Origin of the sequence: Proteiniphilum sp. X52 (assembly GCF_003712195.1) — a bacterium.
In the GTDB taxonomy this organism is placed as follows: domain Bacteria; phylum Bacteroidota; class Bacteroidia; order Bacteroidales; family Dysgonomonadaceae; genus Proteiniphilum.
Genome location: NZ_RDSD01000012.1, coordinates 57,672 through 115,342 on the forward strand (window position 1 = coordinate 57,672; position 57,671 = coordinate 115,342).

A 57,671-nucleotide genomic window follows, 5' to 3' on the forward strand; every position below is an offset into this window, starting at 1 on the left:
CGGCCGGCCCGCCGGCACACGTCCTTTCTGTCTCCTCGACTTCTTTCCCGAAGACTATCTCACTGTTATTGACGAAAGCCATGTCACCATCCCGCAGATCCGCGCCATGTACGGGGGCGATCACTCCCGCAAGATCAATCTTGTGGAATTTGGTTTCCGGCTTCCGGCAGCGATCGATAACCGTCCGCTGATGTTCGAAGAGTTTGAAGCGATCACCCCTGAGATTATTTTTGTGAGCGCCACCCCTGCCGATTATGAACTGGAAAAATCGGAAGGGATTGTGGTCGACCAGTTGATTCGTCCTACAGGGTTGCTCGATCCGCCTATAGATGTACGTCCCAGCCTGAACCAGATCGACGACCTGATGGAAGAGATCCGGCAGCGCGTGGAGGTCGATGAACGGGTGTTGGTGACCACCCTCACCAAACGGATGGCCGAAGAACTGACCGATTACCTGACAAAGAATGGTGTGCGGTGTAATTATATCCACTCCGATGTGGAGACATTGGAGAGGGTGAAAATCATGGATGAATTGCGTGGCGGGTTGTTCGACGTGTTGATCGGTGTGAATCTGTTGCGCGAAGGGTTGGATCTCCCCGAGGTGTCGCTTGTGGCAGTACTGGATGCCGACAAGGAAGGATTTCTCCGCTCCCATCGATCCCTCACCCAGACAGCCGGCCGCGCGGCACGTAACGTGAACGGAAGGGTGATTTTCTATGCCGATAAAATGACCGACAGCATGCGGATGACTATCGACGAGACCAATCGCAGGCGTGAAAAGCAGATAAAATACAATGAAGAGCATGGCATCACACCGCGGCAGATAAAGAAGGGGCGCTCATCGGCATTGACCGGAGAATATAAAATAACGGCTGAGGCAAAAGCATACATAGAACCCGATTATTACGCTTTGGCGGCGGAACCGATCGCTGACTATGCCTCGACCGGCGACCTGAAGAAAAAAATAGAACAAACCCGGAAAGCGATGATGGCAGCGGCAAAAAAACTGGAATTCCTGGAGGCAGCACAATTGCGGGATCAGTTGATCATGCTGGAAGAAAAGTTGAAATAAAGTGGAAGGTGGGAAACTAAAGAGGAACAAATCAACAAATCAGTAAATCAGTAAATCAGTTTTAGATGAAATCAGATATTCAAATAGCGAGGGAAACACCCCTGAGAAAAATAAAAGATATAGCGGAGAGTGTCGGGATCGATCGGGAAGAGGTGATCGGTTTCGGAAGGCATATGGCAAAGATACCTCTTCATCTTATTGATCAGGAAAAAATTAACCGTAGTAATCTTATATTAGTGACGGCGATTACCCCTACCAAGGCGGGTATCGGTAAGACAACCGTTTCCATAGGGTTGGCGTTGGGATTGAACAAGATCGGGAAGAAAGCTATCGTCGCATTACGCGAGCCCTCATTAGGCCCTGTATTCGGGATGAAAGGCGGTGCCGCGGGTGGAGGATATGCCCAGGTGCTTCCAATGGAAAATATCAATCTCCATTTTACCGGTGATTTCCATGCTGTGACCACAGCCCATAATACCATTTCTGCGCTGCTCGACAACTATATCTTTCGAGTGCAAGGTACTGGCGAGGCAATCAAACAGGTGCTCTGGAAACGGGTGTTGGATGTAAACGACCGAAACCTGCGTTATATTGTCACGGGACTCGGACCGGGTAACGGGATACCTCAGGAAGGAGGTTTCGATATTACCGCCGCGTCAGAGCTGATGGCTATCCTTTGCTTGGCGGAAGATGAAAGCGATCTCCGCAGACGGATAGAGAATATACTGCTGGGATACAGGATCGACGGTGAACCATTCACTGTGAAAGATCTGGGCGTGGCAGGCGCCATCACAGTATTGATGAAAGATGCCGTTCATCCTAACCTGGTGCAGACTACTGAAAATACAGCTGCTTTTATACACGGAGGTCCGTTCGCCAATATCGCACATGGATGTAACTCGGTCCTGGCTACCAAAATGGCGATGTGTTATGGTGATTACGTGGTAACTGAGGCAGGCTTCGGGGCTGATCTGGGTGCGGAGAAATTTTTCAACATCAAGTGCCGCAAGAGCGGATTGCGTCCCAAACTGACCGTCATTGTCGCCACGGCGCAGGGATTGAAGATGCACGGAGGCACACCCGAGAAGATGATCAAAGAGCCCGATATGGAAGGTTTGAGAAATGGATTGGAGAATCTGGGAAAACATCTTGAAAACCTGGCTGGTTTTGGGCAGTCGGTCGTGGTGGCCTTTAATAAATACGCTTTTGATACCGCGGAAGAGATCGATATGGTACGTGGTTTTTGTCGTGATCGCGGAGTGCCGTTTGCTGTCAATGAGGCCTTTACCGACGGAGGCGCAGGTGCCGTGGAATTGGCCGAAACGGTAATAGATGCCCTCGAGAACAGGCCATCAGGGGATTTGAGGTTTACTTACGACGATGAGGATGATATCGAAACCAAGCTTACCAAGATTGCCACGCAGATTTATGGGGCACGCGATGTGGTAATGGGTGAGAAAGCATTGAAAAAACTGAAGCTGGTGGAAGGGACATCCCTCGAAAAGATGCCGGTATGCATTGCTAAAACACAATACTCCTTCTCAGCCGATCCCAATTGGTATGGAGTGGCTAAGGATTTCCGGTTTAAAATCAATGATCTGGTGATTAACCGTGGTTCGGAATTTATCGTGGCCATCGCCGGTGAGATGATGCGTATGCCCGGATTGCCCGCCGACCCGCAGGCCAAACGGATAGATATCATCCACGGAGAAGTGGAAGGGTTGAGTTGATATCATTTTTAGTTGTGATATTTTTTGGTATATCATCTTTTTTTTCGATATTTGCAACAAACAGGGGTGAATACCAAAATTTTTTTTATTGCACTATCGATCTAATCATATTATCTTCAAAAAAGATAAGATAATTTTTATTTTAACTTTATTCTTTTGTCTCTCTTCATGTAATTTGAAAAATAAAGAGAGTATATCTACTTATACCGTTACTAAAACGGATTTTGAGAATTCGATTTTAATTGAAGGTATAGTCGAGCCTATCCGGTTTACAACCTTGGCTTGTCCGGCCAATGTAGACGGGATAGTCACCTTCCTGATTGATAATGGGACCTATGTCAACGAAGGAGATATAGTATGTATTATTGAGGATAATAATCAACAGAACAACTATGACAACCTGCAAATTGCATTGGAAAATGCTACGGCTGAATTGAACAAGGTCAATGCCGATTTGAAGATGCAATACGCTCTCTTGGAAGCACAGGTGAAGAATAACGAGGTCGATACGGACATCGCCCATCTTGATTCCTTGCAACTCAAATTTGCCACGCCAACCCAGAGAAGAATCAAGGAATTAGAACTTGAAAGGGCATACATAGAAAAAGTAAAATTCGAACAGAAACTGAATGCCCTTGATATCATTAATCAGTCCGAAATAAGAAAGTTGGAAATAAATATCCAGCAGTTGACCAACCGTTTACAATCAGCAGAAAAAATTCTTGAAGAGTTGACTATCAGGGCTCCTAAAAAAGGATTGGCTATTATTGCCGATTCCCGTATGACAGGCGCCAAGTTAAAGGTGGGGGACAATGTCTGGAATAATATGCCGGTGGTTATTATCCCTGAGATGTCGGAAATGAAGGTGAAAATGGCTGTCAATGAAACAGATTTCAAACAGATCAATGAAAACGATTCTGTGGCTTACACCTTTGAGGCCATGCCGGGGAACAATGCATATGGAAGAATCACCAAAAAATTACCCGTCGGACAACCCTATAAAAGAGATTCAAAAGTGAAGTTTTTTGAGGTAGAAGCATCAATCGATAGTGTGATACAGCTTCCCGAACCGGGATTTACAGCAAACAGCCGTGTAATTACAACCTATATCGGAGATACCATCGTCATTCCCCAAATTGCCATTTATGATGTTGATTCGATGAAGGTCGTGTATGTCAGGAATAATAATAAATATGAGATGCGCCAAATTGCGACCGGCCCGTCGTCAATGAAAGAATCGATAGTTACCACCGGTTTAAGAAAGGGAGAAGTAATTTCTCTGATCAAACCGCCCGCTTCATTTATAAGAGGGAAGAGGTTCCTTTCGGAATCAATTCGTTAGGGTGTGATATTGCTTCAATGATTTTACAACAATAAGATAAATGCTGATAAAATGAGGAACAAGTTTAATACGCTTTTTTTTCTCCTTTTTTGTTTGATATTCTTTGCTGCATGCGGCCGGAAAGAAGCTCAGCAAGTACCTGTGGGAAAAGTGGCAAAAGGAACTCTTTTTCTTGATTTGTATGAAGAAGGAGAATTAGAAGCTGTACAATCTATCAATATTGTGGCGCCTCTTATCTCATGGAGATATGGTAATCTGAAAATTACCGAACTGGTAAAAGATGGACAGGAGGTGAAAGCAGGAGACACACTCATCGTCTTCGACCCGTCGGAAGTTCTTAAAGGCATTGTCGAGGCGGAGTCGAGTTTGGAAATAGCCAAGGCTGAGTTTGAGAAGATGATCGCTCAGCAGAAATCCGATCTGGAAGAGCTGAGAGCCGGTTATGAGGTGGCGCGAATTTCCCATGAAATATCTAAAATACGATTTGAGTCGGCGGAGTATGAATCGGAGATAAAGAAAAAAGAGATACAACTGAATCTTGATAAGGCAGATATTGCTTTGGAAAGAGCCAAAGAACAGATAGATAACCGGATAAAAATACAGAGGGAAGAAGTGAAGCAAAAAAATCTTTCCATCATGCAGTTTCAATCCCGGCTTGATGAAGCGCATGAGACACTGAAAAAATTGTCTGTGGTTACTCCTTCATCCGGAATTGCCATCATCTCGCGGAACTGGAGCAGTAACAATAAATTTCAGATTGGCGATCAATGCTGGGGTGGATTTCCCATTATTCAGCTCCCCGATCTGGCCGTGTTAAAAGCAACGGTCAGGATTAACGAAGTGGATGTGGCCAAAATCAGTAAAGGTCTGAAAGTGGAGATAAAGCCGGACGCATTTTCAGATAGCATCTTCACCGGGACAGTCAACTCAATTGCCAATCTTGCCGTGAACAAAGAGGGATCATCGAAGATAAAAGTATTTCCGGTTGAAATATTGCTGAACGAGTCGGACAAGCACCTGCTCCCCGGCCTTACCGTGAGTTGCAGAATTATCATAGACAAGATCGAGGATGTGCTTTATATTCCCTTGGATGCGGTCAGACCAGAGGGAGATAAGAACTTTGTCTATAAAAAGAGTACAAGAGGTTATGATAAAATAGAAATTGAGACCGGCCAGAATAACACCGATTACGTGGTCGTTGTCAATGGACTCAAAGAAGGGGATGAAATTGCACTGGTGGATCCCTTTGCAGTAGAACCCGACGAGAAGAAACCGGAAAGCAGTGAGGCGGGATAATTGATAATTGTCAATGAATAAAACACTAAAATAATCGTATGAAAAAAAACATTATATATCGGCTTTCGGTGTTTTTCCTGCTGTTGTTTTCTGTTTCCTGCAAAAAGGGTGTTTGGTCGGAAGGCAATGAAAGACGAACATCGGATGGAAGTACCATTATAGAAACGGGAGAGCTTGCCGCGATCAATTCCATATCCTTTGTCATACCCAGGTACGGGCGTCATTGGTATCAAATGAAGATCATCGGGCTGCTGAATCATGGAGAAATAGTGAAAAAAGGAGATTCAATTGCTCAACTGGATCCTGCGGATATCAATAAATTTATCCTGGATCAGGAGAGTAATCTGGAAACCCAATTGGCCGTGTTGGAAAAATTGTATGTGGAACAGGAAAACAGGGAACAGGAAAGCGAATCGAGAATCAGAAACGAACTGGCGTCATTCGATTTAAAAAAGATCGAATGGGAAGCATCCCGTTTTGAATCGGAACGGTTACGACGGATAAAAAAACTGGAGTTTGACCAGGCAGAGATCAATCTTGAGAAAGAGAAGAGGATCTATGAGTTGAATAAGGTCATCAATGCTAACGATTTGAAAATTCAGGAGATCAGGGTCGAACAGATTAGAAAAGAGATAGAAAATGCGAAAGCATTGCTGCCGGCACTCACTTTACGGACACCTGTATCGGGTGTGTTCCAGATTGAATTGAACCGGCAAAATGTCAATCCTACTCTATACAAAATAGGGGATAATATTTATGCGGGAAATAATTTGGCCAAAGTTCCCGAACTGGAGTTTATGAAAGTGAATACCCAGGTGAATGAGACCGACTTTTTAAAAATAGATGTCAACCAAAAAGTGGCAGTTCGTTTAGATGCCTTGCCAAAGGTGGTGTTTGAAGGTGAAATAGCCTATATCGGGAAGTTATGCAGGTTGAAAGACCAAAAATCCCGTCAAAGAGTTTTTGATGTGGAAGTCAGGATATTAGAGCCGGATGAGAGATTAAAGCCGGGGATGACAGTGAGTTGTGAATTTTTATAAAACAGCATATGCAATACGGTGAAAATATTCGCTTGGCACTTCAGGGACTGGTCGACCATAAATTTCGCTCTTTCCTGACAATGCTGGGAATCATATTTGGTGTGGCATCGGTGATTACTATGTTATCGATTGGGGAAGGTGCAAAACGCGAGGCTATTGCCAAATACCAGGATTTGGGGGTAAGTAATATCATCGTCAGGGAAAGATCACTCTCCGATGAAGAGCTGGAAGAGGTGCGGGCTAAATTCTCCCAGGGTCTTTCCATTCAGGATGCCAATGTCATTGAGGAAATTGTACCGGGAGTGGAAAGGGTCGCGTCGCAGGCAGAAAAAAATACCGAAGTGAAGTTTGATGACAAATCGGTAAAATCTACCGTGATAGGCATTACCCCCAATTTTCTCAGTTTGATGAATTATAAAGTACAACAAGGCTACTTCATCAATGAAAAACATTACAACGAACGATTAAAAGTGTGTGTCCTGGGGGCGGGTGTGGCTGCCAGTTTTTTTAAAGGTGAAGATCCTATCGGTAAGCTGGTAAAGATAGACGACCAATGGTTAGAAGTGATTGGCGTACTGGCATCGAAAAGTCTTTTTACTGAAACCGTGGGTGAACTGGCTGCAAGGGATCTCAATACGGATGTCTATGTGCCGTTATCTTTGTTCCTGAACCGTTTTACACGGGATAATATCCTCTCCAGCGAAATACAGCAGATCACGGTTCAGATCAATCATTCGGATAAATTGATCGAGGCTTCCAAAATTATTGATGAGATATTAAAGAGACATCACTTTAATAATGACGATTACAGTATTGTGATCCCTTACGAGCTTCTTAAACAGGAGGAAAAAGAACGGCAGATCTATAACTTCCTTTTGGGAGCCATTGCCGCCATATCGTTATTGGTAGGAGGCATAGGTATCATGAACATCATGCTGGCAACTGTGATGGAGCGCACACGCGAGATAGGGATCCGAAGGTCGGTAGGAGCCCGGAAGATCGATATCATGAGCCAGTTTGTCACCGAATCGGTGGCAATCAGTATTACCGGTGGATTGATAGGTGTGCTGATCGGTGTGGTGTTGTCGTTGATCGTTACCCTGTTTACGGATATAACCACCTTTATCAAACCCTACTCCGTTTTTATCGCATTCTCCTTTTCGGTAATCGTGGGGGTGAGTTTTGGCTATCTGCCGGCAAAGAACGCCGCCAATTTGAAACCGGTAGACTCTATCCGTTACGAATAAAATAAAATGATATGTTGATAGAAATAAAAAACCTGAAGAAGAGTTATTCCCTCGGAGAAAATGAAATCCCGGTCATACACGGTATCAACCTCCATATCGAAAAAAACGAATATGTGGCGATCATGGGGCCTTCCGGTTCGGGTAAGTCGACATTAATGAATATCCTCGGCTGCTTGGATACCGCATCGAGCGGGCATTACTATCTGAACAATATTGATGTGAATACTTTGGATGATGATGCCCTTTCGCTTACCAGAAACAGGGAAATAGGTTTTATTTTTCAGAATTTTAATCTGCTGCCCCGGTTGAATGCCATTCAGAATGTGGAATTGCCGTTAGTTTACGCGGGAATACCGGGTATTGAGCGCCGGGAAAAGGCGTTGAAAGCTTTGGAAAGGGTAGGGTTGTCTGACCGGTTGCACCATAAACCTTCGGAATTGAGTGGCGGACAGCGGCAGAGAGTAGCTATCGCCAGGGCTCTGGTAACCAACCCCGGGATATTGTTGGCCGATGAGCCGACCGGGGCGCTCGATTCTATCACCGGGGTAGAGATCATGAGGCTGTTCGATGAATTGCACAAAGAAGGAAACACCATTATTTTAATCACGCATGAACAGGAAATAGCAAACTATGCCCATCGGAATATTTATCTGAAAGACGGGATGATCCATTCCGATCAGCCGAATATTAAAAGGAAAGAGTTAAGTTGATGATTAGAACTTGGAACTTAAAACTTGGAACTTGGAACTGAGAACTTTTCACTTTTCATTTTTCACTTTTCACTAATTCCCAAATCAATAGGATCTTATGAGAAAATTGTTTTTAATCTGTACATATTTGTGTGTCTCTTCACTCTTATTGCATAGCCAGTCGGTGCATATCCTTACTTTGGAAGAAAGTATCGAGATTGCGAAGAGCAAAAGTTACAGTATGTTGAAATTAGGAGAAGACCTTAAAATTGCCGAATATAATTTGAAGTCCGCTACCAGCCGGTTGAAGACGCATATTGATATGACCATTGGAGCTCCTCAATACACTGAAACTATTGAAAGCTGGAAAGATACCACCGGTATTACCTTTTATTATCCTGTGAAAGAGCTAGGGTATTCCACCATATTGACGATCAACCAGCCTTTGCCGACAGATGGTAATATATTTATTCAGAATATGTTATCGAGTGGGGAAAATTTAAATAGCAATTTTCGTTCTTCCCGCCTGCGCTCCCGTATTGGATTTAGTCAGCCGCTTCATTCTTTCTACGCCTACAATAATATCCGGTCGACACTGAAAAGAGCGGAACTTGATTACGAGCGCTCCAGCAAACAGTATAAAAGGGAAGAATTGAATCTTGTATATCAGGTAAGTAGCGCATATTATAATTTATTGTCGCTCCAAAGAAGTACCGAGATCGCCCATCTCGACCTGGAAAGGCAGATGGATGCGCATGAAATATCGAAGAATAAATATGCTGCCGGATTGATACGTGAAGTAGATGCTTTACAGATGGAGGTCGATTTGGCCGAAGCGCAAAATAATCACGATATTGCGGTTTTAAATGAAGTGTCTGCCAGAAACTCCTTCAAAGAATTGTTAGGGTTGAATTTGGATGATAGCGTGACATTGCACAACGAGTTAAACTATCAGATTATAATAATCGATCCAGAGAAGGCTATTGAGATGGCACTCAAAAACAGGTTGGAGGTCAGAGAGCAGGAGATACAGATAGAATTGCAGAAGTTGAACATAAAGCAGCAGAAATCAAACGGAATGATCAGAGGGAGTATCGACGCTTATTTCGAAAGGGCCGGTATAGATCAGCAAACCGATATTGGTCTTTTCCCTTCCATTCGAAATTCATACAGAAACCTGATAGATAGAAATTCCAGTTATGGTGTGGGGTTGACCATTACAATACCCATCCTCGATTGGGGAGAAAACAGGGCTTTGGTAAGAGCTTCCGAATCTCGGTTAAAACAATACAATTATCGGAAAGAAGAGGTTGAAAGGGAAATCGAGACCGAAGTGAAAAATCTTATAGCCAGCATCAACAGCAATTTAAAAAGATTGCAGGTGCTGGAAAAAAACGTGTTGGTTGCCGAAAAGAGTTTTGAGATAACGCGCCAACGGTTTTCTGACGGTGACATTGACAGTCAGGCGTTGGCCTTGGAGAGGAATCGTCTGAACAATGCTTATACATCCCACCTGAGAGCGTATATCAATTATCAACTCTCGTTGGCTGATCTGATGAGGAAAACCTTTTATGATTTCCAGAATCAGTGGGAAGTAGACTAGTCACTTAACCGACCCACATCAGGTCGCTCATGATACCGTCGGAGATAAAGATACCGTCGCGGGTCAGTTTCAACCTGTCGTCTTCGGTCTTCAGCAGATTCCTGTCCAGGTGCTTTCGCGCATTTTGGAGGCAGTAACGGTAAAATTCATCACCAAAGCGGGTCATAAGTTCCCTAAGATCGAGTCCCCACATAGTACGCAGACCTGTGAGCACGGTTTCATTGTATTTTTCACCGAGGCTCAGATATTCTGTTTCACGGTGCAATATGCCCGATTCCATACCCCTGATATAGCGGGTAAGTGAGGCCACATTCACGGAACGGTTGTCTCCATCGAAGGAATGGGCTGCAGGACCCAAACCCAGGTATTTCTCGTTCTTCCAATAAGAACTGTTATGTCGGGAAAAGTAACCCTCTTTCCCAAACGCCGAAATTTCATAGTGGATGTATCCATGCGAGGTGAGCTGCTCAATCAGCATGGTGAACAAGGTGGTGCTGACCTCTTCACCTATCGGTTTTATCCTGCCGGCTTGTAAAAGCCTGTGCATTTTTGTTTTCTCTTCATAGATGAGATGGTAAGAGGAGATATGAGGTATATCGAGGGCAATGGCCTGTGCCAGATTATACTGCCAAATCTCCTCTGTCTGTCGCGGTAAACCATACATCAGGTCGATGCTTATATTCCCGAAACCATGTTGCTGGCATCTCTTCACCGTGTCGATGGCTTGCTGCGCTGAGTGGCGCCGGCTCAGGAATGTCAGCTCTTCGTCGTCAAAACTCTGTATGCCGATGCTGAGGCGGTTGACAGGTAATTGGGAGAGCATCTCCACATACGCCTCCGAAAGATCGTCGGGGTTTGCTTCCACCGTGATCTCCGCATCCGGCGCAATGGAGAAGTGGTGGTGTAGGGTATCGAATATCCTGTCGAAATGTTCCTGCCGGAGCCGTGAAGGGGTTCCACCGCCAAAGTAAACGGTCTTCACCTGTTCCCGAATCTCATCTTTTCTTATCCTGGCTTCGGCACAGAGCGCGTCGACGAAAGCATCCATCTGCGTTTCGTTGGTACCGGTGTAAAAATCACAGTAAGTACACCGGGTTTTACAAAAAGGAATATGGATATATATGCCCGCCACTTTTTTACACTTTCGCAGTCCGTTTCTGAATCATTGTGCCTGTAGTATCTCTTTTACCAGCAAAGGTTCATCGGTGGTGATATAATCTACTTTCAGGTCGATGATCTTTTGGATATCTTCTGGTTTGTTCACCGTCCATACATTTACTTTTTGCCCCAACGCGTGAGCTTCCTTCACCCATTCCGGTTTTTGATACAACACGTTGAAGTGATAGTCGAATCCGCTCAGCCCCATTTTGGCAAGCACACGGGGTGACAAATCACCATTGAGATAATAGACCGGCGCGTCCGGATCGAGTTTCCTGACCTGCTGTACAAAATTTATTCCGAAAGAAATATATTCCACCCTGTCCTGCAGTCCGCGTTCATGTACCATTTCGATCACTTTCTTCGCCAAATCGTCCTCCCTCTCTTTTGATCTGTGCGTTTTCAACTCAATGATCAGTTTGGTGTGCTTGCATTGGGAGAAAGCGTTCAGGTATTCTTCCATTGTCGGGAGTGGTTCTCCGTTGGCAAGTTTTACCCTTCTGAGCGTGGCAGCCGGTGTGTCCTGCACAATCAGCTTTTTTCCTTCCAGAGTGACATCCGCATCATGATTTACCACCGGAATACCATCGGAAGAGAGCCATATATCCACCTCAGAGCCATATACCCGGATGGAATCGGCTTTTATCAGGGCTGCAATGGAGTTCTGTGCCGAACCGTCGGTCTTCCAGTAACCGCGGTGGGCGATAATCTCAGTTTGTGACCAGCCATAAACGGCAATAAATAAGATAAATGAGAGACTTAGAGAAATTCTTTTGTTCATACCGGTAATTGTTTGTAATAATATTAAAACAAATATACATTATTAAATTCACAAATTTATCACATTTCCGCGAATTTGGAGAATCACAGATCTATTTTAGCTGAGAAGCCCCGGCTCTAAAACAACCTTTATTCCTTACCCTTGATGTTTTGCTCTTGAGGGAGAGGAATGTTATTCAATAGAAGCTCTTTTTATTCTTATTAACGACATAGAGGGCATTCTATGCAGGGCAAAAAGAGGATGATTAAAAAAAGAAGAAGTATGCAATCATTATTCGAAATAAATCCCTCTTCTTTATTTTGTTGAATATTAGTGTTGTATGCGGCGATTCTATTTTTTATTCTTATAAATAGGGATTTCGATTAAAAATTGACACATTTTTATTTGCATGGGTTGATTGATATATTTATCTTTGTTTTAATTAAAAATGTGAATTTGCGCCAAAGGTAAAACAAAATGAGTAATAGCGTGAAAATATCAGCCTCTTTTCCTTTTGCTTCCAGTATGTTAACTAATGTTAACCAATGGGGGGGGCATTTTACACTATTTAACCAATTTGAAAAAATTTTTAAATCGTCACCTTGTGGTTTAAAGTCAACAAATCCAACTCCTTCTTCTTTCTTCGAGATGGCGAGAGCCAGGTTGTTTCATTTCCGGTTTGTTATCGGTTATAGATACCATTCGCATATTCCCCCAAAAAAGAGGATTATTCTATTTTCATCAAGCTCCGTAAATATTCCGGGACATTCATGGGATGTTCCGGATAATAGCATATTGCCGTGATTCAAAGGAATGCGGCAGGTGTTTGTCATGTCTCCGCTTATCCGCTGTTCTGTTTAGAAAAACTGTTCGGAACAAGTTTTATAAAACTGTCTATTACTTATCTAATTTTTAAAATTATGCATAGAAAGCATTTGATCTACTTGTTTATCAATAAACCAACTTAAAACCGATTGGCTGGTTCATCCTCTGTTCCACAGGTAATCCTGGTGTATTGTCCGGTTTTGTGGGGAAGGGAGAATCCGCGGAATGAATCTTAAGGCAAAACTATTTTGGCTGGCACCGAATCAAATACGCATTTTAAAATATTAATTCAAACAACATGAAAGTATGAAACAAAGAATGTTAAGTCTAATGAGGGGGTGGTTATTCGCATCTGTGTGGATGATATCCCTGGGAATGTTTGCGCAAACACGTGTTCAGGGTACGGTTACGGATGTGGGCGGCACGCCGATGATCGGGGTGAATGTCGTCGAAAAGGGAACCCTGAACGGCACGGTTACCGATTCCGAAGGGAATTTCACATTGAATGTGGCCTCTCAAAATTCGGAATTGGTCTTTACCTATGTGGGTTATATCACTGAAGAGGTGCTTGTGGGGAGTAAACGCTCCATTACCGTAGTGATGGTAGAGGATATGGAGAGTCTTCAGGAAATTGTGGTGGTCGGTTATGGAACCCAGGCCAAGAGAGATATCACCGGTTCGGTGGCGGTGGTGAATACGAAAGAACTTCTCGCTTCCTCCGGCGCTTCGGCTACGCAACAGTTGCAGGGCAAAACGCCAGGGGTATATATCGGACAGACCGGTTCTCCCGGTTCGGCTACCATGGTGCGTATCCGCGGAGTCAATACAATCAACGACAACGGGCCGCTGTATGTGATCGACGGTGTTTCCACCCGTAATCAGAACTTAAGCAGTCTCAACCCGAATGATATAGAGAGCATGCAGGTGTTGAAAGATGCTTCTTCGGCAGCTATTTACGGTGCGCAGGCCGCGAACGGTGTGATCCTGATCACCACCAAAAGAGGAACCGGATCGGGGCAGCCGAAACTTTCCTACGACGCCTATTACGGTATGCAAAAAACCGGGAGAAGGTATGACCTGCTCAATTCCGCGGATCGGCTGGCCATAGAGTGGGAATCGCAGTCGAACGCATTGATGCTTCGTGACGTGACCGGCCAAACACCTTCTCATCCTCAGTTTGGTACGGGAGCATCACCTGAAATACCCCAATGGCTGGTTGTAGGTGGAGCGAGTAAAACACAGGATATTAACGATTACTCTTTCCCTGACCTGCAAATGGTGCCTTATTCGGATACCGACTGGTGGGACGCAATAGACCGCGTGGCACCGATCCAAAATCACCAGTTGACGTTATCGGGAGGAGGAGCAAAGGGAAGGTACCTGATGGGTTTAAACTACTTCGACCAACAGGGAACCGTGATCCATACCTTTTATACCCGTTATCAGACTCGCCTGAATACTTCGTTTGATATCCGTCCGTGGCTGCGTATGGGCGAAAACCTGCAATATACGTGGACAAAAGACCTGGGGCTGAACGTAACGGCAACCGAGTCCACGCACTACTCATGGACTTACCGTGCTTCCCCATGGGTTCCCGTAAAAGACACTTTTGGCAATTGGGGCGGATCGAAAATCACTGGCACCGGAAACTGGCAGAATCCCGTGGCCATGCGGGAGCGTGAAAGAGGAAACTACTGGAGTAACTCGCGTATCTTCGGGAACGTATGGGCTGAAGCGGATCTGATGAAAGGGTTGATGTTCCGTACCAGTTTCGGGCTGGATTATACCAATGCCTATAGCTATTATATGAGTAAGAAGAATCCGGAATTCTCTGAAAGTCCGGGCACAAACCATTTTCAGGAAGCGGCTTCTTTCAATTTCCGCTGGGTATGGACCAATACGCTCACTTACAATAAAGTGTTCGAAGATATTCATTCGCTGAACGTGACATTGGGGACCGAAGCAATTCGCGACGGGTTAGGCAGAGGCATGGAAGCCAGGCGTTATCATTATTTGCTGGAAGACAATCACAATACCTGGGTACTCCCGATGGGAGCCAATGACAACCTGCGTACAAATAACTCATGGTACAACGGCGAATTTGCATTGTTCGGTGTTTTCGGCAGGGCTGATTATGCCTTTGCCGATAAATACCTGTTCACCGGTATCGTCCGTCGCGACGGGGTATCACGATTTGCGAAAAAAAACCGCTACGGAACATTTCCTTCCATGTCCGTAGGATGGCGCATGTCGGAAGAAAATTTTATGGACAACACAAGGGAATGGCTGGACGACCTGAAACTGCGCGTGGGTTATGGCCATACCGGAAATGCTGAAATTCCCCGCGCGACCAATTTTGCCATGCTTTTCGGGACATCGCCTGACGTGACCAATTACGACTTGGGCGGTTCCAATACCGGTTCGGATCTGGGATACAGGCTGGCCACCTACGGGAACGAAGATACCCGGTGGGAAGCGATCAAGATGACGAATGTGGGAATAGATGCCACCTTCGGCCAAGGACGTTTTTCTACGACCCTCGAATTCTATAATAAGGTCACTTCGGATATGTTGATCGAGGCAGGTTATTCCGCTTTGGCCAATACCGAGATTGGTCGCCCCTACATTAACTACGGCAGCATGCGTAACAGGGGATTCGATTTTATGTTCAATTACAGGGATAAGGCTGGTGATTGGGCATGGGATATCGGACTGAATGCCTCTACCTATAAAAATAAAGTATTGAAACTCTCTGACGCCGATGATTATGCGCTTTGGGGAAAGGGGGATCGTTTCGATATCGGGGAAACCCGAACCATCAAGGGAAGAGCTGTGTCGGAATTCTACGGATTCAATATTATCGGATTTTATGAGGACGAGAATGACGTGCTCAATTCACCCATACCTTATAAAGCCACGGAAAAGCCCACCGCGCAAGATGCCAAGCGGTATATCGGCAAATATAAATTTGAAGATGTGAGCGGCCCCGACGGGGTGCCCGACGGGAGAATAACCATGGACGACCGCAAGGTCATCGGCAGCCCGCATCCCGATCTTATTTTAGGCCTGAATGCTGCCTTAACCTATAAAAACTGGGATTTCAGCATGTTCTGGTATTCCACGATAGGCAATGACCTTTTGAATAACACCAAATATTTCACCGATTTTCCACTATTTGCAGGAAACCGTTCCACGCGGATGCGCGACCTGTCATGGAAAATGAACGGAGACAATTCCAAAGCCGAATTGCCGATCCTGGATTCACAGGACGACTGGACCGGAACCGTGCTCAATTCGTATTATATAGAAGACGGGTCGTTTGTGAAACTGAAAAACCTCGTAGTGGGATATACATTCCCCAAAACAATACTGGACAAAGTGACCATATCGAATCTGAGGTTGTATATACAGGCGGAGAACCTGCTGACTCTCACTAAATATACCGGTCTCGATCCGGAGATTACCAACAGGGATGCCGGAGAAAGAAACCGTGCCGACCTCAGGAGAGGAATCGACGGCGGCGGATGGCCAACGACGATGCGGTTTCTCTTTGGCGTTAATTTTGAATTCTAAATCGTATTAAAAAAGAAACTATGAAACAGAATAATCTATTTTACATATTGATCGTTTCGATCACTATATTGTTGATTTCCTGCGGGGAAGATTTCCTCTACAAAGCACCTCAGGGCAGTATTGACCAGGATGCACTCAAGAGCCAAACAGGAATTGACCTGTTGACTGTAACCGCTTATGCCAATTTGACCGAGAACGGATGGGGTGCTTCACCTTTCAACTGGACTTTTGGCGGAATGTATGGCGGCGATGCCAACAAGGGATCCGACACCAATGACCAATCGGTGCTCAATGAGATGGAAAAATATGATGTGGCTTCTACCAACGGATATCTTGGTGATAAGTGGAATTGGATCTATAAAGGAGTCAAACGGGTGAATATCGCGCTGCAAACAATGGCGATGGTGGAGGATCTGCCGGAAGCGTTCCAGTCAAAGAGAAACGGAGAACTGCATTTCCTGCGGGCATTGTTTTATTTTGAAGGAATCAAGGTTTTTGGGCCATATATCCCCTGGATAGACGAAACCATTACCGACAATGACCCTAAAGTACACAACGATATCGATATTTACCCAAAAGTATTGGAAGATATTGACATCGCCATCCGTGACCTGCCCAATACACAAGATGCTTCGGGTCGGGCTAATATATGGGCGGCAAAAGCATTGAAAACCAAGATATTGATGCAGAAAGGCGATCTGGCCGCTGCCAAGCCGATCCTGAAAGATATTATTGATAACGGACAAACTTCCAACGGCGCAAAATACGCTTTGGAGGATGACATGAATGCCAACTTCGACAGCTATCGCGATAACGGAAAGGAATCGATATTTGCCGTACAGTTTTCAGCAGAATCCGGCAATGCTAACAGTGGTATGTCACTATGTTATCCTTACGGGGGAGCAACTGAACCGGGCGGCTGCTGCGGTTTTTATCAGCCTTCTTATGAATTGGCCAACTCGTTTAAAGTCGGAGAGGACGGTTTGCCATTATTGGACAATTCTTACAGGAATGCTCCTTTTGTCGATATGAAATATGTTCCGGCAGAAGGGGAGCAAAATGCACCTCTTTCAAAGAATAACAATGATGTGGCGGTAGATCCCCGGATTGATTTTGCCATCGGACGTTATGGTATACCCTATAAAGACTGGGGTTTACCTAAAAACAGCTGGGTACGGGATGTGAACAACGGGGGATATTATGTGCCCAAAAAACATGTATATACCAAGAGAGAATTAGATGCCGGGTTGGCCAATGGTGGCTTCCACGATGGATGGGCGCCGGGGTCGGCTATGAATTTGCAATACCTGAGCCTGCGGGACATAATATTGCTTTATGCCGAGTGTCTGGCCAATGATGACGACCTCTCGGGAGCTATGGAATTGGTAAATCAGATACGTGCCCGTGCCGCGTTGGATGTGAATATCATCAAAAATAACGGTAAACCTGCGGCAAATTATAAAATAGCCAACTATCCTCCCTCTCACGCGGCGTTCAGTGATAAAGAAACCTGTATAAAGGCGGTTCGTATGGAGCGAAAGCTGGAACTGGCCATGGAAGGGCAACGTTGGTTCGATCTCGTCCGTTGGGGCGGGGAAGAGATGGCAAAAGCAATCTCCGATTATGTGGAATTTGAGAAAGCACATATTAATAAATTCGCTTTCTCCAATAAATTGCCTGCGAGCAAAACCATGTTCCCTCTTCCCCAGGAGCAGGTGCAGACCATGGGTAACGATGAAAACGGTAAACCCTATCTGTTGCAGCCTGAACCCTGGAGATAAATCAGTGTGATTATAAAAGAGGGTATGTCCATGGTGTGGGATTGTACCCTCTTTTTAATCGTTATTCCGTATGATTGTAGTAAAACAATGATTAATTGATTTTAAGGATCCGATCAAAATGAGTTGAAACTATCTGTTTGGATACCCAATGGGAAATTAGCCTATTAACGAAAAAGAACAACGAAAAGCAATTTGTGTCTGGTACTTGGTGTTTTGGCCTTCATTTCAAGGCCACCTATAATATAAAAGAAACGATGATGTCAAAAATATTCAACCTGTGTTTGCCTGTTTTATTTCTATCCTGCCTTATTAGCGGTTGTGATCGTTCTTCCGGCCTGAAAGATTTCACCTATAGGTATAGCATGGAGAGTGTCAATAATTTCAAGGTCGAATTCCAGTTGAATCCGGATTCCACCTATCAGATCACTCGGCATAACTATTTTTTCGATAAGTTTGAAGGGAAGGCAAGACCTCTGATTAAAGAAGGAATATTGACACAAGAAGAATTTGACATATTCGCCGGGTTGATAGCCAGAAGTAAGCTGGGAAAGATGAAAGACGCGTATGGTTTCGACCGGAAAGGTGATGTCGACAACAGTATCGTTTATATGGTCGAATTAAAACAAGATGAAAAAAGCAAGTTCGTTTCGGTCAATAGTGGCACTGATGAACATCTGCCGGATGGTTTCAATCATTTGATTGCGTTTACCGGAGAGTTCATCAGTGATAAAATGGAGGTGTTGGAGTAGCATTTAGAGGCTTTCTCCGAAATCTTCCTTGAATTTGGCGATCAGTTTCTGAGGCCAGTCATTTACCGGTTCCAGTCCTCCCATAAAGAAACGGAGTACGGGTGGCTCGTATACGAAACGGAGGCCGCCGATTAATGCCCGGTTTTCATACAGCCAGGTCATCCGGTCTTCTACATATTTGATCTGCGATAAGGTGAACACCCGGCGGGGTACTGCCAGCCGCACCAGTTCCATGTCGGCATAGGTTTCGTTGCCATACTCGTCACGTTGGTTGGAGATGGAGCCTCTTTCCATCCCCCGGATCCCTGAAATAAGAAAGAGCGCCGCGGCCAATGCTCCCGCGGGATATTCTTTTTGCGGGATATGATCGCACACCTTCATCGCATCCACGTGGGCGCCCAACACGCCGGCCGGCTTTACCACCGGCACACCATGTGCGTCCAGCGCATTCACCAAATAAGCGATAAAATCGGGACTCTGGCTGATCATCGTTTCGTCGAGTGTTTCATATAGGCCTACTGCCATTGCTTCAATTTCACGTACAGAGATACCTCCATAGGTGAGAAATCCTTCGAAGAGAGGGACAAGTGCTTCCATCTCCCGGTAAATGTCGCTATTATCCGTGCAGATACCGCCTCCGCGGGAAGAGCTGAGTTTCCGCGCTGAAAAGTAGACAATATCCGCCAGGCCGGTCATGACCTTCATCACTTCCCCCATTGAGCTTCCTTTAAATTCTTCCTCCCGCTGTATCACTAAGTAGGCGTTCTCGCCCAGTAAACTGGCATCGAGCACAAGCCGGATATTGTATTTATCGGCAATAGCCCTTACATCTCTCAGATTCTGTACGGAAAATGGTTGCCCCCCGATAAGATTTGTAGAAGCTTCCATGCGGATGAACGGGATGTTCTTGGCGCCATGGACTTTAATCACTTCTTCCAGTTTTTCAATATTCATGTTTCCCTTGAAAGGGTGGGAAGAGTCGATCACATACGCTTCGTCGTACAGTAGTTCGGCGATCTTGCCCCCATACTGGGTGATGTGCGCCATGGCAGTGGTAAAGTGGTAGTTCATCGGAACCAGATTGCCCTTTCGCACATAGGCGTTCGACAAGATGTTCTCTGCGGCGCGACCCTGGTGTACCGGAAGATAATACTTCTTACCCAGCACATCTTCCACCGCTTTCTGCAGGCGGAAGAAACTTTGCGATCCGGCATAGGCGTCATCGGCCTGCATCATGGCGGCCATTTGATTGTCACTCATCGCATTGGTGCCGCTGTCGGTAAGCATGTCGAGGAATACATCCTTGGTATTGAGCCGGAAAGTGTTGAATCCGCCTTCCCGAAGCGCTTCCAGTCTTCTCTCGATTGGTACTAAATGCAACTTCTGCACTACACGTACCTTGTGCAACTCCAACGGAATATTCTCTCCGTTGTAAAACTTAATTTCATTCATGGGGCTTGTGTGTCTGTCTTATAGTTACTAATTATTTGATAATTCTTGAATATTGTTGTTAATATCAGGTTTTTCCTGATAAATTTAAATTAAAACTGCAAATATAATGAAAGCCGAGAGAAAAGCCAAAATTGTGGGCCTTTTCCGAAATATCCCCTATCTTTGCCGAATGTACGCGTACTACGACAACCAGTTAGGAAATATTCTGATTAAACCCAACGTGAGGGCAAAGAACATCATTGCCCGAAGAAGGGAGGGGGAAATACATCTGACTGTCCCGCATGGCTTTGATTTCAAAAGAGTTCCCGGGGTGTTGGATGAGATGCGTCCGCGGCTGATCAAAATGGCGGTTGCCACTGAACCGTTGATTACTGAGGAATCCGTCATAAATACTTTTACGTTTCAAGCCCGAATATCGAGAACCGATAAAATGAAAAACGTTCAGATGAGATTCAGGGATGGAGAGTTGATGATTTTCATTCCTGATGGATTGGATTTGACGGGCGGACAACTGCAGCATACGGTCAAGGAGATCATCAGGCGGCTCCTGCGGCATGAGGCAAAACGTGTTCTGCCACAAAAGGTCGTCTTTTGGGCAAGAAAATTCAATTTGCCATTTAATCAGGTAAAGATCAACAAAAGCACAACCCGTTGGGGAAGTTGTTCACACCAAAAAAACATCAATCTCTCGTTCTATCTGATGTTGTTACCTGAAAAACTGATCGACTACGTTGTGCTTCACGAGCTGGCGCATACTGTCGAGATGAATCATGGTGAGAAATTCTGGGATTTGTTGAGCAAATTATGCCAGGAGGACGCCAGGGCAATCAGCCGTTCGGTTCGGAAATTCAATTCACCGGATTACAATTTGATAAAACCATAACCAGGATAAGTGCGATCCTGTGTTGCTTATCACATACCCTCCGGGATAAAGCATGACAAAAATGAAATAATTCCGTGAGGATGAAACCGGTTTAATGAAAAAAGCCTATATTTGTGCGCATAAAATTCTAATGATCATCATTGACTAACTTTTTAATAAACAAATCTATGGATAAACCCTATGTGATAGGTATTGATGTGGGCGGTACGAACACCGTCGTGGGCATCGTGGACAAAAGAGGACAGATTTTGAAGAGCGGCAGCATCAAGACAGCTAAACATTCCCAGGTGGAAGATTATCTGGATGAACTTACCAACCTGATCGAAGATCTTATCGCGGGAACAACAACCAAGGATCAGATCAAAGGGATTGGTGCCGGTACACCCAACGGTAATTATTTTACCGGAAGCATTGAGTTTGCTCCCAATCTCCCTTGGAAAGGAGTGATCCCTTTTGCCCAACTGCTGGAAGACCGGGTGGGTATTCCCGTGGCGCTTACCAATGACGCGAATGCGGCGGCTATCGGTGAAATGACCTACGGTGCGGCCCGAGGGATGAAAGATTTTATTGTGATCACACTCGGGACAGGTGTGGGTAGCGGTATTGTGGTGAACGGACAATTGGTGTACGGGCACGATGGTTTTGCCGGTGAACTCGGGCACGTGATCATGCGCCGGCACAATGGCCGTTTATGCGGATGCGGCAGAACCGGTTGCCTGGAAGCCTATGCTTCGGCCACCGGTGTGGCGCGCACAGCCCGTGAATACCTCGAACTGAAGCCTGATACCCAGACACGCCTTCGTAATATCCCGGCCGAGGACATAACTTCCAAAGATGTGTTCGATGCGGCTATGGCCGGAGATGAACTGGCGAAAGACATCTTCAAATTTACCGGAGATATGCTGGGTGAGGCATTTGCCGACTTTGTGGCTTTTTCCAGCCCCGAGGCTATTGTCCTCTTCGGAGGCCTTTCCAAAGCGGGTAACCTCATCATGGATCCTATCCGTGAGAGTATGGAGAGAAACATGTTACCCATCTTCCGGAATAAAGTCAAACTGATGTTTTCCGACCTGAAAGAGAGCGATGCCGCCGTATTGGGCGCCAGCGCGCTCGGCTGGGAAGTGAGAAATTGACCCGGTACCGGAAGGAAGAGCCATTTTTTTTGGTATAGAAGGGGGGAACTGCGAATAAGGCAGCGCCCCTTTTCAGTTTTTACCCCTGTATGTAGGGTCCGGCCGGCAAGCGATTGCCGGCTGTTTTTTCAAATTTATGCAAAACTAACAAGTCGATTGACAGAAAAGAGCGATAGATTTTATACCTTTGTACTCATTTTATAAATAACGACTTAAACGGACGCATAATGTCAAAAAAAATTCAAACAGCCCTCATTTCGGTTTACCATAAGGATGGGCTGGAGGAAATACTTCGGGAATTACATCATTTACGGGTCAAATTTATTTCTACCGGTGGCACCCGGGAATTTATCCAGTCACTAGGTTATGAGTGCGAGGCGGTGGAAGATGTCAGCGGCTATCCCTCTATTCTGGGAGGCCGGGTAAAGACCCTTCATCCGAAAATCTTCGGCGGGATCCTTTACCGGCGCGATAACGAAACCGATAAAAAACAGGTGAAATCTTATGATATTCCTTCTATTGACTTGGTTATTGTTGATCTGTACCCTTTCCGTGAGACGGTTGCTGCCGGTGGTTCGGAAGAAGAGATCATTGAGAAGATAGATATAGGAGGTATTTCGCTTATACGTGCTGCTGCGAAGAATTACAAAAATGTGCTTATCGTTGCTTCGAAAGATCAGTATAAACCGCTGCTCGATCTTTTAAAAGAAAGGGGAGGACTCTCAGGCATAGACGATCGCCGCCGGTTTGCCAAAGAGGCTTTTATGGTCTCCTCCGGGTATGATTCGGCGATATTCGGTTATTTTGACGGTGATGATCATTCGGCACTGCGTATAGCCCGGGAGGGTGGGAAACAGCTGCGTTACGGTGAAAACCCTCACCAGAAGGGAGTGTTTTATGGTAATTTCGACGAAATATTTGAGCAACTCCATGGCAAGGAGATTTCCTATAACAACCTCCTCGACATGGATGCGGCTGTTTCGTTGATCTCAGATTTCAACGAGACGGCTTTGGCTATTCTCAAACATAACAATGCCTGCGGCATGGCTTGTCGTCCCACAGTGAAAGAAGCATGGGATGCCGCCTTGGCTGCCGATCCGGTATCGGCTTTTGGCGGTGTGGTGGTGACCAACCGACGGGTGGACAAAGAAGCAGCCACAGCCATGAACGAGATCTTCTTCGAGATGATCATCGCGCCGGAATACGATAAAGAGGCGCTGGATATTTTGTTCCAAAAGAAAAATCGTATAATTTTGGTATTGATATCGAGTGAGAAAGCTACACAACGTTTGCAATACCGTTCGGTGTTGAATGGCGCCTTGGTGCAGGATAAGGATCTGAGTGTGGAGACTGCTGCCGGGTTGCGGGTGATGACAGCCAAAGCCCCTACGGCAAAAGAAACCGAAGATTTGCTGTTTGCCAATAAGCTGGTGAAGCATACCAAGTCGAATGCCATTGTGCTGGCAAAGGACAAGCAGCTGATCGCGAGCGGTACGGGACAGACTTCGAGGGTTGACGCGTTGAACCAGGCCATAGAGAAGGCGGCCACATTCCATCTCGACCTGGAGGGGGCGGTGATGGCCAGCGATGCTTTCTTCCCCTTTCCGGATTGTGTGGAGATCGCGCACAAAGCCGGGATTACTGCCGTTATACAACCCGGCGGTTCAGTCCGCGACGGTGAATCAGTAGATTACTGCAATCAAAACGGCCTTTCGATGGTGAAGACCGGCGTAAGGCATTTCAAACATTAAACACAAAGCATAGTTACTATCGAATAGCTTAATATATTTATACATTATGGGCTTATTTTCATTTACACAGGAGCTGGCAATGGACCTTGGTACCGCCAATTCCGTCATTGTGAACAACGCGGGAAAGATACTCCTGGACGAACCCTCTATCGTGGCGCTGGATCGCAAGACCGACAAGATGATTGCTTTGGGCGAAAAGGCAAGACAGATGCACGGTAAGACACATGAGAATATTCGTACGGTGAGACCGTTGAGAGACGGTGTGATCGCCGATTTCAACGCTGCGGAGCAGATGATCCGGGGCATGATCAAGATGGCGAACAAAAACAGAGGAGGGTTGTTCTCCCCTTCGCTGCGCGTGGTCGTCTGCATCCCCTCGGGAAGCACCGAAGTGGAGATCCGTGCCGTGCGCGACTCGGCGGAACATGCCGGAGGCCGCGATGTCTATATGATCTTTGAACCGATGGCCGCAGCCCTCGGGATCGGTCTCGACGTGGAAGCCCCTGAAGGCAATATGATCGTGGACATAGGTGGCGGCACCACTGAGATCGCCGTGATCTCGCTCGGAGGCATCGTTTCCAATAAATCGATCAAAATTGCCGGTGATGATTTTACCGAAGACATCCAGGATTATATGGGACGTCAACACAATATCAAGGTGGGGGACCGCACTGCCGAACAGATCAAGATCAATGTGGGCTCTGTGCTTACTGAGCTCGACAATCCGCCTGAGGATTTTATCGTGCACGGACCTAACAGGATGACCTCACTGCCCATGGATGTGCCTGTATCCTATCAGGAGATTGCGCATTGCATCGAGAAATCGGTGTCCAAGGTCGACTCGGCTGTGCTGAGCGCGCTGGAGCAGACGCCTCCCGAATTGTATGCCGATATTGTACGCAACGGTATCTACCTGACCGGCGGCGGTGCTTTGCTGAGAGGGCTCGATAAAAGGCTGACCGAGAAAATTGGCATCCCTTTCAGGGTGGTGGACGACCCCCTGCATATGGTAGCCAAGGGAACCAGTATCGCACTGAGGAATATTGATAAATTTACCTTTTTGATGCGCTAATTCGCCGTGAGTTCTTAGCGGCTGGCTAAGGGAAGATCAGGCATAAGGCATAGGTTTATATGCGTAATCTTTTTATCTTTATCATTCGAAATAGTCACTGGTTGCTTGCCGCACTGCTGGTAGCAGTCAGTTTCTATCTCGTTTTTACGCACAATTCCTATCAACGCAGCGTCTATCTTACTTCAGCCAACCAGGTGACAGGATGGTTTTACTCGCTCTCCGGGGATGTCACATCGTTCTTCCATCTGAAGAAAAATAATCAGTTGTTGTTGGAACGAAGTGCCGAACTGGAGAAACAGATCCTTGCTCTCAAAGACCGGATTGCTCTCCTTGCTGCCGCCGATTCCGCAGAAGTGAACGCATTCGTAAGTGATTCCGTCCCGATGCCGCAATTCGGTTATATCCCCGCCGAAGTGGTCAACCTGAGTTTTTCGGGTGTAAATAACTTCATCACCATCAGTAAAGGATCCCGGCACGGTATCAAACCCGATATGGGGGTGATCTCAACAGGTGGCGTGGTAGGGGTGGTGTCGGTCGTATCGCCCAACTTCTCAGTGGTAATCCCGGTTATCAATCCCAAATTCCGGCTAAGTGCCAGGCTGAAAAATTCCGAAAATTACGGCTCTGTCTTCTGGGACGGGACAAGCATCGGTGAGGCGCAATTGCAGGAGTTGCCTAAGCATGAAGATTTTCATAAGGGTGATACTGTGATGACCAGCTTTTCCCGCATCTTTCCCAGAAATACTGTCATTGGTTTTGTCAGTAGTCAGGGAGAGTCGAAGGATGATAATTTCAATACGTTCAATATTCAACTGGCCACCAATTTCTATACGTTGCAGGACGTGCTGGTGATCGATGATACCTATTATGAGGAACAGAAACAGCTCGAAGAGACGTTACAGGAATGAAATTGAGTTATATATACGAGTTAGTGCTTTTTGTGGCGCTGATCCTGCTTCAGACGTTGCTGCTGAACCGGATCAGCCTGTTCGGTATCGCCACTCCTGTCCTGTATATCTATTTCCTGCTGAAGCTGCCGGTAGGCAGAAACCGCTATTATGTGATCACTTCCGCCTTTTTGATGGGGCTGATCATCGACATCTTTTTAAATACACCGGGAATGAATGCGGCCGCGATCACTATGGTCGCGGCTCTTAGAAAAAATGTCCTGGGGCTTTTCTTTGAAAGGGAAGGATACGATGATTTCGTGCCCGGCATCCATACTGCCGCCGCCCCTTTCGCGCGATTCACTATTTTCATGGTGCTCCTGCATCTCACGTTGTTGTTCTTTATTGAATCGTTCACACTTTTTAATCTGAAGAATACTCTGCTACGGATTGCGACCTCATCGGCCGTCACCATCCCGTTGATTATTGCGTTGGATAGTTTAATGTTTAGGAGAAAACCGGGTGAACAATAATGCCAATCCCCTTGCCAAAAGACGATACGTGATTGCCGCGGCGGCGGTGATGATCGTATTGGTGTATCTGGCTCAACTCTTCAAGTTGCAGTTGATGAGTCCCCAATACAGGGAGTATGCCGACAGTAACGCTTTCCTGCGCAGGACTCTCTATCCGGCAAGAGGCGCCATATATGACCGGAATGGTAAACTGCTGGTCTATAACAGGCCTACCTATGATGTGATGATGGTGGTCCGTGAGATGAAACAGTTCGACACGCTCGATTTTTGCCGCACGCTCAATATCGATATGGAACGGTTTTATAGCCTGAATGCCGATATGAGAGACCGCCGGAAGAACCCCGGTTATTCATCCTATACCCCGCAACTGTTCATGACACAGCTCAATGTGGAGGAATACGGGCTATTGCAGGAGAAACTGTATAAATTTCCGGGGATTTATATTCAGAGCCGTACTGAACGGCAATACAATTACCCCAACATGGGACTTATCCTTGGCTACATCGCCGAGGTTGATAAGAATAAGATGGCCGCCGATCCCTATTATGTGAGGGGTGATTATGTCGGAAAATCGGGCATTGAGTTGTCGCATGAAGAAGACCTCCGGGGTGAAAAGGGGGTGGAAATACTTCTCCGTGACGCGCATGGGAGAGTGCAGGGAAAGTATGAAGATGGTGCGCATGATAAAGCGCCGGTATCGGGGAAAGACCTTACCTTGGGTATCGATATCGATCTGCAGGCATACGGTGAGAAACTGATGCACAACAAAGTGGGCAGTATTGTGATGATCGATCCCAAAACCGGTGAGATACTCTGCATGGTCTCGGCCCCTGCCTATGACCCCGTACTTCTTACCGGAAAAAGTTTCAGCGCCAATTACCGGCAGCTTGAAAGCAATCCCTTTAAACCGCTTTTCAACAGGGCTATTGCCGGCACATATCCGCCGGGATCGACCTTTAAACCCACGCAGGGCCTCATCTTCCTGCAGGAAGGTATTCTCACTCCCGAGACACGATATGCCTGTTATGGCGGATATCCTCCACTGGGAGGACGTCCCGGCTGCCATTCCCACGCTTCACCCTTGTCCATCCAATACGCCCTCACCACATCCTGTAACTCTTTCTTCTGCTACGGATTGAACGCCATGTTGAGTAACAGGAGCAAGTATGCCACGGTAGGGGCCGCTTTCGACGTGTGGCGCGACCATATGGTGGATATGGGCTTCGGTTATCCGTTGGGAGTAGATCTCCCTTCCGAGAAAAGAGGTTTTATTCCCAACAGCAAATTCTATACGAACGTTTTCAAAACGGAACGTTGGAATGCGCATAATATAATCTCCATCGCCATCGGACAGGGTGAGATCCTTGCCACACCCCTGCAGATCGCCAACCTGGGTGCCATGATCGCCAACAGGGGATATTATTATACACCCCATGTGGTAAAAGAACGCAAAGGAGCGGCACTGGAGGCAACCTATACCACGCGGCATGACTCAGGCATCAACAGGGAGTACCTCGATATAACCGTCAAGGGAATGGCTGACGCGGTGACCATGGGTACCTGTCGCGGTATTAATCTGGCACCGTTTGTGGAAGTATGCGGCAAGACCGGTACGGCTGAAAACCCGCATGGCGATGACCACTCGCTCTTTATGGGCTTTGCGCCGAAAGATGATCCGCAGGTGGCTATCGCCGTCATTGTGGAGAATGGACGGTTTGGCGCGACAAATGCTGTGCCCATCGCAAGGTTGATGATGCAGAAATTCTTCAGGGGAGAGATACCCGAGAGCGATCAATGGTTAGAGACCACTATCATGAAGCGTGAAATACTACCCTACGTGTATACCAGGAATCTGCCTGCCGTCAAGTCTCCTGACAATTAAACAATAAGATATGATGATCTATCAGGGAAGCAACGAAATAGAGGAAAAGGGGAAAGTGGACAAGCCGACTGTCATTTTCTACCTCGTTTTTGTGCTGCTGGGATGGCTCAATATCTATGCGGCCAGTTTCGATCTGGAAAATGCCACGGGACTGTTCGACCTCTCTTCCAGGGCGGGGATGCAGTTGATCTGGATGGGTACTTCATTCCTACTGGCTTTTGTTCTGCTGAAAATCGATACCGCTTTCTATGAAACGTACGCATTTCTGTTTTATCTGGCAGGTATTCTATTGCTGGTGGTCACCCTTTTGGTGGCGGAAGAAATCAACGGTTCCCGTTCATGGCTGATTATCGGACCGGTGCGGCTGCAACCCGCGGAATTTATGAAATTCATTATCGCCCTTACATTGGCCAGGGTATTCAATTCATATAGCTTTCACCTGATGGAACGGAAGAACCTCTGGTTGGTAAGTGCTGTCATCCTGTTGCCGGTGATCCTGGTAATCGCGCAGAGCGAGACGGGGACGGCCCTTGTATACCTGAGTTTTATCCTGGTGTTATACAGGGAAGGGTTACCCGGTGGATTCCTCTTTATGGGGATCGCGGCTATCCTCTATTTTGTGCTGGGTATCCGGTTCTCTGATCAACAGATGGGCGCCCTTTCCGAAGGTGAATTCGTCACAGTCATTCTTATTATTATTTTCTCGGCAGCCATGATATGGAATTATATCAAACGGCGTGACACCTTCTTCACGCTTCTGCTGTCGGCAGCCGCTGTTTTTTTACTGGCTTTTGTGGCTTCATTTTTTACCCCACATGTCGACTGGGGAATAGTGGCCATCACGGCATTGTCGTATACTGCCCTTTATCTGTTATTCCATTTTTTCAGATACGGAAAAAGAACATATCTCTATATTTTTCTGTTTCTGATCGGCTCTTTTGCCTTTCTTGAATCGGTGGAGTATGTGTTTTATGATGTGCTTCAGCCGCACCAGCAGATGCGTATTAAGGTGACGTTGGGAATGGAACAGGATTTGAGTGGAGCGGGATATCATGTGGGACAATCCAAAATCGCCATCGGGTCGGGAGGGCTGACGGGAAAAGGATTCCTCAATGGTACACAGACCAAGCTCAAGTATGTTCCCGAACAGGACACCGATTTTATTTTCTGTACCATAGGTGAGGAACACGGATTTATAGGCTCCTCCGTTGTCCTGTTGCTGATGATGTTCTTTGTGCTCCGGCTGCTCCGCCTGGCGGAGCGGCAGACAACCGTTTTTGGCCGCACTTATGGTTATGGCGTGGCGGGCGTCTTCCTGTTTCATATGATCGTCAATATCGGTATGGTGATCGGCATTATGCCCGTCATTGGAATTCCGTTGCCTTTTTTCAGCTACGGGGGATCTTCGTTATGGGGATTTACTATTTTACTCTTTATTTTTCTTCGGATCGATAAATCGAGAAAACGGAGTTGAAATGAAAAATGATGCGGAAATAAACAGGGCGTCCTTCCCTCCTGTGAAATGAAAATGAACAGCTGTTACCTGAATCGTAAAGCGATGAAAATGCTTACAGGCATATTGTTTACGGGCCTGTTCTCTGTGATCATGACCGTACAGGCCTCTCCCGCGGACTCGCTCTTACTCTACTTCCGACAAGTGGAGGAAGCCACCTTGCTGCATCAGGGGTTGTGGGATAAAGATATTTACGGTCCCATCCTCCTTGTGGATGCCGCGACAAGAGAGGTTTATGCCAACGTGCCCGATGCACACGGTGTCTTGAAATTCGATAAAGGCATTTACAAGGGCATATTGCCCAAAGAAGTAACCATTTCCAATACCGATATCCAATGGAGCGGCACTCATTGGGCGATGATCACATTGCCATTATCTGCCAACGAACATGATCGTGTTGATATTATTACCCATGAGTTGTTTCACGTAGCCCAACCTTCCCTGGGCTTTCAGATCAGGAGGGAAGAGAATAACCATTTGGATGTCAGAGAAGGGAGGATATACTTGCGTCTTGAAATGGCAGCGCTGGAAGCGGCATTAAAAGCCCGAAGATTTGAACGGGCAGAGGAGCATCTGAAAAACGCATTAATTTTCAGGAAGTATCGTCAAATGCTATATCGGGGCTCCGAAACAACGGAAAACAGTCTCGAATTACTGGAAGGATTGGCCACTTACACGGGGCAGATAATGAGTGGGCGTAATAAATGGCAGTGGAGAGAATATCTTATCCGGCGGATCGAACTGTTTGAAAAAGTACCCTCATTTGTACGCTCATTTGCCTATGAAACAGTACCGGTGTACGGATTTTTCCTCTATCAGAAAGATAACCATTGGAATAAAAAAGTGGATGGGGAAACACAACTCACTGAATTCTTCTCAGAAGCATTCGAAGCAGACATGCGCATCCTGTTGCAGTCGTATGTAAAACAGGTTGCTGAAGATTATCGGGGCCGCACAATTGCCGATGAGGAGGGCAAACGGGAAGTATCCCATAATTTGGTGCTTGAGATGTATCGGGGGAAATTTTTCGAGGAGCCGCGTCTCGAAATACGGCTGGAAGAGATGAATATGGCTTTCAACCCGCAAAATATCATTCCTCTTGACGAGGATGAGGGAACGGTTTATCCCACCATCACCCTCAGTGATAACTGGGGCGTACTTACTGTGGAGGAAGGAGGGGCATTGCTCAGAAATGATTGGCGATGGGTGATTGTTTCGGAACCGTTGGAGATAACCGGCAAGAGAATTGCCGGAGAGGGATGGGTGATTGAACTCAATGAAGGATATGAGATAAATAGAATTCCGCGGGGTGATTATCAAATTTTGAGAAAGACACCTGTCAACCACCCACCGGAGAAAGGGGACTCTTTTTATTAGACCATCGATTTGGTCACGAAAAATAATATGGTTAATTTTACGCTTCAGACTATTCTTCGCCATGGCATAGCTCAAGCAAGCTCGGCCTGTGCATTTGGCTTAACGGAATGGTGCGTTTTGAAAGGGATTATAATGAACGAAGGAGAGAAGAAAGTTGTCAGCAGGATGATCGCGCTTTACTGCCGGTCTAAACACAGTTCGGGTAAGGAGTTATGTGCAGAATGCGGGTCGTTGCGGAGGTATGCCTTGCAGCGATTGGAGACTTGCTGTTTTGGAGAAGAGAAGCCCACCTGCGCTAAATGTCCCGTCCACTGCTATAACCACAGCATGCGGGAGAAAATCAAGGAAGTGATGCGTTTCGCGGGTCCGCAGATGTTGCTTGTGCATCCTGTGGCAGCTATCCGTCATCTTTATCGTGAACGCAGGCATGAGCGCGATTTTACCGCAAAAGTCAAAGCAAATCGCAACAGGTAGTGGCTTTATTGAATCAATATAGTGTTATGGCCGATGTGCTGATGGAGCACAATGAGCTTATTCCTGTGCTGAACCGTTTCGGGATACGGCTTGGCGTGGGAGACAAGACTATTGGGGAACTGTGCGATGAATACAGACTCAACCCCGACTTCATCCTTACCATCCTGAATGTCTATCTCAATGAAAACTACCTCCCTGAGGCCTCACTTGCCCTGTTTGACGCCCAAGCCATTGCCGATTATTTCCAGTGCGCGGTGGAAAGTTATATTCACGAATTGATACCCAACATTGGAAAACACTTGAATGCTTTTGTCGTCATCAATGGTGCCGAAAATGAAGAGCTGAGAATACTCAATGACATCTTCCACAAATTCAAGGAGAAAATGACGGAACACCTGCGGAATCAAACCCTCTTCGATGATGATTTCCCCTATGAATTGCTACACGACCTGAAGAATATTTTAATCAGGCATCTCTCCAAAGAGTTCAATCAGAATCTTATGCACGCGATCATCTTTTCCGTCCATTCTTTTGAAAAAGATCTTGCCGTCCACAACAGGTTACGTGAGAAAGTACTTCGACCCAAACTCGACGAATTGGACTCAACCGGTATCCGACACCTGCATCATGCCATTTCCGGTGAGCATGCGCCGCAGCAACCCGACCGCCATCCCCACCAGCTTACCAGCCGGGAAGAGGAAATCCTGCGGCTTATAGTGAGAGGATACCTTAATAAAGAGATAGCGGAAAAACTGCACATCAGCCATAATACAGTCCTCACACACCGAAAGAATATCATTTCAAAAACAGGAATTAAAACCGTGTCGGGACTCACTTTTTATGCTATCCGTAAAGGGTTGATATCCATGGGATGAACTGTTCCGGGATTCTAAGCGAATGGTGAAAAATTAAAACATTACCTTTATCGCGTGAAGCGCGTTGTCATATCCATGATCCAAGGTGTTGGAATCATATCCTTGACCCCCGATTTCCTCTGTTCGTTCCGTCGGGATCTGATGAGGAAATAGGGAATCACCGCAAAGATGCAATTAAGCCGGTAAATACTTTTAAAAGAGAATAAAAAGAATTATTTTTGTTCTCATTTAGAGCCGGAGGATACGGGTAATTACAACCTGTCAGGATAAACAGGGAAAAGACGTTTTCGTTAAGCAATACGAGATGAATGAACCTCAAAATAATAAATAAAATAGCGAATTATGAGTAATCAGAGAGAGAAACTTTTCACAGGTTTTCCTCCCATTTCCACTGAAGAGTGGATGGAAGTCATCACAAAAGACCTGAAAGGGGCCGACTTCCAAAAAAAACTGGTGTGGAGGACCAACGAAGGGTTTAATGTGAATCCTTTTTATCGCGTAGAAGATATAGAAGGATCCCTTGCGGCCGAAAATCTGCCGGGCCAGTTCCCCTATGTGCGCAGTACCAGAAAAGATAATAAGTGGTATGTGCGTCACGATATCAAAGTGAAAGACTTTGCGGAGGCTAACAGGAAAGCGCTTACCCTGCTGGAAAAGGGTGTCACCTCTTTGGGTTTTCGTCTGCCGAAGAATGCACTTTCGGCTGAAAACGTAGAGATACTCCTTCAGGGGATCGCCCCCGACAGGGTAGAGTTGAACTTCAGCACCTGCATCTCGCGCACCATCGATCTGGCCCGCCTGGTCACGGAGTATGTCCGTTCGCAGAATCTCAATGTGATGGAATGCCACGGTTCTATTGAATTCGATCCTTTCAGGAAAATCCTCAAAAAAGGGATTGACGAACCCGATTGGGTGGAAAAGGCAGTGGAGATGGTGAACATTACCGCGCCGCTTCCCCGCTATCGTGCCATTACCGTATCGGGAGACAGGATGAACGATGCCGGCGCTTACAGCTATCAGGAGCTGGGATACAGCCTGGCCTATGCAAACCAAGTGTTATCGGCGTTGATCGGGAATGGTGTCGATCCTTCCATGGCTGCGAAAAAGATAAAGTTCGAAATGGGGGTGGGGGCCAACTACTTCATGGAGATTGCGAAATTTCGCGCGGCACGTTGGCTGTGGGCCCAGATCGTGGATGCCTACAAACCGCCCTGTGCGCATGACTGCGATAACAAATCGCCCGACGGCACCTGCCGCTGTGCCGCGAAAATGAATATACATGCCTCCACTTCTCGATTCAACCAGTCGTTGTACGACCCCTATGTGAATATGCTGCGTACCCAAACAGAGGCGATGTCCGCTACCATCGCCGCGGTCGATTCGCTTACCGTGCGTCCTTTCGACGAGGCTTTCGAGACACCTACTGCCTTTGCGGAACGGATTGCCCTCAACCAGCAACTGCTGCTGAAAGAAGAGTCTCATTTCGATAAGATCACCGATCCTTCATCAGGATCATATTATATTGAAACACTCACATCCGCTCTGGCCGAACAAGCCTGGAAGTTGTTCCTCGAAACCGAAGAGACCGGTTTCTACGAAGCCATCAAGGCAGGCACCGTACAGGATGCCATCAATGCTTCCGCCAATGCCCGCTTCAATGCGGTAGCCAACCGACGGGAAATCCTGCTGGGTACCAATCAGTATCCCAACTTCGGCGAGGCCATGAGCCAAAAGATAGAAGATGACCAGGCCCACTGTGGTTGCGGAAATGATGAGACCCACAACAGCCCGCTCAAGCGGCTCAATACGCGTCGTCTTTCCAACGCTTTCGACGAATTGCGTCTGGCTACCGAACGGAGTGGCAGACGACCCAAAGTATTTATGCTTACCATCGGTAATCTGGCCATGCGTTTGGCACGCTCGCAGTTCTCAAGTAATTTCTTTGCTTGTGCCGGTTACGAGATCATCGACAACCTCGGATTCAAAACGGTAGAAGAGGGGGTCGATGCAGCCCGGGGCAAAGGTGCCGACATAGTGGTGCTCTGCTCAAGCGATGATGAATATGCTGCGTTGGCCCCTGAAGCTTATAACCTTCTCAAAGGGGGAAAAGAGATTTTCGTGGTGGCCGGCGCTCCCGCCTGCGCGGACGATCTCAAGGCGATCGGTGTCGAACACTTTATCAACGTGCGCAGTAATGTGTTGGAGACGCTGAAATCATTCAATGAGAAGCTTTTGCATTAGAGTGAAGAATAAAGGACAAGGAGTAAAGTGTTGGGAAAACTGAAAAACTGGATCATTGTGGCGCATCCCTGGGCGTTCCCCGCATCGGCATCGCCGGCGCTGATTGCCATATCCTATCTCTTTTACCTCTATAAAAGAGGGGAGATCGCCGGATTAAACTGGACATATGGCATTTTGGCTCTTTTCGGCGCGGTCATTTTCCATATGGCGGGAAACCTGATAGGTGAGTACCATGACTATATCAGTGGAGTAGACCGCAAAGAAAAGACCGGCCCGTCGCGACTGATCGTGATGGGGATTTTCAAACCCACAACGGTTCTCTATTATGGCTATGCGGTGCTCTTTGTCGGTATTTTATTAGGAATTTATCTCCTGTTAAATACCGGTCTTCCACTGCTGTTCATCGGCATTATCGGGATCGTCAGCTCCACGCTTTACTACAAATTCAAGTATATGGGGTTGGGAGACCTGCTTATCTTTATCTGTTACGGTTTGTCGATTGCCTTGGGAGTGGCTTATGTCATGACCGGACAATTGTTGTGGCCCATACTGCTCGTAATAACGCCTGTGGGTTTGCTCATCGTGGCCATATTGCATGCCAATAACACGCGCGATATGCTGCAGGACAAGCAAGCCGGTATACGTACTCAGGCAATGAATATGGGGCTCGAAGGGTCTCAGGTCACCTATCAGACAATGCTTTTGGTCGCTTACCTGCTGATTGCGATCATGGTGATGATACAGATGCTCGACACCTGGGTGTTTCTGGTACTTTTCAGTTTTCCGCTAGCCATCAAGAATATTAAACTGATGAGGAAAGCGACAATGGACGACCTGGGGATTATCCGCTTTCTGGATACCCACACAGCCCAATTGGTGCTCTTATTCAGTCTGCTCATGGTGGCCGGCAATGTGATAGCTTCTTTTATATAAAAACAAAGGTGATTTACAATAAAAATGATCGAACCAAGTCCAAAAGTCCTGATTTTTGGAGCTTGATTCTAAAAGTCTACAAAAATGAAACCAAATTTTAAAGATATTGATATTCACTCAGCCGGTTTTACATCGACCGATGTGGCGGGATGGGCTGAAAAAAACGAGATCAAAGCCGATTGGCTTACGCCGGAACAGATTCCGGTGAAGCCGGTCTATACGAAGGAAGACCTCCGGGACATGGAGCATCTGAACTATGCCGCCGGCTTGCCGCCTTATCTGCGCGGACCCTATTCCACGATGTATGTGATGCGCCCGTGGACTATCCGCCAGTATGCCGGATTCTCCACCGCTGAAGAGTCCAATGCTTTCTACCGTCGCAACCTCGCATCGGGACAGAAAGGGCTTTCGGTGGCGTTCGACTTGCCCACGCACCGCGGTTACGATGCCGATAACGAGAGGGTAGTGGGCGACGTGGGAAAAGCCGGTGTCTCCATCTGCTCGGTGGAAGATATGAAAATATTGTTCGATGGTATCCCGCTTAACAAGATGTCGGTGTCCATGACCATGAATGGCGCCGTGCTGCCTGTCCTCGCATTCTATATCGTGGCGGCGCAGGAGCAGGGAGCGCAACTCGAGGAGATGGCCGGCACCATCCAGAACGATATCCTGAAAGAGTTTATGGTGCGTAATACCTATATCTATCCGCCGGAATTCTCGATGAAGATCATCGCGGATATCTTCGAGTTTACCTCGCAAAAGATGCCCAAATTCAATTCCATCTCCATCTCCGGATATCACATGCAGGAGGCGGGTGCCACCGCCGATATCGAGTTGGCCTACACTCTGGCTGACGGTATCGAATATCTGCGAGCCGGCATCAACGCCGGCATCGATGTGGATGCCTTTGCTCCCCGTTTGTCGTTCTTCTGGGCTATCGGCATGAACCATTTTATGGAAATAGCCAAGATGCGGGCCGCGCGCCTGTTGTGGGCAAAGATCGTGAAGAGCTTCGGCGCCAAAAATCCCAAATCGATGGCATTGCGCACCCACTCACAGACATCGGGCTGGTCGCTCACCGAACAGGACCCGTTCAACAACGTGGGACGTACCTGTATCGAGGCGATGGCTGCCGCGCTGGGACATACCCAGTCGCTCCATACCAACGCGCTCGACGAGGCCATTGCGCTGCCGACCGATTTCTCGGCTCGTATTGCCCGTAATACACAGATCTATATACAGGAAGAGACGCAAATCACCCGCCAGGTCGACCCATGGGCAGGCTCCTACTATGTGGAATCAATCACACAGGAACTGGTGGATAAGGCGTGGAATCTTATCCGGGAGGTCGAAGAATTGGGAGGGATGGCCAAAGCCATCGAGACGGGCATCCCCAAGATGCGTATCGAAGAGGCGGCGGCACGCACCCAGGCGCGTATCGACTCGGGTGTGCAGGCTATCATCGGTGTGAATCGCTACAGGCTCGACCAGGAAGATCCTATCGATATTCTTGATATTGATAATACTGAAGTGCGTAAACAGCAGGTGGAACGCCTTAACCAGTTGAAGGCCAATCGTGATAACGAGGCGGTGCAAAAGGCGCTCGACGCCATCACCCGTTGTGTGGAGACCAAACAGGGTAACCTCCTCGAACTCTCGGTGGAGGCCGCGCGGGTGCGCGCCACCCTGGGAGAGATCTCCGACGCATGTGAGAAAATAGTGGGACGTTATAATGCGGTAATCAGAACAATTTCAGGCGTGTATTCATCAGAATCGAAAGGAGCGCCGACGCTCGAGAAAGCGCGCGCCCTGACAGACCAGTTTGCCCGGAAAGAAGGGCGCAGGCCCAGGATCATGGTGGCCAAGATGGGACAGGACGGCCACGACCGCGGAGCCAAGGTGGTCGCTACCGGTTATGCCGACTGCGGCTTCGACGTGGATATGGGACCCCTGTTCCAGACGCCGGCCGAGGCGGCCCGTCAGGCCGTGGAGAATGATGTGCATGTGTTAGGGGTCTCTTCCCTGGCTGCCGGACACAAAACACTTGTGCCGCAGGTGATCGAAGAACTGAAACGGCTGGGGCGTCCCGATATCGTGGTGATTGCCGGCGGTGTGATCCCCGCGCAGGATTACGATTTCCTTTACCGTGCCGGCGTGTCGGCCATCTTCGGGCCGGGAAGCTCCGTCACCGAATCAGCTTGCCAGATCATGCAGGTGTTGATGAATGAATAAGTAAGCCCGCGCTTTTTTATATTTACAGATCCGCTCCCCAAGCCTGTCCGGATCAGACAGGCCGGGGAGCGGATTGTTTTTTGTTTCGCTTAAGGTTTAATTCCCGACCGCTCACGGCGGAGAATAAACGCAAAGAAGATACAGGCTCTCGCCGTACCAGCGGGAGTGTGGTGGCGGCGCTGCGGAATTGCGGTTTTACATTTTTCCCCCGCCGCGCGAACTCACATGATCGATAACGGGGGCGATATTGAAATATACTCTCTCCACGCCGAATCGGTTTTCTCCGAGGGTTAGATAATTTATCTTTTTGCTTGAGAGGATTTTATCATTGCCACCAAAGTTGTAACCCAGAAAAGGAAGTATGTCGTATTCATGAGCCACCTTGATTACGTAAAACGGAGTTTTATCCGACATCCCGTCACCCGTGCCCGCGATAGCATTCTGCACAACACGCCGTTGTTGCGCCACTTTTTTATATTCTTCGGTATTGTTCTGTTGGGCATATACCAGCAGTTTGGCATTTAACGCGCGCAGGTTGAACGGATCTTCCAGCAACAGCGCATTGGAATATTCCAGTATATTGGCATAATCAGTGGTCGAGAACGATTTTTTCGATAATACTTCTGCCAGTTTGTTGTTATATGAGGAGGTGTCGACCGGCATGTATTGAGGCTGATAGATAAAACCGAAATAGAGATGCCGTCCTTCCTCAAGGGTCATTTTCTCGTCTCCGGCCATATATTTCTCCATCAATTTGGGATAATAGTAGGTGGAAGCCGGCTCTTTTATGTTTCTTTCGATCCGCGCGAAATCGGGAGCGCTGAAAAACTCTTCCTGCGCGTGTGCCGAAAATGCCACAGCCGCGATGAGTGTGAATATGGACAATAATTTTCGCATAGCTTTCTGTTTTCTGTGTTAGTAATCACGTTACAATGCAAATGTATTTTCTAAATTCGGTTTTAACAAAAAAAATTAGATAAGAAACCTTAATAGCCTTATAAAACGAGGATGGATGATAATGATAAGCATGACCTGCCAAAAAGAACCGAAACAGAAGTGATGCACTGCTCCGGTCCAAATTTGTTTCAGTAGGGGAAAAACGGTTATTGTTTCCCTGAGACGGTGACGCTTCGGTCGATCTTGGAGATGAGTCCTTGCAACACGCTGCCCGGGCCAAGTTCTACAAACTCGGTGGCGCCGTCGGCAATCATCTGCCGTACCGATTGTGTCCATTTTACCGGTGAAGTGAGCTGTGCGATCAGATTCTGCTTGATGGTGTGGGGATCTGTTTCGCCTGTGGTGGATACATTCTGGTACACAGGGCAGAGGGGGGCCGAGAAACGGGTCGATTCAATGGCATCCGACAATTCCACACGGGCAGGTTCCATCAGCGGTGAGTGGAAAGCGCCGCCTACCTTCAGGGGTAATGCGCGTTTGGCGCCTGCCTCTTTCATCAGTTCGCAAGCTTTTTCTATTCCACTATTGGAACCGGAGATCACGATCTGTCCCGGACAGTTGTAATTGGCGGGCACAACCACGTCATCGATCGACGCGCATATCTCTTCCACCTTTTCGTCGGGAAGCGCCAGGATGGCTGCCATGGTGGAGGGATTGGCTTCACACGCCTTTTGCATGGCCAACGCGCGGGCATACACCAGTTTAAGCCCATCCTCAAATGATAAGGCTCCCGCGGTTACCAACGCTGAAAACTCTCCGAGTGAATGGCCGGCAGTCATATCCGCCTGGAACTCTTCTCCCAGCGTTTTTGCCAGAATCACCGAGTGGAGGAAGATGGCAGGCTGCGTAACCTTTGTCTGTTTCAGGTCTTCATCCGTTCCGGCAAACATCAGGTCGGTGATCCGGAACCCCAGTATTTCGTTCGCTTTTTCAAATAACTCTTTCGCCAAGGGCGATGTTTCGTACAACTCTTTGCCCATGCCCACGAACTGGGCCCCCTGACCGGGAAATACGTATGCTTTCTTCATATGATTAAAACTAATTTAGTAGAACTTGGAACTTAGAACTTAGAACTTGGAATTTAGAACTTGGAACTTCTTTCGCGTATCTCCACCCGTCGGATCTTTCCGCTGATCGTTTTGGGTAGTTCATTTACGAATTCAATCAACCGCGGGTATTTGTAGGGAGCCGTTACCTTCTTTACATGCTCCTGGATCTCTTTGGCCAGTTCATCGCCCGCTTGCGCTTTATATTCTTCCGCCAGCACGATGGTTGCCTTGATGATCTGGCCCCTGATCTCGTCGGGTACGCCGGTGATGGCGCATTCCACCACGGCGGGGTGGGTCATTACAGCGCTTTCCACCTCGAAGGGTCCGATGCGGTAACCGGAACTCTTGATCACATCGTCGGTACGTCCTAAAAACCAGTAGTAGCCGTCCTCATCACGCCAGGCCATATCGCCCGTGTGATAAATATGATCCGCGTATACTTCCCGGGTAAGCGTCTCATCACGATAATAGCCTTTGAACAGGGAAAGAGGACGCTTTTCGTCGGTATAAAAGACGATCTCTCCCTGCTCCCCGTCTTCGGCCGAACGTCCGTCGTGTGTCAGCAGATCCATCTTGTAAAGAGGGTTGGGGACACCCATCGCACCCGGTTTGGGCTCTATCCATGGAAAAGTGATGATGGTCGGGGCGGTCTCAGTCTGCCCGAATGCCTCCATCATCTTGATGCCGGTCAGTTTATAAAAAGTCTCGAATACTGACGGATTGAGCGCTTCCCCCGCTGTGGTACAGTATTCGAGAGCCGAAAGGTCATATTGGGTCAGATCCTCACGGATCAGGAACCGGAAGATGGTGGGGGGAGCGCAAAACGAAGTGACTTTGTATTCCGATATCATCCGCAGCATATCCTGTGGGATAAAACGGCCGTCGAAGTCGTAGACAAAGATGCAGGCCCCCACGATCCACTGTCCATATAGTTTTCCCCATACCGCTTTGGCCCATCCGGTATCTGCCACGGTCAGATGCACGCTGTCCTCGTGCAGGTTATGCCAGTATTTGGCGGTAGTGATATGTCCTAAGGGATAGGTGAAATCGTGTGTCACCATCTTGGGTTGTCCTGTGGTTCCGGAGGTGAAATAGAGCAGCATGACATCGTCGTTATCGTTCACCCTCTCCGGCCTGACGAAAGGCGCCGCTCCTTCCACTCCCCGGTGGAAATCGATCCATCCTTCGGGAATGGTGCCGCCCACCATGATGCGGTGTTGTACCGTGGGAGATTGGGCCATTGCCAGGTTCACATGCTCAATCAGGTTGTTGTCCCGCACGGCCACGATAGCCTTTATATCTGCCGCATTGTTGCGGTAAACGATATCTTTGTCGGTCAGCAGGTGGGTTGCAGGGATCGCTATGGCTCCGATCTTGTGCAGTGCCAGGATGGCCGGCCAGAACTCGATGCTTCGTTTCAAGATAAGCATTACCATATCTCCTTTTCCGATGCCGATTGACTGGAAGAAGGAGGCTGCTTTGTCCGAGAGCGTTTTCAACTCGCCGAACGTCAGATCCCTGTGCGCCCCTTTGTCGTTAGTCCAGCAGAGCGCCCGTTTACCGGGGTTTGTCCGTGCCCATTCATCCGTCACATCATATGCGAAATTGAAGTTCTCAGGCACTGAGATTTGATAATTGTCAATAAAATCCTGCTGCGAGGTGAATGAGGTTTTCTTTACAAATTTTTCTAACATGATAGCCTGATTATAGCGTCGAGACCCCTGGATTGGAAGGAGCATGACGGTTGGAGGAAAATATTTTGTCTCACCATTGATCACGGGTATAAGATCACGGCAAGGAACTTTACCGGCTTGTCGTTGAGCGCTTTCATGCCGTGCGGCAGCGACGAATCGAAATAGATGCTGTCGCCTTCTTCCAATACCAGATTCTTGCCGTTGATGTGTAACATCATGCTTCCTTCCAACACCATATTGAATTCCTGTCCCGCGTGGATATTTTGGTAGAAATCGGTCTCCATGGACTTGGGTTCTACCGTGACGACGAAAATTTCCGCCACATTATTGGTGAAACCTGAAGTAAGCGATTGATACTTGTAGGCCGAAACTCTTTCCACGCTTACACCTTTGTCTTTGCGGGTGATAAAATAGGAATTCATGCGGGGCTCCGTGCCGAACATCAGTGTCCCCAGATCCACATTGAACTCCCGCTCGATCCGCTGTAAAAACGAGACGGAGATGTCTTTCTCACCCGCCTCAAATTGCAGGTAATCGTCCGTGTCAACCTCTAATCTGTGAGCCATCTCGTCGGGGGAGAGGTTGACCGCGTCGCGCAACCCTTTTATCCGTTCGCCTATTTGTCTAATATCTGTTGTCATCGCTGTGCATGTATGAGTGTTGATAGATATGTGAAAACGTGAAACAAAAATAATCTTTTTTGTTTATACAAACAAATAGAGGCTCAGTGCCATAATCGCCATGCCAACCGTCAACCCGATAATGGGAGATGGCGTTCACCCTATTCCCGCGGTGGGTGACCATCTATGATGGTTTTCATAATTTCCTGGTGAATAACACCGTTTGAAGCGACCAGTTCTTTGTTGAAAAGGTAATTATCGCCTCCGGAAAAGTCGGTGCATCTTCCGCCCGCGCATTGCAGGATGAATGCTCCGGCGGCTACATCCCATGGTGAGAGGCCGCTATGAAAGTAACTGTCACATACGCCTGCCGCCACGTAACAGATTTCCAGCGCGGCCGATCCCTTAATGCGGAAACTGCATTGGCGGAATTGCCGCATGGCATTCCTGAGGATCTGTTCACCCCTCTCATCAAGGCTGTACGGAATGCCGAAGCCGATATAGCTGTTGACCAGGGTGGAGTGACCGCTCACTTTTATCGGATTATCGTTCAGAAAAACCCTTCCCGCACCGGTGGCAGAATACATCTGCGCGGCCGGCGGATCATATACCACACCCAGGATGATTTCATTTTCCTTCATCAAGGCGATACTCACCGAGAAAGGAAAGTCGCCGTGTACATAATTGGTGGTGCCGTCCAGCGGGTCGATGATCCATGTGTGCTCCTTCTGTTCAAACGCCACAGTCTCCTCTTCGGTGAGGAACCCCGCTTCGGGAAGTAACCGGCTTAACCCCTCTACTAGCCGGCTCTCCGCCTCTTTGTCGATATAGGTCACATAGTTACGGGTGCCTTTTAGCTCAATGTCCCTCTTACGCAGGAGGGTTTGTTCCGTTTTCAGATATTCCCCCGTAGAGCGGGCAAGTTCTTTCACCTCATTGCAAAGTTTTTCCAAATCCATATTGTGTTTTTTAGAATCAAGACCATTTTAAATTCCCGATTCGAAATTGTCAAATCATAGGGTTGTTGAATCAATAAGTCATCCATTGTCCATCGTCAATCATTCGGGAACATCGAATCCCACCAGCGGGAGTCATCTTTCAGCCATTTGGCAAACCAGGCATAGATGGCGTTATTCCAAGCGATCCGCTTGTCGTAATCATAGATAGCATGGTTTTCCCCTTCCACCTGGATAAACTCCACCTCCTTGCCGAGCAGTTTCAAGGCGTTGTACATTTGGATGCTTTCGCCGATGGGAACATTGGTGTCGGCTGTGCCATGCAGCAGTAGCAACGGCGTGTTGATCTTGTCGGCGGAAAAGAGCGGACTTTGTTTCACATAGAGGTCGGGATTGTTCCATGGATAACTTCCCGCGCTTGCCCCTGCGCTGTAAGAGTAGCCCCAATATCCTTCACCCCAGTAACTGGTGATGCTGCTGATCCCGGCATGCGATACCGACGCGGAAAACAGGTCGGTTCGGGTGATCAGGTACTGCGTCATAAATCCGCCGTACGATGCGCCGATATTGCCGATTTTCGTTCCGTCCACAAAGGGGTGGGAGGCTACGAACGCTTTGGTTCCTTCAATGATCTCCTCGGCAGTTCGGTCGCCCCAGGCATTCACATGGCGGGCAGAGAACTCCTGTCCGTAGCCGGTAGTTCCGCTCGGTTGCAGCGTGTAGACCACATAATCCTGCGCGGCGTAGACATGTAACGGATAAGTGCTCTCAAATGTTCGTGAGGTAGGGCTGGTCCCGCCATAGTAATAAACGATCAGGGGATATTTCTTCTTCGGATCGAAATGGGGAGGCAGATAGTAACGTCCTTCGATCACGTCGCCGAAAGAACTGGTGAATTGCCAGTCTTTCACTTCTCCTAATTGCAGTTTGTTCAGTCGTTCCGCGTAAGGATCGGATATCAGGGTCGATTCCATCGTCTTCAGGTTCAGCAGGTAACTGCGGTTCGAATTCGATGTGCTTACCCCTGTATAAGTCGCCCATGCGGTATTTTCGGCAATATTGAATGAGCGGATCACATCCTCTTTGAGCGGTAGTTTGTCGAACTTTTTCCGTCTCGGATCATAGCGGTACATATTTGCGCGGTCACCCTCTTCCACGCGGTAATAGATATATCCGTCGTGCGCGTTCCATTCCTGTGCGTGAATGGCAGGATCGAAGTTTTTGGAGACCGGTTCCACCTGCCGGGTGGCCAGATTCATGATAAACGACTGTGTGTCGTAGCTGTTGGCAATCTGCCCCTCTTTGATATGAAGGCCGATACCTCCGAATGCCTCGGGAGCGCCGTGGATCAACAGTTGTTTTCCGTCGGGTGAAAACTGGGCGGAGTAGGCGTACCTTTCATTTTTCCAGATCGTATCCACCTCCATGGTCTCCAAATCCAGCATATAGAGCGAACTTCTGCGGAAAGGACGCTCCTGGAGATATTCTTCAGAAGTTGAAAAGAGCAGCTTCTTCACATCGTCGGTCACATCGTTGAGCGAAGCCGTTTGCCGGCCAAAGGTGAGTTGTTGGGTGAGACCCGTGTCGAAGAAATAGCGGTATAAAAAATAGCGGTCACGGTAACCCGGCAGCCTGTCGTCGATCCCCAGCAGCCGTTTCAATCCTCCGGGGTTGCTGATGGTAATGCTTTCCTTCGTGGAGAAGAAAACCGATCGCTCATCGGGCGCCATATGGAAATTCTCTTTCGGTAATCCTTCGGCCATGATTTCAGTTTCTGCTGTGAGCGGATCCAGCCTGTAGAGTGTTCGTCGGCCGTTGTCGTCGGTTACAAAATAGAGCAGGTCTGATTTTGGCATCCAGTTCAGTTGTGCCCTGACACCCGGCTCCGAAAGGATCATCCGTTTCTGCTTGGCATCATATATCTCTGTATAACTGCGGCTATTCCCTCCGGACAACGTCTCACGCAGGTTTAGCAGCACGAATCGGCCACTGGGGGAAATCGACGAGCCATTTACCCTTTTTCCTTCCACTATATCTTTGATATTGATCCTTCGGTTGTCTATGTTATTGAATGTATAGACGAGCAGGGAGTCCTTTTCGTCAGGCTTCAGTTCAATCTTTAAAGCGGGATCTGCCTTATACTCTGCCGAGGTGAGCATCTTGATGATAATACGCATGTTGTTCGCCGGCCCGTTCAGGTTCGTATCCACTGATCCTGACTGGTGCAGGCTGTCGTTCACCTGTGTTTTGGTTGCCCGTTTCACGTTATCCACCCACAATTCCAGCGGGTTGGGCGATGTTATGGTGAGCTTCCCTTTGCCATAACGGTCACCGGTGACGAAGAAAGAGAATAGTTGCAATGCTTTTCCCTGTTGTGGTTTTGTCAGATTGAAAAATCCGGCCGTGTCCGGGGTCAGCTCTTTGGTGAACCGTTCCTGTGCCGGAAAGGAGACCGGATAGGCGAGTAGCTTTTCATCCGAGAAGGTGGATTTGTCGAGGTTTGTACTATCCAGCATTACCGGTCTGTGAACCGGAATCGGATCGAAAGAATAGATCCTGTCCGGCATCAGCGGCTGCTGCGCCTTTGCGCTTGTCACCAGCAGTAACCCGCTGATGATGTGAAAAAAACAATGTCGTTTCATATTTAGAGCATAAAGAGAATATTTGATTAGCCATCAATCATCACATCAATCAATCATTGAATTATCACGCCAATTTGTCACTGTGCCAAACAAAATGACCGTCGAATGCGCCCTGCCAGTCGGGTTCCTTTTCAAAAAGACCGAATACCGACGAGCCTGATCCGCTCATGGAAGCATATACCGCCCCCATTTCATAAAGCTGTTGTTTGATCCTGCAAATTTCGGTGAATTTTTTGAAAACAGGAAGTTCGAAGTCATTCTTCAATAGCTCTCTCCATGTTTCGGGTGGTTTCCGGATAATATCTCTCAGCGGTAGATCGGGTTTTCGAGGGGTGATCATCGCGTAAGCCTCTTTGGTGGAGACCATGATGTCCGGTTTCACAAGGATAAGCGTGTAGTCGCTCAAGTCCATCTCTATGGGTTCCAGTTCGTCGCCGGTGCCTGAAGCAAAAGCGGGCCGGTTCAGGATGAAGAAGGGGCAATCGGCACCCAAACGGGCGGCACGAAGCATCAGTTCCTCTTTTGAATACCCTAAGTCGAAAGCCTCGTTGAGCAGCCTGAGCATACATGCCGCGTCGGAGGAGCCGCCACCCAATCCCGCGCCCGGGGGAATCTTTTTGAGAAGGTGGATGTCTATTTCCGGCAGCTTTTTCTCAGTGGCTATCAGGTGCAGCGCTTTGACCGCCAAATTATTTTCCGGTGACCCCTCGATCGGGATGCCGGTTTGGAAAAAACGGTACTTGGCGGCAGACGGTCTCTCGCCCGCCGTTGAGCCTGTGCTCGCGCTCGACTGCGGAACCCCGGCAGCCCCTTTCACCCCGGGCTCCACTGCCGGGATGATCTCCAGGGCATCTTTTAACCCGACAGGATAAAAAATGGTCTCCAGGTTGTGATAGCCATCTTTTCGGCGCGAGACAACGTGGAGCCCTAAATTGATTTTTGCGTTGGGAAAACAGATCATTCGCCTATGCTTTAGCTTGCAAATATAGTATTTCTTTTTTTATTCTCAACTGTCGATTTCACATTGCGCAATTGCGGGCTACGGATGGAGTATTTCGGGTTTATCTGTATGGCAGCTTACACAGATCGATTGCAAGACCGAGTCCAAGTCTTTGAATCCTTTGCAGTTTACATACCAATACTATTTCCCCGGTTCTCAAGGCAGCCTGATAAAGGAAACAGAACAGTTCTTGTCTTCTTATTTCGCGAGCGGGTCAATAGCCAAGCCGGTATACATGCGCGGTAAATTTATCAGGAACCGTTTCAATGACGGGTTGGTCACCTTTCCCGGAAATTACAGCCCCTATACGGAGATCGGTAAAAGGATCATCACAAAATGGCCTTTCAAGTACACGCATGAATTGTATGGGAGCAATTGTGGTCCGGATAATGATATCCTGATTGCGCCGGGGCTTTCCTTTTTCAACCAGATGCATACCATCAAGACCGAAGACGGATTTCAGACTATTTCTGCTGTCGATGTGAACGGCGACGGAGTAGACGAGGTCGTGAAAGTGAATTTCCACGGCGTGAATGCCTCCGCCAATGCGTCCAGGCCTTACCAGGTGACGATGCTTACCCCCACCGGAACGGCGGTGCCCGTAAGGGAGCAAAGCGTCACCTACACTTCGTATCAACGCCCCAACAACATTACGGAAAACGGTATTACCGCAACATTTGCTTACAATGCCGGAGGAGAAAGGGTGAAGATGCAGGTGGCGCAAGGTGCGACGGCGCTGTTGACAAGGTACTACATTGGTAAAAAATACGAACTGGATGCGCAAACCAATACGGAACGCCTTTATTTGGGCGGCGATGTTTATTCCGCCCCGGCGGTATATGTAAAGGAGAATAATGTTTGGAAAATTTACTACATTTTCATAATGTAGGATGCGCCTCGGAAAAACTCAAACAAGTTTGGTTTTTTTCTTGGCTTTCAGTGATCCCAAAACAACAGCATCGAGAGGCTGTATCTGGCTGGCGATGTGTATTCTGCTCTAAAACTCAAACGCCGCCCGCACTCCCACCTGTCTGAATCCGGTTTTGTGGAATGAGGTGAAGATGCCGGCATTGAAGAAACGGTTGCCGATACCATATCCGAGTTCGGTATAGGAGACGATTTGCGGAGTATATAACTGACTCAGGTAAATTCGTTCATTCTCTGCAAAGTCGGAGACGAATGGAATATTTTTCAGTATCAGGAAAGGAGCTTCGAACATGGTATGGGCTTGAATGTATGAGTCGGAGGCGTTATACAGGTCGCGGCTCAACAGGTTGAAAATGCCGCCCAGACCGTCATTCCAGTTTTCGGGGAAATTGCTTTTGGAGAAATAGACAAAGTCGGCGAAATACTCGGTTTTCTGGTTGATGAATTTGCCCGCGCCCACATGATATTGGAAAGAGTGCATCAATCCGAACGGGATATTCTGGCTGATATCGAACTCAATGCGGTCGTATTCTGTTGTGCTCCCAAGAATATGCTGGAAACTTCGGGATAACTCCAGCTTGAAGGTCGGAAAGGGTGACCGTTCATAGATTTTCTGGCGCCCGTCATACCGGTAATATTGTCTGGGAGTCCAACTGATACGGATAAACGGGGCAAATGATTTCCTGGTGCCGAACAGGCCTTCTATCGGTTCACTGTCGGGGGTGGTAGAGCGTAGTTTGCTTATGTTGTCCTTGCTTTTCCTGATATGGTAATCGATGCCGGTGTGTAAAAGTAACCCGTTGGTCATTTCGTAGGTGTTGAAGAGTTTCAGGTAATAATCCCTGTAGTAGTTCACAGAGATATCCTCGAAGTTGATCCCCCGCTTATTGAGGCTATCCTGTATCTGGTCCACGAAGAGGGAGCTGTAAGTCGGATTGCCGTTCCCTATGGAAATGGTGGCACTTCCCAGCCGGAAAGGGTCATAGTTCCACGTGGTAGTCACGTCGGTCAAGAATTCCTTGGATCGGAACATATATCCTGCGAAAGCATTCATCTTCACGGTGCGGTTTCGTTTCAGGTCGAAATTAAAAGACAGTTTCTGGCGGTAGGTCACACCGTCTCGTGAGGTATACCCGACCATCAGCGGATTCAACAGCCCCGAATAACCTATTGCCGTCGAGCGGTACTTATAGTTGGAGTTCATCACCATCCGCTGGGCTACTTGTTGCGCAATATTCGGGCCGCGCAGTGAATCTCCGTTGGCCTTCCGGGCAGTTTCATCTGCCTGCCGCCGCAGATGTTGTGCCATCACATCCTTTTCTATGGCTTGCAGAGGTATGGGACGCCGCTCGTTCCAGAAGGCGGAGTCCCTCTGTAACGGTACCGAGTCGAGTCTTATCTTATAAAAGTCGCTGATATTGAGGGAACGCACCGGTTCCATGGTTCGCCTCAACTGTATTTCCTTATAGTCGATGGTGGCAAGGTGCCTGCTTGCCAGTACATTTCCCAAATAGGAAGATGTCCCATAAATAGTGAACTCCACGGGTAAATAATGAGTGACCCAGTCGTCTCCCATCGTTATCTCGAACGAAAAATTGGAGAAAATATCAATCCCTTCACCCATGAAAAAAATCACGCGCCAGCTTCCCTTCTCAATAATAAAAGTGCCTTTCAGGAGTTTGCTGTTTTCATAAATGGGACTGAAGTTGATGCTGTAATAGGTTTTTTCATTTTCGATAAAGGTGCGTGTCAGGCTGTAGCGGTAGTATTTTGAGGTTTTGAACCGGATGGGCATGAAAAAACTCTCATCATTGGTCGTTTCACCGTAAATATTGATATTCAATAACTCGAAAGGGATCATTTCTATGTCTTTCCTGCCGGTAAGCGTGCCGGTCACATGCCGTACATCCTGGACATAGTTATTCGGGTAATCGAATCGTAAATCGCTGATAGTCTCAATTAAAGCTGTATCATTGTGAGGATCGTGCAGCACAAAATCGGGAATAAGATGAGTGTATTTATAGAGAAAATTCTTTTTCAGCGTTTCCACATAAGTGCGCGTATATACTTCCGCTGAAAAACTCTCTACCAGATCGTTATATTTTTCAGCCGCACTCATTGCCCTCCTCATAATGGTGTCCACCGGCAGCTCGTCGGCTAAGGCGAAATTCTTGAAGGAAGCAACTAACAGAAACAGGATGTACAGGGTGACTTTCCCTTTCATTTATTACAAGTTACAAATATGATGAAAGTTGAGAGGCAAGCCAAGCTTGCTTGGGCTTGCCCGAGACGCATCTCATATTCTGCAAATATGATGAAAGTTGAGAGGCAAGCCAAGCTTGCTTGATCTTGCCCGAGACGCATCTCATATTCTGCAAATATAATGAAAGTTTGAGAGGCAAGCCAAGCTTGCTTGAATGTTTTTGATAAGCGAGCACAGCGGTGAACTTGTTTTAACTATGTCGAGCGAGGAAAACACCTTTTCCGATGCGCCTGGCATATTCTCCAGACTTGCATTTTTAACCATTGGAGTTTTTTATAAGAGGGATGTGGGTAAACGTTTTTTTGCCGGAAAAAGATGATGACAGATCCCTTCCGATAGTAAAAAAGATGTTTTTTACGGTTATTTATAAAAAAAACGGTATATTTGTGTTTTAGAACATAGTTCTATAACATTCATGGCCGGAAAGAAGAAAGATGTGATCGATATATCCTCCTCATTACCAGACATTTGGAGGATGTTGACGGACGCGGAACGCGAAATTTTGCGCAGTAACGCCCGAATAGTTCATTTTAAAAAGAATGAACTGATTTATCTTGAAGATGATACGCCCAGAGAACTGATGTGTCTTTTTTCAGGAAAAGTGAAAATTTTCAAAAGCGGAGTAGGCGGGCGTAGTCAGATTATCAGAATTATACGTCCGATACAATATTTTGGTTACAGGGCCTATTTTGCCCGCGAGAATTATGTGACTGCCGCCATGGCTTTCGAGTCCTGCGCAGTCTGTATGATCCCCATGGAGTTGATAGAGAGGTTTCTGCGGGAAAACGGCAATTTGGCCTTTTTCTTTATCCAGATGTTGTCGGTCGACCTTGGCATTGCCGATCAGCGGGTTGTCAATCTCACGCAAAAACATGTGCGGGGAAGACTGGCCGAATCGCTCCTGGCGTTGAAGGAAAGTTACGGCCTGGAAGAAGACGGTGCTACCATCAACATTTATCTGGCACGTGAGGATCTGGCCAGCCTCTCCAATATGACCACTTCCAACGCCATCCGGACCCTTTCCAATTTTGTGAATGAACGCATCATCGCCATCGACGGCAGAAAAATAAAGATCATAGATGAAGAGCGGCTCCACAAAATAAGCCGCATGGGATGAACGGTTTTTTAATTAAATTGTGACTTTGTTTTTCCTATTTTCGAATCGCATGCCTACCTTTGCGGTTCAATTCATTACGGAATGATCCAGAAAATAACCCGCTCCATACTCGCCGCCTATTACAGGCCGGTGAAAAAATTTGTAAAAGATCCGCTAGGAACACAACAACGAACCCTTGACTACTTGCTCGAGCATGGGCGGAATACGCTTTACGGAAAAAAAAACAACTTTCACTCCATTCGAAACAGCAGTGATTTTTCTACCCGGGTGCCGGTCATCTCGTACGAAGAGTTGCGCCCCTGGCTCGATAAAATAATCATCCATAAGCAGCGGGATGTGCTCTGGGATACGCCGGTGAAGTGGTTTGCCATGTCGTCGGGCACTACCGGTGAGAAGAGCAAATATATTCCTGTCACCCGGGAGTCCTTATACAATTGTAACTATCGCGCCGGTTATCATATGCTGGGAATCTACGCGCGTCATCATCCTGATACCGCATTCATATTGGGTAAGACATTGGTATTAGGGGGAAGCCAGCAAATCAACCGTATCGGTGGCGATATCTATACGGGCGATATATCAGCCATCCTGATGAAGAACCTTCCCGCGGCAGCGAAGAGAAGAAGAACGCCCGAAAGCATTGCCTTGTTGCCCGATTGGGAAGAGAAATTGCAAAAGTTGGCCGACTATGCTGTAAAGGCCGATATCCGGGCCCTGGTGGGCGTACCCTCCTGGATGTTGGTGTTGTTGAAAAAGATTGTGGAAGATACCGGCTGCGCCATCCCCGAGCTATGGCCCCACCTCGAAGTATTCTTCCATGGTGGTGTCGGATTTCTCCCGTTTCAGGAACAATATGAAAAACTGATACCCTCAGGGAAGATGCGATACTGGGAAACCTATAATGCTTCGGAGGGATTCTTCGGTGTGCAGTTTTCACCCGCTTCCAAAGATATGTTATTGTTGTTCGATAACGAGGTGTATTATGAATTTATTCCTTTCGGAGAGTGGGATAAGAGTAATCCGGTGGCCGTCCCCCTGAGCGGAGTGGAGACAGGTAAGCAGTACGCCCTGGTAATCTCGACCAGTGGAGGGCTTTGGCGTTACAGGATAGGAGATACGATTCAATTTACCTCCATCGATCCTTATCTTTTCAGGATTACAGGCCGTACCCAGCAGTTTATCAACGCGTTCGGTGAGGAGCTGATCGTTGACAATGCCGACAAAGCCATTGATGAAGCGTGTCGCCGTACCGGAGCAAAAGTGACTGAATATACGGCAGCGCCGGTCTATTTTGGAGAACAGGGCAATGGCGCCCACGAATGGCTCATTGAATTTGAAATCCCGCCCGCCGGCGATACTGACGAGTTCACCCGCATTCTCGATGAGAACCTCAAGCTGCTTAATTCCGACTACGAAGCAAAACGTTCTTATAATCTCTCATTGGGCATGCCGGTTGTGAAGGTCATGGAAAAAGACACTTTTTACAACTGGTTGAAATACAGGGGAAAAGCGGGAGGCCAGAATAAAGTGCCCAAGCTATCCAACGACCGGAAACATGTGGATAGTATCCTCGATTTTATCGTAAGCAACACTCAATAAATGGTGATTTCTGATGGGTGATGGGTGATTTTTTTATTGTGTCAAATCCTAAAATAGAATAAAAACTCCCGATCTGTTACCCATTAATGAGAAAGATTCAGTAAATTTGCACCCTAAAACCCACATGTGACGTAATGAGAATAAAACTGTGCCACTTTTTACTGCTCGCGTTGGTATTGAGCTCCTGCAACGAGTACAATAAGATTCTGAAAAGTACTGACAGAGACTTGAAATACAGTTATGCGAAAAAGTATTTCGAGGAAGGAAAATACAACCGTTCCATCACATTGCTTGAAGAGCTGGTTACCTTTATGAAAGGGACGGCCCAGGCCGAGGAGTCACTCTATCTCCTGGCTCAGAGTCATTACAACTCTAAAGATTATTATTCGGCCACACAGTGGTTCACATCTTACTATAACACCTATCCCAAGGGTGAATACGCCGAGCCGGCTCTTTTCTATTCAGCTTACGGCATGTATCTTGATTCGCCCGAGCCCCGCTTGGATCAGACAAAGACGTATACAGCCATCGCCGAATTCCAGAAATATATAGAACGCTATCCACAGACGGAAAGAGCCGAGCAGGCGAAGAACTATCTTTTCGAGTTGCAGGAAAAACTGGCGTATAAGGAATTGCTGGCTGCCCAACTCTATCTGAACCTTGGTAATTATATGGGAAATAATTACGAGTCTGCTGTGATCACAGCCCAAGAGGCGATGAAGAGCTATCCTTTCTCCAAATATCTGGAGGAGTACCAGATGACTATCCTGCGCGCCCGCTTTGAATATGCGCAGAATAGTACGTTACGGGCGCAACCCGAGCGTTACCGTTTGGTGGTCGATGAATATTTCAATTATAAGAATTCCTTCCCCGAAGGAAAATACACGGCTGAAGCCGACAGGTATTATCATGAAGCGCAGCAGAGAATAGATGTGCTTCCGGCTTCCGGATCAATGAAGTAAAATAGAAGAAAACAAGGCATATAATAAAAATGGATTACAAGAAAATTGCTGCAAGCACCAACACCGAGACACGCGATGTAATGAAAATGTCGGATCCGGTGGGTAACGTATATGAAATGGTGATGATCATCAGTAAGAGGGCAAACCAGTTGGCCGTTGAAATGAAACAGGATCTCGATGCCAAACTGCAGGAATTCGCTTCTTACAGCGATAATCTGGAAGAGGTGTTCGAAAACCATGAACAGATAGAGATATCGCGTTTCTACGAAAAATTACCCAAACCCTCTCTGTTGGCCATAGAAGAGTGGAAGGAAGGAGAGATTTATTATCGCAATCCGTCCAAGGAAAAAGAAATGTTCGGGTAGTATGTTGCAACGTGTACAAACGGTCTTTCTCCTCCTGGCAGCAGCAGCTATGCTGATTGCCTGCGTGACGCCTTTGGCGTTATTCCTCCATAATGCCGACCAGGCAGTGTTTGAGGCAATGGGTGTCTATCTGAACGGTCAACTCAACGACTCCACGTGGGGACTCTTTGTCATAGGTGCCGCCAGTTCGGTGCTGGCGCTTTTCACGGTCTTTCTCTACAAAAAAAGGATGTTGCAGATACGCTTCTCCATCTTCAATATCCTCCTCATGATAGGGTTTTATCTCTATTTCGGATTTATTGTATATCAACTCGCATCAGTGGAGAGCCTTCACTTTCAAAAAGTGGGTATAGGTATTATCATGCCTGTGATCGCCATTATCCTCACCATCCTTGCCATTCGGAGAATAGGCGCCGACGAAGCGCTGGTGCGGTCGCTCAACAGGCTTAGAAAGTAAGGGCGAAAATCTCGCACAATACCCTATTGTGAGGATAGCTTGTCAACTATTTATTGACGGGCTATCCTTTTTTATGGGATTCACACCATTTTAAATTGGATTTTTTTATACTTTTGTCAAAATTGATTTAATGATTTAATGATTTTGTTGATTTGAAATTTTGAATCTTGAATCTTGAATCCAAAAAATGAATGATATGGAACAAAAGAAATTACAGGGAACAATGAAATTCACGCTCGTGATATTTGTGGCGGCGCTGTTGTTAGAGTCATGCGGAAGCGTGCCGTTTACCGGCAGAAGGCAGCTTCAGTTAGTATCCAATGAAGAGGTGATGGCATTGAGCCTGCAACAGTATCAGGAGTTTATGCGTTCGGCTCCCGTTGAAAGAGGCACACCCAATGCACAGATGGTAAGCCGTGTCGGCACCCGGATCGCCAACGCGGTGAAAACTTTTTATACCAATAACGGTTATGCGTCGGAACTCGATAATTATGCGTGGGAGTTTAATCTGGTGAAGGAGAATAGTGTGAATGCCTTTGCCATGCCGGGCGGCAAGGTGGTCGTTTACACCGGCCTGCTCTCCGTCACCCAAACCGAAGAAGCATTGGCGGTGGTCATGGGACATGAAATAGCCCATGTGCTCGCCCGCCACTCCAATGAGAGATTGAGCCAACAAGTGGCCCTGCAATATGGAGGTGCCATCGCGGGAGGACTTTTGGGTAATTCGCAGGTCATGCAACAACTGGGAAGCACCGTCTTTGGCCTGGGAGCACAGTATGGAGTGATGATGCCCTATGCCCGGAAACACGAGTATGAAGCCGATGAGATCGGCCTCACGCTCATGGCCATAGCCGGTTATGATCCCCGGGTGGCCGTTCCTTTCTGGACAAGGATGGCACAACAATCAGGCGGATCCAAGGTTCCTGAAGCCTTGAGCACACACCCCAACGACAATAATCGCATCACCCGTATCGAGTCTGTCATGCCCAATGCATTGAAGTATTATAAAGGCGCGGGAGTGCAGAATAATACCCAAGAGCCCATTAAAACCAAGGTGACGGTACCGGCGGAAACCGGTAAGGCGAAGACCTCTAAAGAGTGGACTTTCTAATTTGGCCATTCTTCTTAAAATGGTTATCTTTGAGCAATAATTTAATATGCCGACATACCCGTCCCGACACGTCGGGACAGGTGACGACTCATGTGCCAATATGATTGGCAGTCAAAGGATTGTGGGCTCTGCCGGTGGGTGATTTTTGGCATATCCGCATATTGATCAATTAGCACTTTATATAAATATATGTCTCCCAAATTACCTAACGACGACGATATAAAAGAGAGAGAGGAAAGTATGGAAGAAGATGAAACCCTTCTTTCCTCCGAGTCTTTCTCCGGCTCCAAAGTGCCGGTAAGGCTGGGCGACGACAGCTCGCTCAACCTCTCCAAGATGTATCAGAATTGGTTCCTCGATTACGCTTCCTACGTGATCCTCGAACGTGCCGTGCCGCATATCTTCGATGGTCTCAAGCCGGTACAGCGCCGTATCCTGCACGCCATGAAGCGGATGGATGACGGCCGCTACAACAAGGTCGCCAATATCATCGGGACGACCATGCAATACCACCCGCACGGCGACGCTTCCATTGGCGACGCTCTGGTTCAGCTTGGACAGAAAGATCTGCTGATCGATTGTCAGGGTAACTGGGGGAATATCCTTACCGGCGACGGTGCTGCCGCGCCGCGTTATATCGAGGCGCGACTCAACAAATTTGCCCTTGAAGTGCTCTTCAATCCCAAGACTACCGAGTGGAAAGCATCTTATGACGGCCGGAACAAGGAGCCGGTCACGCTCCCCGCCAAATTCCCTCTCCTTCTGGTGCAGGGAGCGGAAGGGATCGCTGTGGGCCTCTCTTCCAAAATATTGCCTCACAACTTCAACGAGGTATGCGATGCCGCCGTAAATTACCTGAACGAGGAAGAGTTTACATTATATCCTGACTTCCAAACCGGAGGATATATCGACGTTGAGAAATACAACGATGGTGAAAGGGGTGGGTCGGTGAAGATCCGTACTACCATCTCAAAAATAGATAACAAGACCTTGGTCATAAAAGATATCCCTTACGGAAAGACTACCGCGGGGCTGGTGGACTCCATCCTTAAGGCGAACGACAAAGGGAAGATCAAGATCAGAAAGGTGGATGACATCACGGCGCAAAATGTGGAGATCCAGGTACAACTGGCCCCCGGCGTTTCTTCCGACAAGACGATCGATGCCCTCTATGCCTTTACCGATTGTGAGATCAGCATCTCTCCCAACTGCTGTGTCATTGACGACAACAGGCCGCATTTTCTTACCGTGAGCGACGTATTGCGCTCCTCCGTCGATACCACGCGGGAGCTGCTGCGCCGTGAGCTGGAGATCGAAAAAGGTGAAAAGCAGGAAGCGCTCCTTTTCGCGTCACTCGAAAAATTATTTATTGAAGAAAGGATCTACAAGGATAAGGAGTTCGAGAACGCGAAAAACATGGATATCGCCGTGGCGCATATCGATCAACGGCTCGAGCCCTATAAACCCTCTTTTCTTCGTGAAATCACCCGGGAGGACATCCTTAAGCTGATGGAGATCAGAATGGGACGTATCCTCAAATTCAACTCCGACAAGTCGGATGAGTTGATTGCCAAACTCAGGGAAGAGATCGGCGAGATCGATCATAACCTCAACCATTTGGTTGATTACACCATCGCATGGTTCCTGATGCTCAAAGAAAAGTATGGAAAGAATTTCCCGCGCCGCACCATCATCCGCAGTTTCGAGAATATCGAGGCCACCAAGGTGGTCGAAGCCAATGAAAAACTCTATATAAATCGTGAAGAGGGTTTCATTGGTACCGGCATGAAAAAGGACGAGTTTGTCTGCAACTGCTCCGATATCGACGATATCATTGTCTTCTTCAAGG

General features: G+C 47.5%; 44 protein-coding genes (2 of these 44 cut by a window edge). 33 read left to right on the plus strand and 11 right to left on the minus strand.

The window, feature by feature from the left end:
* From uvrB to D7D25_RS10810, 8 genes are all read left to right on the plus strand, one after another.
* A protein-coding gene (uvrB, locus tag D7D25_RS10775) for an excinuclease ABC subunit UvrB (protein WP_122968963.1) crosses the window boundary here: on the plus strand, positions 1-1,072 show its 3' portion. The gene continues 938 nt to the left of window position 1, outside the view; 1,072 of the gene's 2,010 nt are visible here — the last part of the coding sequence; its start codon lies off the left edge, out of view; it ends in the stop codon at positions 1,070-1,072.
* Between the two features lie 65 nt (positions 1,073-1,137).
* Entirely contained in the window at positions 1,138-2,802 is a 1,665-nt protein-coding gene (locus D7D25_RS10780) for a formate--tetrahydrofolate ligase (protein ID WP_122968964.1), read from the plus strand.
* 175 nt (positions 2,803-2,977) lie between these two features.
* Positions 2,978-4,144: an efflux RND transporter periplasmic adaptor subunit gene (locus D7D25_RS10785; protein WP_122968965.1), complete on the plus strand. Its 1,167-nt coding sequence runs from the start codon at positions 2,978-2,980 to the stop codon at positions 4,142-4,144.
* 51 nt (positions 4,145-4,195) lie between these two features.
* Entirely contained in the window at positions 4,196-5,440 is a 1,245-nt protein-coding gene (locus D7D25_RS10790) for an efflux RND transporter periplasmic adaptor subunit (RefSeq protein ID WP_122968966.1), read from the plus strand.
* Positions 5,441-5,478: 38 nt separating this feature from the next.
* Positions 5,479-6,480 (plus strand): HlyD family secretion protein, encoded by a 1,002-nt coding sequence (locus D7D25_RS10795; RefSeq protein ID WP_122968967.1) that lies wholly within the window; start codon positions 5,479-5,481, stop codon positions 6,478-6,480.
* Between the two features lie 8 nt (positions 6,481-6,488).
* Positions 6,489-7,727 carry an ABC transporter permease gene (locus tag D7D25_RS10800; RefSeq protein ID WP_122968968.1) on the plus strand — a complete coding sequence of 413 codons (1,239 nt, stop codon included), beginning with the start codon at positions 6,489-6,491 and terminating at the stop codon, positions 7,725-7,727.
* 11 nt (positions 7,728-7,738) lie between these two features.
* On the plus strand, positions 7,739-8,437 hold the full coding sequence (locus D7D25_RS10805) for an ABC transporter ATP-binding protein (RefSeq protein ID WP_122968969.1): 699 nt from the start codon (positions 7,739-7,741) through the stop codon (positions 8,435-8,437).
* A gap of 97 nt (positions 8,438-8,534) precedes the next feature.
* Positions 8,535-10,019: a TolC family protein gene (locus tag D7D25_RS10810; RefSeq protein ID WP_122968970.1), complete on the plus strand. Its 1,485-nt coding sequence runs from the start codon at positions 8,535-8,537 to the stop codon at positions 10,017-10,019.
* 4 nt (positions 10,020-10,023) lie between these two features.
* Here the strand turns inward: D7D25_RS10810 and hemW are convergent, their stop codons facing one another.
* Both hemW and D7D25_RS10820 read right to left on the minus strand, forming a co-directional pair.
* The gene (gene hemW / locus D7D25_RS10815; RefSeq protein ID WP_122968971.1) at positions 10,024-11,151 is read right to left on the minus strand and encodes a radical SAM family heme chaperone HemW; all 1,128 of its coding nucleotides are present in this window, start codon (positions 11,149-11,151) and stop codon (positions 10,024-10,026) included.
* A gap of 30 nt (positions 11,152-11,181) precedes the next feature.
* Positions 11,182-11,958: a glycerophosphodiester phosphodiesterase family protein gene (locus tag D7D25_RS10820; RefSeq protein ID WP_122968972.1), complete on the minus strand. Its 777-nt coding sequence runs from the start codon at positions 11,956-11,958 to the stop codon at positions 11,182-11,184.
* Positions 11,959-13,092: 1,134 nt separating this feature from the next.
* On the opposite strand from D7D25_RS10820, the gene D7D25_RS10825 reads away from it, so the two are divergent.
* From D7D25_RS10825 to D7D25_RS10835, 3 genes are all read left to right on the plus strand, one after another.
* Entirely contained in the window at positions 13,093-16,335 is a 3,243-nt protein-coding gene (locus D7D25_RS10825; RefSeq protein ID WP_122968973.1) for a TonB-dependent receptor, read from the plus strand.
* 20 nt (positions 16,336-16,355) lie between these two features.
* The gene (locus D7D25_RS10830; protein ID WP_122968974.1) at positions 16,356-18,116 is read left to right on the plus strand and encodes a RagB/SusD family nutrient uptake outer membrane protein; all 1,761 of its coding nucleotides are present in this window, start codon (positions 16,356-16,358) and stop codon (positions 18,114-18,116) included.
* 254 nt (positions 18,117-18,370) lie between these two features.
* The gene (locus D7D25_RS10835) at positions 18,371-18,865 is read left to right on the plus strand and encodes a hypothetical protein (RefSeq protein WP_148038909.1); all 495 of its coding nucleotides are present in this window, start codon (positions 18,371-18,373) and stop codon (positions 18,863-18,865) included.
* Positions 18,866-18,868: 3 nt separating this feature from the next.
* Here D7D25_RS10835 and D7D25_RS10840 read toward each other — a convergent pair whose 3' ends face one another.
* A complete protein-coding gene (locus D7D25_RS10840; RefSeq protein WP_122968976.1) occupies positions 18,869-20,317 on the minus strand; it encodes a tryptophanase in 1,449 nt (482 codons plus the stop codon).
* Positions 20,318-20,423: 106 nt separating this feature from the next.
* On the opposite strand from D7D25_RS10840, the gene D7D25_RS10845 reads away from it, so the two are divergent.
* The 14 genes from D7D25_RS10845 to scpA all read left to right on the plus strand — a co-directional run bounded on the left by D7D25_RS10845 (position 20,424) and on the right by scpA (position 38,103).
* Positions 20,424-21,200, plus strand: coding sequence for a M48 family metallopeptidase (locus D7D25_RS10845; RefSeq protein ID WP_122968977.1), 777 nt, complete (start codon positions 20,424-20,426; stop codon positions 21,198-21,200).
* Between the two features lie 167 nt (positions 21,201-21,367).
* Positions 21,368-22,333 (plus strand): ROK family protein, encoded by a 966-nt coding sequence (locus D7D25_RS10850; protein ID WP_122968978.1) that lies wholly within the window; start codon positions 21,368-21,370, stop codon positions 22,331-22,333.
* Positions 22,334-22,560: 227 nt separating this feature from the next.
* Entirely contained in the window at positions 22,561-24,084 is a 1,524-nt protein-coding gene (gene purH / locus D7D25_RS10855; protein WP_122968979.1) for a bifunctional phosphoribosylaminoimidazolecarboxamide formyltransferase/IMP cyclohydrolase, read from the plus strand.
* Between the two features lie 46 nt (positions 24,085-24,130).
* Positions 24,131-25,156 (plus strand): rod shape-determining protein, encoded by a 1,026-nt coding sequence (locus D7D25_RS10860; protein ID WP_019539746.1) that lies wholly within the window; start codon positions 24,131-24,133, stop codon positions 25,154-25,156.
* 59 nt (positions 25,157-25,215) lie between these two features.
* Entirely contained in the window at positions 25,216-26,064 is an 849-nt protein-coding gene (mreC, locus tag D7D25_RS10865) for a rod shape-determining protein MreC (protein WP_122968980.1), read from the plus strand.
* A complete protein-coding gene (gene mreD / locus D7D25_RS10870) occupies positions 26,061-26,576 on the plus strand; it encodes a rod shape-determining protein MreD (protein WP_122968981.1) in 516 nt (171 codons plus the stop codon). The genes mreC and mreD overlap by 4 nt, the downstream gene beginning before the upstream one ends.
* The gene (mrdA, locus tag D7D25_RS10875; RefSeq protein WP_122968982.1) at positions 26,566-28,458 is read left to right on the plus strand and encodes a penicillin-binding protein 2; all 1,893 of its coding nucleotides are present in this window, start codon (positions 26,566-26,568) and stop codon (positions 28,456-28,458) included. Before mreD ends, mrdA begins: the two co-directional genes overlap by 11 nt.
* A 13-nt stretch (positions 28,459-28,471) precedes the next feature.
* Complete coding sequence (gene rodA, locus D7D25_RS10880) at positions 28,472-29,932, plus strand: rod shape-determining protein RodA (protein WP_122969022.1); 1,461 nt, start codon at positions 28,472-28,474, stop codon at positions 29,930-29,932.
* Positions 29,933-29,986: 54 nt separating this feature from the next.
* Complete coding sequence (locus D7D25_RS10885; protein WP_148038910.1) at positions 29,987-31,348, plus strand: hypothetical protein; 1,362 nt, start codon at positions 29,987-29,989, stop codon at positions 31,346-31,348.
* A gap of 27 nt (positions 31,349-31,375) precedes the next feature.
* A complete protein-coding gene (locus D7D25_RS10890) occupies positions 31,376-31,822 on the plus strand; it encodes a nitrous oxide-stimulated promoter family protein (RefSeq protein WP_370453852.1) in 447 nt (148 codons plus the stop codon).
* Positions 31,822-32,697 (plus strand): response regulator transcription factor, encoded by an 876-nt coding sequence (locus D7D25_RS10895; RefSeq protein ID WP_148038911.1) that lies wholly within the window; start codon positions 31,822-31,824, stop codon positions 32,695-32,697. The genes D7D25_RS10890 and D7D25_RS10895 overlap by 1 nt, the downstream gene beginning before the upstream one ends.
* Before the next feature lie 342 nt (positions 32,698-33,039).
* On the plus strand, positions 33,040-34,938 hold the full coding sequence (gene mutA / locus D7D25_RS10900) for a methylmalonyl-CoA mutase small subunit (protein ID WP_122968985.1): 1,899 nt from the start codon (positions 33,040-33,042) through the stop codon (positions 34,936-34,938).
* 30 nt (positions 34,939-34,968) lie between these two features.
* A complete protein-coding gene (gene menA, locus D7D25_RS10905) occupies positions 34,969-35,871 on the plus strand; it encodes a 1,4-dihydroxy-2-naphthoate octaprenyltransferase (RefSeq protein ID WP_158602597.1) in 903 nt (300 codons plus the stop codon).
* Between the two features lie 84 nt (positions 35,872-35,955).
* Positions 35,956-38,103, plus strand: a complete 2,148-nt coding sequence (gene scpA, locus D7D25_RS10910; RefSeq protein ID WP_122968987.1) for a methylmalonyl-CoA mutase — start codon at positions 35,956-35,958, stop codon at positions 38,101-38,103.
* Between the two features lie 195 nt (positions 38,104-38,298).
* Here scpA and D7D25_RS10915 read toward each other — a convergent pair whose 3' ends face one another.
* The 7 genes from D7D25_RS10915 to ispE all read right to left on the minus strand — a co-directional run bounded on the left by D7D25_RS10915 (position 38,299) and on the right by ispE (position 46,982).
* Positions 38,299-39,000, minus strand: coding sequence for a DUF4919 domain-containing protein (locus D7D25_RS10915; protein ID WP_122968988.1), 702 nt, complete (start codon positions 38,998-39,000; stop codon positions 38,299-38,301).
* Positions 39,001-39,206: 206 nt separating this feature from the next.
* Entirely contained in the window at positions 39,207-40,088 is an 882-nt protein-coding gene (fabD, locus tag D7D25_RS10920) for an ACP S-malonyltransferase (protein WP_122968989.1), read from the minus strand.
* A 53-nt stretch (positions 40,089-40,141) separates the two neighbouring features.
* Positions 40,142-41,803 (minus strand): AMP-binding protein, encoded by a 1,662-nt coding sequence (locus D7D25_RS10925; protein WP_122968990.1) that lies wholly within the window; start codon positions 41,801-41,803, stop codon positions 40,142-40,144.
* Between the two features lie 80 nt (positions 41,804-41,883).
* On the minus strand, positions 41,884-42,444 hold the full coding sequence (locus D7D25_RS10930; protein WP_122968991.1) for a helix-turn-helix domain-containing protein: 561 nt from the start codon (positions 42,442-42,444) through the stop codon (positions 41,884-41,886).
* 140 nt (positions 42,445-42,584) lie between these two features.
* A complete protein-coding gene (locus D7D25_RS10935; protein ID WP_122968992.1) occupies positions 42,585-43,382 on the minus strand; it encodes an inositol monophosphatase family protein in 798 nt (265 codons plus the stop codon).
* Positions 43,383-43,477: 95 nt separating this feature from the next.
* A complete protein-coding gene (locus tag D7D25_RS10940; RefSeq protein ID WP_122968993.1) occupies positions 43,478-46,021 on the minus strand; it encodes a S9 family peptidase in 2,544 nt (847 codons plus the stop codon).
* A 64-nt stretch (positions 46,022-46,085) separates the two neighbouring features.
* Entirely contained in the window at positions 46,086-46,982 is an 897-nt protein-coding gene (gene ispE / locus D7D25_RS10945; protein ID WP_122968994.1) for a 4-(cytidine 5'-diphospho)-2-C-methyl-D-erythritol kinase, read from the minus strand.
* Positions 46,983-47,142: 160 nt separating this feature from the next.
* Between ispE and D7D25_RS10950 the strand changes: the two genes are divergently transcribed.
* Positions 47,143-47,910 carry a hypothetical protein gene (locus tag D7D25_RS10950; RefSeq protein ID WP_148038912.1) on the plus strand — a complete coding sequence of 256 codons (768 nt, stop codon included), beginning with the start codon at positions 47,143-47,145 and terminating at the stop codon, positions 47,908-47,910.
* A 108-nt stretch (positions 47,911-48,018) separates the two neighbouring features.
* On the opposite strand, the gene D7D25_RS10955 is transcribed toward D7D25_RS10950, so the two are convergent.
* On the minus strand, positions 48,019-50,172 hold the full coding sequence (locus D7D25_RS10955; protein ID WP_122968996.1) for a DUF5686 family protein: 2,154 nt from the start codon (positions 50,170-50,172) through the stop codon (positions 48,019-48,021).
* A gap of 454 nt (positions 50,173-50,626) precedes the next feature.
* Here D7D25_RS10955 and D7D25_RS10960 point away from each other — a divergent pair, with 454 nt between their 5' ends.
* The 7 genes from D7D25_RS10960 to D7D25_RS10990 form a co-directional block, all read left to right on the plus strand.
* Entirely contained in the window at positions 50,627-51,328 is a 702-nt protein-coding gene (locus tag D7D25_RS10960; RefSeq protein WP_122968997.1) for a Crp/Fnr family transcriptional regulator, read from the plus strand.
* 81 nt (positions 51,329-51,409) lie between these two features.
* Positions 51,410-52,927: a GH3 auxin-responsive promoter family protein gene (locus D7D25_RS10965; protein ID WP_122968998.1), complete on the plus strand. Its 1,518-nt coding sequence runs from the start codon at positions 51,410-51,412 to the stop codon at positions 52,925-52,927.
* A gap of 134 nt (positions 52,928-53,061) precedes the next feature.
* Positions 53,062-53,889, plus strand: coding sequence for an outer membrane protein assembly factor BamD (locus D7D25_RS10970; RefSeq protein ID WP_122968999.1), 828 nt, complete (start codon positions 53,062-53,064; stop codon positions 53,887-53,889).
* Between the two features lie 29 nt (positions 53,890-53,918).
* On the plus strand, positions 53,919-54,254 hold the full coding sequence (locus D7D25_RS10975; RefSeq protein WP_019539715.1) for a DNA-directed RNA polymerase subunit omega: 336 nt from the start codon (positions 53,919-53,921) through the stop codon (positions 54,252-54,254).
* A gap of 1 nt (position 54,255) precedes the next feature.
* Complete coding sequence (locus D7D25_RS10980) at positions 54,256-54,711, plus strand: DUF4293 domain-containing protein (RefSeq protein ID WP_122969000.1); 456 nt, start codon at positions 54,256-54,258, stop codon at positions 54,709-54,711.
* Positions 54,712-54,907: 196 nt separating this feature from the next.
* Positions 54,908-55,822: a M48 family metallopeptidase gene (locus tag D7D25_RS10985; protein ID WP_122969024.1), complete on the plus strand. Its 915-nt coding sequence runs from the start codon at positions 54,908-54,910 to the stop codon at positions 55,820-55,822.
* Between the two features lie 189 nt (positions 55,823-56,011).
* Positions 56,012-57,671, plus strand: the 5' portion of a protein-coding gene (locus D7D25_RS10990) for a DNA gyrase/topoisomerase IV subunit A (RefSeq protein WP_122969001.1). The gene runs 1,046 nt beyond the window's last position; only the first 1,660 of its 2,706 coding nucleotides appear in the window; the start codon lies at positions 56,012-56,014; its stop codon lies beyond the right edge, outside the window.

What these genes read in the sequence shown, in the direction of transcription:
- D7D25_RS10835 (WP_148038909.1), top strand. Translation starts at nt 18,371, where the DNA reads ATGATGTCAAAAATATTCAACCTGTGTTTGCCTGTTTTATTTCTATCC.
- D7D25_RS10805 (WP_122968969.1), top strand. Translation starts at nt 7,739, where the DNA reads ATGTTGATAGAAATAAAAAACCTGAAGAAGAGTTATTCCCTCGGAGAA.
- D7D25_RS10930 (WP_122968991.1), bottom strand. Translation starts at nt 42,444, where the DNA reads ATGACAACAGATATTAGACAAATAGGCGAACGGATAAAAGGGTTGCGC.
- D7D25_RS10955 (WP_122968996.1), bottom strand. Translation starts at nt 50,172, where the DNA reads ATGAAAGGGAAAGTCACCCTGTACATCCTGTTTCTGTTAGTTGCTTCC.
- D7D25_RS10840 (WP_122968976.1), bottom strand. Translation starts at nt 20,317, where the DNA reads ATGAATGAAATTAAGTTTTACAACGGAGAGAATATTCCGTTGGAGTTG.
- D7D25_RS10825 (WP_122968973.1), top strand. Translation starts at nt 13,093, where the DNA reads ATGAGGGGGTGGTTATTCGCATCTGTGTGGATGATATCCCTGGGAATG.
- D7D25_RS10810 (WP_122968970.1), top strand. Translation starts at nt 8,535, where the DNA reads ATGAGAAAATTGTTTTTAATCTGTACATATTTGTGTGTCTCTTCACTC.
- D7D25_RS10975 (WP_019539715.1), top strand. Translation starts at nt 53,919, where the DNA reads ATGGATTACAAGAAAATTGCTGCAAGCACCAACACCGAGACACGCGAT.
- D7D25_RS10820 (WP_122968972.1), bottom strand. Translation starts at nt 11,958, where the DNA reads ATGAACAAAAGAATTTCTCTAAGTCTCTCATTTATCTTATTTATTGCC.
- D7D25_RS10795 (WP_122968967.1), top strand. Translation starts at nt 5,479, where the DNA reads ATGAAAAAAAACATTATATATCGGCTTTCGGTGTTTTTCCTGCTGTTG.
- D7D25_RS10960 (WP_122968997.1), top strand. Translation starts at nt 50,627, where the DNA reads ATGGCCGGAAAGAAGAAAGATGTGATCGATATATCCTCCTCATTACCA.
- mreD (WP_122968981.1), top strand. Translation starts at nt 26,061, where the DNA reads ATGAAATTGAGTTATATATACGAGTTAGTGCTTTTTGTGGCGCTGATC.
- D7D25_RS10780 (WP_122968964.1), top strand. Translation starts at nt 1,138, where the DNA reads ATGAAATCAGATATTCAAATAGCGAGGGAAACACCCCTGAGAAAAATA.
- mreC (WP_122968980.1), top strand. Translation starts at nt 25,216, where the DNA reads ATGCGTAATCTTTTTATCTTTATCATTCGAAATAGTCACTGGTTGCTT.
- D7D25_RS10860 (WP_019539746.1), top strand. Translation starts at nt 24,131, where the DNA reads ATGGGCTTATTTTCATTTACACAGGAGCTGGCAATGGACCTTGGTACC.
- scpA (WP_122968987.1), top strand. Translation starts at nt 35,956, where the DNA reads ATGAAACCAAATTTTAAAGATATTGATATTCACTCAGCCGGTTTTACA.
- D7D25_RS10790 (WP_122968966.1), top strand. Translation starts at nt 4,196, where the DNA reads ATGAGGAACAAGTTTAATACGCTTTTTTTTCTCCTTTTTTGTTTGATA.
- D7D25_RS10980 (WP_122969000.1), top strand. Translation starts at nt 54,256, where the DNA reads ATGTTGCAACGTGTACAAACGGTCTTTCTCCTCCTGGCAGCAGCAGCT.
- mutA (WP_122968985.1), top strand. Translation starts at nt 33,040, where the DNA reads ATGAGTAATCAGAGAGAGAAACTTTTCACAGGTTTTCCTCCCATTTCC.
- D7D25_RS10970 (WP_122968999.1), top strand. Translation starts at nt 53,062, where the DNA reads ATGAGAATAAAACTGTGCCACTTTTTACTGCTCGCGTTGGTATTGAGC.
- D7D25_RS10965 (WP_122968998.1), top strand. Translation starts at nt 51,410, where the DNA reads ATGATCCAGAAAATAACCCGCTCCATACTCGCCGCCTATTACAGGCCG.
- D7D25_RS10985 (WP_122969024.1), top strand. Translation starts at nt 54,908, where the DNA reads ATGGAACAAAAGAAATTACAGGGAACAATGAAATTCACGCTCGTGATA.
- D7D25_RS10885 (WP_148038910.1), top strand. Translation starts at nt 29,987, where the DNA reads ATGAACAGCTGTTACCTGAATCGTAAAGCGATGAAAATGCTTACAGGC.
- D7D25_RS10935 (WP_122968992.1), bottom strand. Translation starts at nt 43,382, where the DNA reads ATGGATTTGGAAAAACTTTGCAATGAGGTGAAAGAACTTGCCCGCTCT.
- rodA (WP_122969022.1), top strand. Translation starts at nt 28,472, where the DNA reads ATGATCTATCAGGGAAGCAACGAAATAGAGGAAAAGGGGAAAGTGGAC.
- ispE (WP_122968994.1), bottom strand. Translation starts at nt 46,982, where the DNA reads ATGATCTGTTTTCCCAACGCAAAAATCAATTTAGGGCTCCACGTTGTC.
- fabD (WP_122968989.1), bottom strand. Translation starts at nt 40,088, where the DNA reads ATGAAGAAAGCATACGTATTTCCCGGTCAGGGGGCCCAGTTCGTGGGC.
- D7D25_RS10915 (WP_122968988.1), bottom strand. Translation starts at nt 39,000, where the DNA reads ATGCGAAAATTATTGTCCATATTCACACTCATCGCGGCTGTGGCATTT.
- purH (WP_122968979.1), top strand. Translation starts at nt 22,561, where the DNA reads ATGTCAAAAAAAATTCAAACAGCCCTCATTTCGGTTTACCATAAGGAT.
- D7D25_RS10940 (WP_122968993.1), bottom strand. Translation starts at nt 46,021, where the DNA reads ATGAAACGACATTGTTTTTTTCACATCATCAGCGGGTTACTGCTGGTG.
- D7D25_RS10830 (WP_122968974.1), top strand. Translation starts at nt 16,356, where the DNA reads ATGAAACAGAATAATCTATTTTACATATTGATCGTTTCGATCACTATA.
- D7D25_RS10800 (WP_122968968.1), top strand. Translation starts at nt 6,489, where the DNA reads ATGCAATACGGTGAAAATATTCGCTTGGCACTTCAGGGACTGGTCGAC.
- D7D25_RS10925 (WP_122968990.1), bottom strand. Translation starts at nt 41,803, where the DNA reads ATGTTAGAAAAATTTGTAAAGAAAACCTCATTCACCTCGCAGCAGGAT.
- D7D25_RS10890 (WP_370453852.1), top strand. Translation starts at nt 31,376, where the DNA reads ATGGTTAATTTTACGCTTCAGACTATTCTTCGCCATGGCATAGCTCAA.
- D7D25_RS10850 (WP_122968978.1), top strand. Translation starts at nt 21,368, where the DNA reads ATGGATAAACCCTATGTGATAGGTATTGATGTGGGCGGTACGAACACC.
- D7D25_RS10845 (WP_122968977.1), top strand. Translation starts at nt 20,424, where the DNA reads ATGAAAGCCGAGAGAAAAGCCAAAATTGTGGGCCTTTTCCGAAATATC.